The organism is Blautia sp. OM06-15AC, from assembly GCF_003481425.1.
In the GTDB taxonomy this organism is placed as follows: Bacteria; Bacillota; Clostridia; order Lachnospirales; family Lachnospiraceae; genus Fusicatenibacter; species Fusicatenibacter saccharivorans.
Window position 1 is genome coordinate 1 of record NZ_QULD01000008.1, and the last position, 56,746, is coordinate 56,746.

The 56,746-nt window shown below is 47.2% G+C and carries 58 protein-coding genes and 1 tRNA gene (1 of these 59 cut by a window edge); 53 read left to right on the top strand and 6 right to left on the bottom strand.

Going from position 1 to position 56,746, the window contains the following annotated elements; all coding sequences use genetic code 11:
- The first annotated feature begins 65 nt into the window (after positions 1-65).
- The 21 genes from DXB83_RS10980 (at position 66) to DXB83_RS11080 (ending at position 21,881) form a co-directional block, all read left to right on the top strand.
- Positions 66-941, top strand: coding sequence for a DUF5011 domain-containing protein (locus DXB83_RS10980; RefSeq protein WP_118640340.1), 876 nt, complete (start codon positions 66-68; stop codon positions 939-941).
- 11 nt (positions 942-952) lie between these two features.
- Positions 953-2,356: a polysaccharide biosynthesis tyrosine autokinase gene (locus DXB83_RS10985; RefSeq protein ID WP_158581106.1), complete on the top strand. Its 1,404-nt coding sequence runs from the start codon at positions 953-955 to the stop codon at positions 2,354-2,356.
- A 16-nt stretch (positions 2,357-2,372) separates the two neighbouring features.
- Entirely contained in the window at positions 2,373-3,875 is a 1,503-nt protein-coding gene (locus DXB83_RS10990) for a polysaccharide biosynthesis tyrosine autokinase (protein WP_158581107.1), read from the top strand.
- The gene (locus tag DXB83_RS10995) at positions 3,872-4,495 is read left to right on the top strand and encodes a sugar transferase (protein ID WP_118640343.1); all 624 of its coding nucleotides are present in this window, start codon (positions 3,872-3,874) and stop codon (positions 4,493-4,495) included. Before DXB83_RS10990 ends, DXB83_RS10995 begins: the two co-directional genes overlap by 4 nt.
- 162 nt (positions 4,496-4,657) lie before the next feature.
- Positions 4,658-5,776: a glycosyltransferase family 4 protein gene (locus DXB83_RS11000; protein WP_243108915.1), complete on the top strand. Its 1,119-nt coding sequence runs from the start codon at positions 4,658-4,660 to the stop codon at positions 5,774-5,776.
- Positions 5,777-5,894: 118 nt separating this feature from the next.
- Positions 5,895-6,911 carry an EpsG family protein gene (locus DXB83_RS11005; RefSeq protein ID WP_158581108.1) on the top strand — a complete coding sequence of 339 codons (1,017 nt, stop codon included), beginning with the start codon at positions 5,895-5,897 and terminating at the stop codon, positions 6,909-6,911.
- Entirely contained in the window at positions 6,908-7,738 is an 831-nt protein-coding gene (locus DXB83_RS11010; RefSeq protein WP_118697625.1) for a glycosyltransferase family 2 protein, read from the top strand. Before DXB83_RS11005 ends, DXB83_RS11010 begins: the two co-directional genes overlap by 4 nt.
- Before the next feature lie 26 nt (positions 7,739-7,764).
- Positions 7,765-8,463: a glycosyltransferase family 32 protein gene (locus DXB83_RS11015; protein ID WP_173827143.1), complete on the top strand. Its 699-nt coding sequence runs from the start codon at positions 7,765-7,767 to the stop codon at positions 8,461-8,463.
- Positions 8,460-9,659: a glycosyltransferase gene (locus DXB83_RS11020; RefSeq protein WP_118697627.1), complete on the top strand. Its 1,200-nt coding sequence runs from the start codon at positions 8,460-8,462 to the stop codon at positions 9,657-9,659. Before DXB83_RS11015 ends, DXB83_RS11020 begins: the two co-directional genes overlap by 4 nt.
- Positions 9,660-9,661: 2 nt before the next feature.
- Positions 9,662-10,768 carry a polysaccharide pyruvyl transferase family protein gene (locus DXB83_RS11025; protein WP_118697628.1) on the top strand — a complete coding sequence of 369 codons (1,107 nt, stop codon included), beginning with the start codon at positions 9,662-9,664 and terminating at the stop codon, positions 10,766-10,768.
- On the top strand, positions 10,761-11,777 hold the full coding sequence (locus DXB83_RS11030) for a glycosyltransferase family 2 protein (protein WP_118697629.1): 1,017 nt from the start codon (positions 10,761-10,763) through the stop codon (positions 11,775-11,777). The genes DXB83_RS11025 and DXB83_RS11030 overlap by 8 nt, the downstream gene beginning before the upstream one ends.
- Before the next feature lie 13 nt (positions 11,778-11,790).
- Complete coding sequence (locus DXB83_RS11035) at positions 11,791-12,861, top strand: glycosyltransferase family 2 protein (protein WP_118697630.1); 1,071 nt, start codon at positions 11,791-11,793, stop codon at positions 12,859-12,861.
- Complete coding sequence (locus DXB83_RS11040) at positions 12,858-13,637, top strand: glycosyltransferase family 32 protein (protein ID WP_117804743.1); 780 nt, start codon at positions 12,858-12,860, stop codon at positions 13,635-13,637. The genes DXB83_RS11035 and DXB83_RS11040 overlap by 4 nt, the downstream gene beginning before the upstream one ends.
- Positions 13,638-13,640: 3 nt before the next feature.
- Entirely contained in the window at positions 13,641-14,633 is a 993-nt protein-coding gene (locus tag DXB83_RS11045) for a glycosyltransferase family 2 protein (protein WP_118697631.1), read from the top strand.
- Positions 14,620-15,771 (top strand): glycosyltransferase WbsX family protein, encoded by a 1,152-nt coding sequence (locus DXB83_RS11050; protein ID WP_117804741.1) that lies wholly within the window; start codon positions 14,620-14,622, stop codon positions 15,769-15,771. The genes DXB83_RS11045 and DXB83_RS11050 overlap by 14 nt, the downstream gene beginning before the upstream one ends.
- A gap of 12 nt (positions 15,772-15,783) precedes the next feature.
- Positions 15,784-16,995, top strand: a complete 1,212-nt coding sequence (locus DXB83_RS11055) for a Coenzyme F420 hydrogenase/dehydrogenase, beta subunit C-terminal domain (protein WP_118697632.1) — start codon at positions 15,784-15,786, stop codon at positions 16,993-16,995.
- Positions 16,996-17,011: 16 nt separating this feature from the next.
- Positions 17,012-17,881, top strand: coding sequence for an ABC transporter permease (locus DXB83_RS11060; RefSeq protein WP_118697633.1), 870 nt, complete (start codon positions 17,012-17,014; stop codon positions 17,879-17,881).
- Between the two features lie 10 nt (positions 17,882-17,891).
- Positions 17,892-19,187, top strand: coding sequence for an ABC transporter ATP-binding protein (locus DXB83_RS11065; protein ID WP_118697634.1), 1,296 nt, complete (start codon positions 17,892-17,894; stop codon positions 19,185-19,187).
- Positions 19,177-19,965 (top strand): glycosyltransferase family 32 protein, encoded by a 789-nt coding sequence (locus DXB83_RS11070; RefSeq protein ID WP_118697635.1) that lies wholly within the window; start codon positions 19,177-19,179, stop codon positions 19,963-19,965. Before DXB83_RS11065 ends, DXB83_RS11070 begins: the two co-directional genes overlap by 11 nt.
- Complete coding sequence (locus DXB83_RS11075; protein ID WP_118697636.1) at positions 19,952-20,962, top strand: glycosyltransferase family 2 protein; 1,011 nt, start codon at positions 19,952-19,954, stop codon at positions 20,960-20,962. The genes DXB83_RS11070 and DXB83_RS11075 overlap by 14 nt, the downstream gene beginning before the upstream one ends.
- Positions 20,963-21,038: 76 nt before the next feature.
- Complete coding sequence (locus DXB83_RS11080) at positions 21,039-21,881, top strand: metallophosphoesterase (protein ID WP_243108919.1); 843 nt, start codon at positions 21,039-21,041, stop codon at positions 21,879-21,881.
- Positions 21,882-21,945: 64 nt separating this feature from the next.
- On the opposite strand, the gene DXB83_RS11085 is transcribed toward DXB83_RS11080, so the two are convergent.
- The gene (locus tag DXB83_RS11085) at positions 21,946-22,137 is read right to left on the bottom strand and encodes a hypothetical protein (protein WP_022461561.1); all 192 of its coding nucleotides are present in this window, start codon (positions 22,135-22,137) and stop codon (positions 21,946-21,948) included.
- The gene (locus DXB83_RS11090; RefSeq protein WP_118697638.1) at positions 22,137-23,267 is read right to left on the bottom strand and encodes a glycoside hydrolase family 27 protein; all 1,131 of its coding nucleotides are present in this window, start codon (positions 23,265-23,267) and stop codon (positions 22,137-22,139) included. Before DXB83_RS11090 ends, DXB83_RS11085 begins: the two co-directional genes overlap by 1 nt.
- A gap of 130 nt (positions 23,268-23,397) precedes the next feature.
- On the opposite strand from DXB83_RS11090, the gene DXB83_RS11095 reads away from it, so the two are divergent.
- Positions 23,398-24,183, top strand: a complete 786-nt coding sequence (locus DXB83_RS11095; RefSeq protein WP_118697639.1) for an AraC family transcriptional regulator — start codon at positions 23,398-23,400, stop codon at positions 24,181-24,183.
- Positions 24,184-24,211: 28 nt separating this feature from the next.
- On the opposite strand, the gene sigG is transcribed toward DXB83_RS11095, so the two are convergent.
- Positions 24,212-24,997: an RNA polymerase sporulation sigma factor SigG gene (gene sigG, locus DXB83_RS11100; RefSeq protein WP_118697640.1), complete on the bottom strand. Its 786-nt coding sequence runs from the start codon at positions 24,995-24,997 to the stop codon at positions 24,212-24,214.
- Between the two features lie 220 nt (positions 24,998-25,217).
- Here sigG and DXB83_RS11105 point away from each other — a divergent pair, with 220 nt between their 5' ends.
- The 4 genes from DXB83_RS11105 (at position 25,218) to DXB83_RS11120 (ending at position 27,979) form a co-directional block, all read left to right on the top strand.
- Entirely contained in the window at positions 25,218-25,733 is a 516-nt protein-coding gene (locus tag DXB83_RS11105) for a transcription repressor NadR (RefSeq protein WP_055220692.1), read from the top strand.
- A gap of 153 nt (positions 25,734-25,886) precedes the next feature.
- Positions 25,887-25,960: transfer RNA gene (locus DXB83_RS11110), tRNA-Arg, on the top strand.
- A 200-nt stretch (positions 25,961-26,160) separates the two neighbouring features.
- Positions 26,161-27,663, top strand: coding sequence for an alpha-N-arabinofuranosidase (locus tag DXB83_RS11115; RefSeq protein WP_118666604.1), 1,503 nt, complete (start codon positions 26,161-26,163; stop codon positions 27,661-27,663).
- A gap of 61 nt (positions 27,664-27,724) precedes the next feature.
- Entirely contained in the window at positions 27,725-27,979 is a 255-nt protein-coding gene (locus tag DXB83_RS11120; RefSeq protein WP_118600883.1) for a DUF6171 family protein, read from the top strand.
- An 83-nt stretch (positions 27,980-28,062) separates the two neighbouring features.
- Here the strand turns inward: DXB83_RS11120 and DXB83_RS11125 are convergent, their stop codons facing one another.
- The gene (locus tag DXB83_RS11125; protein ID WP_117804733.1) at positions 28,063-29,415 is read right to left on the bottom strand and encodes an MATE family efflux transporter; all 1,353 of its coding nucleotides are present in this window, start codon (positions 29,413-29,415) and stop codon (positions 28,063-28,065) included.
- A 184-nt stretch (positions 29,416-29,599) separates the two neighbouring features.
- On the opposite strand from DXB83_RS11125, the gene DXB83_RS11130 reads away from it, so the two are divergent.
- The 23 genes from DXB83_RS11130 to DXB83_RS11240 all read left to right on the top strand — a co-directional run bounded on the left by DXB83_RS11130 (position 29,600) and on the right by DXB83_RS11240 (position 48,971).
- Positions 29,600-30,439 (top strand): MerR family transcriptional regulator, encoded by an 840-nt coding sequence (locus DXB83_RS11130; RefSeq protein ID WP_055227940.1) that lies wholly within the window; start codon positions 29,600-29,602, stop codon positions 30,437-30,439.
- Between the two features lie 148 nt (positions 30,440-30,587).
- Positions 30,588-31,610: a dTDP-glucose 4,6-dehydratase gene (gene rfbB, locus DXB83_RS11135; RefSeq protein WP_022461570.1), complete on the top strand. Its 1,023-nt coding sequence runs from the start codon at positions 30,588-30,590 to the stop codon at positions 31,608-31,610.
- Between the two features lie 59 nt (positions 31,611-31,669).
- Positions 31,670-32,851: a MerR family transcriptional regulator gene (locus tag DXB83_RS11140; RefSeq protein ID WP_117802055.1), complete on the top strand. Its 1,182-nt coding sequence runs from the start codon at positions 31,670-31,672 to the stop codon at positions 32,849-32,851.
- A 189-nt stretch (positions 32,852-33,040) separates the two neighbouring features.
- On the top strand, positions 33,041-33,769 hold the full coding sequence (locus DXB83_RS11145; RefSeq protein WP_055227942.1) for a CpsB/CapC family capsule biosynthesis tyrosine phosphatase: 729 nt from the start codon (positions 33,041-33,043) through the stop codon (positions 33,767-33,769).
- A gap of 19 nt (positions 33,770-33,788) precedes the next feature.
- Positions 33,789-34,532, top strand: coding sequence for a YveK family protein (locus tag DXB83_RS11150; protein ID WP_055228010.1), 744 nt, complete (start codon positions 33,789-33,791; stop codon positions 34,530-34,532).
- A gap of 15 nt (positions 34,533-34,547) precedes the next feature.
- Entirely contained in the window at positions 34,548-35,249 is a 702-nt protein-coding gene (locus DXB83_RS11155) for a polysaccharide biosynthesis tyrosine autokinase (RefSeq protein ID WP_055227943.1), read from the top strand.
- Between the two features lie 5 nt (positions 35,250-35,254).
- Entirely contained in the window at positions 35,255-35,989 is a 735-nt protein-coding gene (locus DXB83_RS11160; RefSeq protein ID WP_118697641.1) for an immunoglobulin-like domain-containing protein, read from the top strand.
- A gap of 138 nt (positions 35,990-36,127) precedes the next feature.
- Positions 36,128-36,964: a selenium cofactor biosynthesis protein YqeC gene (gene yqeC, locus DXB83_RS11165; RefSeq protein ID WP_118697642.1), complete on the top strand. Its 837-nt coding sequence runs from the start codon at positions 36,128-36,130 to the stop codon at positions 36,962-36,964.
- Positions 36,965-36,989: 25 nt separating this feature from the next.
- Entirely contained in the window at positions 36,990-37,478 is a 489-nt protein-coding gene (gene moaC, locus DXB83_RS11170; RefSeq protein ID WP_022462471.1) for a cyclic pyranopterin monophosphate synthase MoaC, read from the top strand.
- 3 nt (positions 37,479-37,481) lie between these two features.
- The gene (locus DXB83_RS11175) at positions 37,482-37,997 is read left to right on the top strand and encodes a MogA/MoaB family molybdenum cofactor biosynthesis protein (RefSeq protein ID WP_022462470.1); all 516 of its coding nucleotides are present in this window, start codon (positions 37,482-37,484) and stop codon (positions 37,995-37,997) included.
- A gap of 21 nt (positions 37,998-38,018) precedes the next feature.
- A complete protein-coding gene (gene selD, locus DXB83_RS11180; RefSeq protein ID WP_117509366.1) occupies positions 38,019-39,062 on the top strand; it encodes a selenide, water dikinase SelD in 1,044 nt (347 codons plus the stop codon).
- 26 nt (positions 39,063-39,088) lie between these two features.
- Positions 39,089-39,703 (top strand): sulfurtransferase-like selenium metabolism protein YedF, encoded by a 615-nt coding sequence (gene yedF / locus DXB83_RS11185; protein ID WP_334294816.1) that lies wholly within the window; start codon positions 39,089-39,091, stop codon positions 39,701-39,703.
- Complete coding sequence (locus DXB83_RS11190) at positions 39,700-40,848, top strand: aminotransferase class V-fold PLP-dependent enzyme (protein WP_117802060.1); 1,149 nt, start codon at positions 39,700-39,702, stop codon at positions 40,846-40,848. The genes yedF and DXB83_RS11190 overlap by 4 nt, the downstream gene beginning before the upstream one ends.
- A gap of 57 nt (positions 40,849-40,905) precedes the next feature.
- On the top strand, positions 40,906-41,142 hold the full coding sequence (locus tag DXB83_RS11195) for a DUF3343 domain-containing protein (RefSeq protein WP_022462466.1): 237 nt from the start codon (positions 40,906-40,908) through the stop codon (positions 41,140-41,142).
- A 15-nt stretch (positions 41,143-41,157) separates the two neighbouring features.
- On the top strand, positions 41,158-41,529 hold the full coding sequence (locus DXB83_RS11200; protein ID WP_055227948.1) for a winged helix-turn-helix domain-containing protein: 372 nt from the start codon (positions 41,158-41,160) through the stop codon (positions 41,527-41,529).
- A gap of 151 nt (positions 41,530-41,680) precedes the next feature.
- Positions 41,681-42,526, top strand: coding sequence for a selenium-dependent molybdenum cofactor biosynthesis protein YqeB (yqeB, locus tag DXB83_RS11205; RefSeq protein WP_117802061.1), 846 nt, complete (start codon positions 41,681-41,683; stop codon positions 42,524-42,526).
- Between the two features lie 29 nt (positions 42,527-42,555).
- Positions 42,556-43,581 carry a molybdopterin-binding protein gene (locus DXB83_RS11210; RefSeq protein ID WP_117802062.1) on the top strand — a complete coding sequence of 342 codons (1,026 nt, stop codon included), beginning with the start codon at positions 42,556-42,558 and terminating at the stop codon, positions 43,579-43,581.
- 3 nt (positions 43,582-43,584) lie between these two features.
- Entirely contained in the window at positions 43,585-44,556 is a 972-nt protein-coding gene (moaA, locus tag DXB83_RS11215; protein ID WP_117802063.1) for a GTP 3',8-cyclase MoaA, read from the top strand.
- A 37-nt stretch (positions 44,557-44,593) separates the two neighbouring features.
- On the top strand, positions 44,594-45,031 hold the full coding sequence (locus DXB83_RS11220; RefSeq protein ID WP_118666626.1) for an MOSC domain-containing protein: 438 nt from the start codon (positions 44,594-44,596) through the stop codon (positions 45,029-45,031).
- 29 nt (positions 45,032-45,060) lie between these two features.
- Entirely contained in the window at positions 45,061-46,083 is a 1,023-nt protein-coding gene (locus DXB83_RS11225) for an XdhC family protein (RefSeq protein ID WP_117802064.1), read from the top strand.
- A 26-nt stretch (positions 46,084-46,109) separates the two neighbouring features.
- Positions 46,110-47,057, top strand: coding sequence for a molybdate ABC transporter substrate-binding protein (modA, locus tag DXB83_RS11230; protein ID WP_055227952.1), 948 nt, complete (start codon positions 46,110-46,112; stop codon positions 47,055-47,057).
- Between the two features lie 153 nt (positions 47,058-47,210).
- On the top strand, positions 47,211-47,915 hold the full coding sequence (gene modB / locus DXB83_RS11235) for a molybdate ABC transporter permease subunit (RefSeq protein WP_055227953.1): 705 nt from the start codon (positions 47,211-47,213) through the stop codon (positions 47,913-47,915).
- 12 nt (positions 47,916-47,927) lie between these two features.
- A complete protein-coding gene (locus tag DXB83_RS11240) occupies positions 47,928-48,971 on the top strand; it encodes a sulfate/molybdate ABC transporter ATP-binding protein (protein WP_022462457.1) in 1,044 nt (347 codons plus the stop codon).
- A 91-nt stretch (positions 48,972-49,062) separates the two neighbouring features.
- Here DXB83_RS11240 and DXB83_RS11245 read toward each other — a convergent pair whose 3' ends face one another.
- Positions 49,063-50,436, bottom strand: a complete 1,374-nt coding sequence (locus tag DXB83_RS11245) for a sodium-dependent transporter (protein ID WP_118697643.1) — start codon at positions 50,434-50,436, stop codon at positions 49,063-49,065.
- Positions 50,437-50,560: 124 nt separating this feature from the next.
- Positions 50,561-51,637: an NAD(P)H-dependent flavin oxidoreductase gene (locus tag DXB83_RS11250; protein ID WP_118697644.1), complete on the bottom strand. Its 1,077-nt coding sequence runs from the start codon at positions 51,635-51,637 to the stop codon at positions 50,561-50,563.
- Positions 51,638-52,084: 447 nt separating this feature from the next.
- On the opposite strand from DXB83_RS11250, the gene DXB83_RS11255 reads away from it, so the two are divergent.
- The 4 genes from DXB83_RS11255 to DXB83_RS11270 form a co-directional block, all read left to right on the top strand.
- Entirely contained in the window at positions 52,085-52,663 is a 579-nt protein-coding gene (locus tag DXB83_RS11255) for a nitroreductase family protein (RefSeq protein ID WP_118697645.1), read from the top strand.
- A gap of 411 nt (positions 52,664-53,074) precedes the next feature.
- Positions 53,075-55,672, top strand: coding sequence for an alpha-L-rhamnosidase (locus DXB83_RS11260; protein ID WP_118697666.1), 2,598 nt, complete (start codon positions 53,075-53,077; stop codon positions 55,670-55,672).
- A gap of 267 nt (positions 55,673-55,939) precedes the next feature.
- Positions 55,940-56,224 carry an AtpZ/AtpI family protein gene (locus DXB83_RS11265; protein WP_055227958.1) on the top strand — a complete coding sequence of 95 codons (285 nt, stop codon included), beginning with the start codon at positions 55,940-55,942 and terminating at the stop codon, positions 56,222-56,224.
- A gap of 104 nt (positions 56,225-56,328) precedes the next feature.
- Positions 56,329-56,746, top strand: partial view of a hypothetical protein gene (locus DXB83_RS11270; protein ID WP_117509356.1) — the 5' portion only. Its footprint extends 5 nt past the window's final position; the window shows 418 of its 423 coding nt (coding positions 1-418); its start codon is at positions 56,329-56,331; its stop codon lies beyond the right edge, outside the window.

Consider the following 56,746-nt stretch of genomic DNA (forward strand, 5'->3'; position numbering starts at 1 on the left):
ATAAAGACCTTGGAGAGGGTCTCTAAAAACTACTACTATATAATACGAGGAGACATCAAAAGGATATGCACAAAATGAGAGCGGCTGTTCTGATTTTATTTCTTGCCTCATCGCTCGCGTTTGGCGGGTGCCTGATGCGGCAGCGAACCGGAAAAGACGGGAAAGGGCCAGAGATTTCGATGGATAACAGTGAAATTTCGGTCAGTATCCACGCGGATGAGGCGGAGCTTCTGTCCGGCGTGACGGCGTACGATGCGAAGGACGGCGATGTGACGGATTCGCTTGCGGTAGAACATATTTCCAACTTTATCGAAAAAGGGCGGCGGAAAATCAGCATCGTTGCCTTTGATTCGGACAACAATGTCACCCACGCGGAACGGGAAATGGTCTATAACGACTATACATCGCCGGTCTTTTCCCTGGATGGGCCGCTCCGGTTCAGTGTGAATGCAGATGACCTGACGGAAGGACTTTCCGCAGAGGACTGTCTGGACGGAACGATTACGGACCGCATCCGGCTCTCGTATCAGGATGAGATCAGCAGCACGCCCGGGCTGTATCAGGTAACGTATTCTGCTGCCAACCGTGCCGGGGATGTGACGAGTCTTCCGGTGACGGTGGAACTCTACGATCCGGCCGAGGAGAGCGGAAAGCCGCAGATTACTTTAAGCGAGTATCTGATCCATCTGGAACTGCAGCAGGCGTTTGATCCGAAGGATTATCTGGAGCAGGTGAATGTGGATCAGATGATGTATGAAAAAGGAGAGGACGATGAACTTCACGCGGTTTCCGCGGAAGACAAGATCCTTGGGGAAGAAAAACTTTCCATAGAGAATCCGGTTGACACCGGAAAGGAAGGTGTCTATGAAGTAACGTATACTGTGACATCGGAGGAGGGACAGACAAGCTCCATCCGCCTGATTGTCTGCGTCAATGAATGAGGAGGTTCCAGATGGGAGAATACGACAGAACAGGAAACGGACAGAACGGCGAAGCAGACTGGGATCTTCGGAGCATTCTGTGTGATATGGCAAAAAACTGGTGGATCATCCTTCTGATTGCCTGTTCGGCGGCGATGATAACCTACACGGTGCTGACGGCAGTCCATCGGGATCAGTACACGGTGAAAACCACGTTTGCCGTGATGGGGCGCGGCGAGAATGCAAATGCAGCATCGAGCCTTTCTTCGACGTATGAGATGACGCAGAAATTTCAGGCGATTCTGGAAAACAATATTTTAAAGAAAAAAGTGATGGAGGAGCTGGGATGCTCATCCTTTCCGGCGGACATGAGCGCTTCAATTGTGCCGGAATCCAATTTAATGGAGCTTTCCGTGACAGCCGATTCGCCGGAAACAGCCTTTCGGGTACTGCGGTCGGTGCTGAAGAATTACACAACCATTTCAGATTATATTATTCCCAATGTAGTATTGGAGACACTGCAGCAGCCGCAGGTTTCCGGCAGTCCGTCGAACCGGATTCCGACGGAAAAGTACGCTGCAATGGCATTTCTGGCGGCAGCGCTTGGTACGGCGGCGCTGGTGGGCTTCTTTTCCTTTCTGCGGGATACCGTCAAAAATGAAACGGAATTTGGCCGCAAGATTGATGCGGATCTGCTGGGAACCGTGTACCATGAAAAAAAGAGGAAAAACAGCTCCATGCTGATCACGAATCCGGCGCGGAGCTTTCCCTATGTGGAATCCCTGAAGCGCATTGCTTCCCGTGTGCGCGGAAGACTCGACCGGAGAGGGGGAAAAGTGCTGCTGGTGACCAGTGTGGCGGAAAATGAAGGAAAGTCGACGCTTGCCGCCAATCTGGCGCTTGCCCTTTCAGAGGAACAGAACCGTGTCCTTCTGCTGGACTGTGATTTTCGTCAGCCGGCGCTGTATAAGATTTTTGAACTTCCGCAAAAGGCCGGAAAAGATTTCGGACAGGTAGCAGTCGGAAAGGAGTCGGCGTCCAGCGTTTTTGAAAAATACAAGGACACGAATGTTTACATGGGCATCTGCCGGGAACGGCTGGAGGAACCGTCGGAAGCAGTCGGTGGTGAAATTTTCCGGCGGATTCTGGATACGTGCCGGACAAACATGGATTATATTATTCTGGATACGCCGCCGATGGGCGCGGCCGCGGATGCGGAGGAGCTTGTGGAGCTGGCTGATGGTGCGGTTCTTGCCGTTCGGCAGGACGGCGTGCTGACACGGGACATCAACGATGCCATCGACGCGCTGAACCAGAAAGAAGAAAAGGTCATCGGCTGTGTGTTCGGCAATGTTTATCCGGGATTCGGCGAGCGGATCGGAGGCAGCTATGGTTACGGTTACGGATACGGCGCCTATAGCAGGGCAGAACGATGAGAGGGAGCAAAAGAGCATGAACAGAGAAACGTATGAAACCTATTCCGCAGCGGAACCAGAGAAAATAGATCTGATCGCCTTTCTGGCGGAGTATTTCCAGGCGTTCCAGAAATTTTTCTTTGGTGTGCTGGCACTTGTAATCCTTGCAGGAGGCGGCTCCTTTCTGACGGCAAAGCTGCGGTATCAGCCGGTCTATGAGGCATATACATCGTTCGTGGTCGGATCGAACCGTGCGGTCGGTTATTCTTATTACGATAATGTAACGGCAGAGCAGCTTGGAAAGACCTTTCCGTATCTTGTGACAAGCGGCGTACTGAAGGATGTTGTAGCGCGGGATCTTGGAATCGGGGCGGTGACATCAGAAATTCAGGCGAGCGTGATGGAAAATACCAATCTTTTTACTATCCGTGTGCAGGACGCGTCACCGGAGACGGCGTATCGGGTGATGAAATCCGTTATCACGAATTATCCGGAGGTGGCAGAGTATATCATTGGTGCGACGACACTGACGGTGGTGGATGAAAGCGGTGTTCCGGCAGTGCCGGTTAACAGCCAGGATGCGTTGCGGGCCGGCACGTATGGTGCAGCAGCAGGACTTGCAGCGGCCTTCCTGCTGCTGTTCCTCTATGTGAGAACAAGAAAAACCATCCATTGGGCGGATGATATTAAGAAGCTGACGAATGCGGCATTCCTTGGAAATCTGCCGCAGGCGAAGATCAAAAAAAGAAGCAGCGTAAAGGAACAGACCATTACCATCTGCAATCCAAAAGTGCCGGATGCCTTCAAAGAGGCGGTGCAGCTGATCCGGACAAGGATGGAGGACAGAATAATCGGAAAAAGTGACTGTCCGGTCCTTCTTGTGACGAGTGCCGTGCCGGGGGAGGGAAAGACGACGGTTGCCGTGAACCTGGCGGAGGCGTTCGCGAAGAAGAAATACCGTGTAGTACTGCTGGACGGAGATCTGCGGAATCCTTCGGTGATGAAGTGTATGGGACTGATCGGACGGAAAGAGCGTGGAATTGCTGCCGTGCTGAAGGGACAGATGGATTGGGAGGAGGCACTTACCGACTGCCGGGATCTGACGCTGAAAATCCTGCCGGGAGCGGGAAGCACGCAGAATCCTGCAGGGCTGCTGCGCTCGGTACGGATGAAGACCATGATCGAAAGCCTGAAAGAAGAGGCCGATCTTCTGATCATCGACACGCCGCCGTGCGGAGTGCTTTCGGATGCGGCACTGTTCGGCGGAATTGCCGACGGAGCAGTTCTCGTGGTACATCAGGGAACAACGAAAGACCGGGAAGTCCGGCGCGCGCTGGAATTTTTCGAGGATTCGCAGATTCCGGTCTGCGGCTATGTGCTGAACGGCGTGCAGGAGGGCACGACGGGCTACGGATACAGCAGCTATGGCAGCTACGGGTATGGAAAATATGGTTACGGTTACGGAAAGTACGGCTATGGGAAAGAGAAGGAACGCCGGAACAGTGACCGGACAGCAAGGGAGCAGGGAGGAAAAGCATGAGGGAGAAGAAAAAAGGAGTTTATCAAAAGTATCTAAAAAATCTGTTGGACCGTCTGCTGGCGCTTGTGGGAACGGCAGCATTATCGTGGCTGCTGCTGGGAGTCGGCATTGCAGTCCGCCTGGATTCTCCGGGACCGGTGCTGTTCCGGCAGAAGCGGGTGGGCCGGAACGGGCAGTATTTTTACATATACAAGTTCCGCACGATGCGTATCGACACGCCGCATGATATGCCGACACATCTGCTGAACCATCCCGATTTCTTTATCACAAGAGTCGGACGCTTTCTCAGGAAAACATCCCTCGATGAGCTGCCGCAGCTCTTCAATATTTTAAAAGGCGACATGGCGCTCGTCGGTCCGCGTCCGGCGCTCTGGAATCAGGAGAATCTGATCTCTGAGCGGGAGCGGTACGGCGCAAACAGCGTCCGTCCGGGCCTCACCGGCTGGGCACAGATCCATGGGCGGGATGAACTTCCGATCCGGGAGAAAGCGGAACTGGACGGATATTATGTGCATCACATTGCATTAGGAATGGATCTCGAATGCCTCTGTAAGACAGCCGGCGCGGTACTGCGGCAGGATGGAATTCATGAGGGAATGATGGAAAACAGATGGCAGTAAATGGGGAAGAGAGAAGAAAAAAGTAAAAGCAGAGTGGATGCTGTCGAAAACGAAAGAAAATTACTGGAAAATAATGAGAAAAGTAATTGCATATTAATGGGAAGATGATATAATTTATAAAATAAATAATGAAATAAGTAATTAAATGATGCGAGATATTACATGAAACGGGAAAGAGCAATGAAAAAACGACTTCTGATTGTAACAAACCATTCGTATATGTTCTGGCAGTTTCGAAGAGAACTGGCGGAAGCATTGCAGAAAGAGTATGAAGTGATTCTGGCGATGCCATTTGTCGGGCATGAAGAAGATTTCCAGAACATTGGAATCCAGTGCATTCCAATATCCATGAACCGCCGTGGGGTGAATCCATTTACGGAAGCAAAGCTGCTATGGGATTATGAGCGTCTGCTGAAAAAAGTGAAACCAGATCTTATACTCACCTATTCCATAAAACCGAATATCTACATAGGCCTGCTCAGCGGCCAAAAGCAAATTCCGTATTATGCCAATGTACAGGGGTTGGGAACAGCATTTCAAAAACCAGTCTTAACTGGGCTTGTTACAATTTTATATCGAAAAGCGTTCCAAAAAGTGAAATACGTCTTTTTTGAAAACAAAGAAAATGCCAGTGAATTTTGTAAAAGAAAAATCATATCCGCCGATCGCCAGATCGTCCTGGCCGGGGCAGGAATTAATCTGGAAAGATACAAAATGCAGCCTTATCCGAAGCACACACGAATCCATTTCCTGTATCTTGGACGAATTATGAAAGAAAAAGGAATCGACGAACTGTTTTATGCTGTCCGGCATCTGAAAAAAGAAAACGAAAACTTTGTCCTTGATCTGGTTGGTTTTTTTGAAGATGAATACAAAGAGCAGGTAAAAGAACTGGAAAAACACAGAATCGCCCATTTCTACGGCTTTCAGTCGGATCCACGTCCGTTTTACATAGAAGCAGACTGCGTAGTGCTCCCCAGTTACCATGAGGGAATGAGTAATGTCCTTTTAGAAGCCGCCGCCACAGGCCGCCCAGTCATCACAAGCAATATTCCGGGGTGCAGGGAGAGCGTAGAAAATGGGAAAAGCGGTCTGCTGGTTGAGGTAAAAAATAAAGAGATGCTGTATGACGCAATGAAAGAGATGCTGCATTGCAGCAGAGAAGAACGAGAGCAGATGGGACAGGCGGGGAGAGAGAAGATGGAGAGAGAGTTTCGGAAAGAAGTTGTGGTGGAGAAAACAGTGCAGAGTCTGCGAGAGGATGAAAAAAGAGACTTTTAGTAAAACAAAAGGAGAGATGTGAAAGATGTCCATAACGAACTATTGGTTTCAATTAATTTGGATTTTGACAGCAGGGATAATTCTGACAAGATTTCTGTCGAAAAAGCAGGAGATCGTTATGGGAAGGATCGAAGAAAGATGGCAGATGGCACCGGCGGTGCTGCTGGTGATTCCGTACATAATAGCAGCAGCATTACGATCTGATAATTTTGGAGACACCTATGCATACCGGAGAGCTTTCAGCGAAGCACCGAATAGGCTAGCTGAGCTCCCATTCTATCTTCAGGGAATAAAAAAAGATAAAGGTTTTTCCGTTTTCATGGTGGTTTTCAAAAGCTTTATTGGAAATTCATCTGTTTGTTTTTTTCTGATCATAGCTGCAATACAAATGTTATGCATGGCATTTATCTACCGGAAATATAGTGAAAACTATTGGATGAGTATATTTATTTTTGTTGCAGGAACGGATTACATGTCCTGGTGTCAGAATGGTATTCGCCAGTTTTTGGCAATTGCAATTATTATGGCGGGATTTCCATTGCTTCTGAAAAGAAAATATGTACCACTGACAGTAATTATCCTGTTAGGGGCAACGTTCCATGCGTCAGCGCTTCTTATGGTACCGATTATCTTTATTGTGCAGGGGAAAGCATGGAATAAAAAGAGTGTGCTGTGTATTTTAGGATGCATTTTAATACTGATATTTGTAAACAGGTTTACAGATGGGATGAACGATGCGCTGTCAAATACACAGTATTCTAATATGGTAACGGACTGGAAAGAGTGGGAGGATAATGGAACCAATCCAATCAGAGTATTCGTCTATTCTATTCCTATGATTTTTTCTGTGGTTGGACGCAGGCAGATCAAAGAAGCGGATAACCCGGTAGTTAACATTATGACAAACTTCTCAATCCTAACAAGTGGAATTGCAGTTGTATCGATGAAAACTTCCGGTATATTCATAGGACGGCTGATTTCTTATGGATCTGTGTATTCTGCGTCCATTTTGCTTCCCTGGGAAATGGAAAATATTTTTACAGAGAATTCGGCGAAAATTATAAAAAGTGCTGCTGTTTTGGGATATATTGGATTCTTTTATTATCAGATGCATTTTATATGGGGGCTTATATGAAAAATCCAGAGATCAGTGTAATTATGGGAATGTATAACTGTGCGGATACGCTGTCAGAAGCAATTGAGTCGATTTTAAACCAGACAATGAAAGAATGGGAGTTGATTATGTGCGATGATGGATCATCCGATGCAACGTACGAAGTGGCAGAGCTTTATAGGAAAAGATATCCGGAAAAAATGATCTTACTGAGAAACAGAGAAAACAGGGGACTTAATTATACCTTGAACCGATGTCTGAAAGCGGCCAAAGGAAAGTACATTGCAAGAATGGATGGGGATGATATCTGTCTGCCGGAACGATTTGCGGCTGAATATGAAACATTGGAAACAGAGAAAACAATTTCAATCGTAAGCACAGATATGGGATATTTTGATCAAACAGGAATATGGGGAAAGATAAGTCATCCGGAATATCCAAAGAAAAAGGATTTTCTGTATGGATCTCCGTTTTGCCATGCACCATGTATGGTAAGAAAAGAAGCATACGATGCAGTGGCTGGATACACAGAGAAAAAAAGTATTTTACGGGTAGAAGATTATCATTTATGGATAAAAATGTATGAGGCGGGATACAGAGGTAAAAATATTCCAAAACAGCTTTATCTCATGCGGGATGACAGAGCAGCATATAAGAGAAGAAAGCTTCGATACAGAATAAATGAGGCCTACGTAAAAGGAATAGCGGTCCGAAAACTGGGGCTGCCGATAAGCGGATACCTATATACGATGCGGCCAATTCTTGTGGGAATTTTGCCAGAGAAAGTCTATGACTATTTTCATAAAAGAAAATTAGAAAGCAATGCAGGAATGATAACCAGTGAATAAAAGATGTGATAGAAAGGGATGGATACATGATACCGAAGAAAATACATTATTGTTGGTTTGGGAAAGGGAAGAAATCCCGATTAGCTTTAAAGTGCATAGAAAGCTGGCATCAGTATTGCCCGGACTATGAAATGATCGAATGGAATGAAGAAAATTTTGACATAGACATGAATGGATATACACGAATGTGCTATGCGGAAAAAAAGTATGCATATTTAAGCGATTATGTCAGACTTTGGGCGGTGGAAAAGTATGGAGGGATTTATTTGGATACAGACGTGGAAGTGATTCGGCCACTGGAAAAGCTATTGCAGGAAGATGCATATTTCGGATTTGAAAATAAGCGGTATGTAAATACGGGACTGGGATTTGGATCCGCTGCGCATGGAGCAGTGGTTCAGGCGATGCTGAAGGAATATGATGTGCTGTTGGATGGAAAGAATGGAGTAAGAATGTGTCCGGAACTGAATACAAAAGCATTGACAGCATTAGGCTTAAAACAGAATGGGCAGAAACAAAAAATATGGGAAGCGGCAGTGTATCCGGTGAATGTTTTGAATCCATATGACAGTGCAACGGGAAAGCTGGAAAAAACAGCAGATACGGTTTCTATTCACTGGTATGCGGCATCCTGGATGAACAAGACACAAAAATTACGAGGGAAGATAACAAGACCGATTCATAGGATTTGGGGAGTAGATGTATTTAAGAGGTTTCGAATATGAAGAGAACAATGTTAATTGTATCACATGCATTGGAATTGGGTGGTGCGGAAAGAAGTCTGATAGGATTTTTAGAAGCACTGGATGAAAGCAAATGGGAAATAGATCTTTTTTTGCTTCGTCAGGAAGGAGAATTAATGGATGCGATTCCGGATAAAGTTCATCTGCTTCCGCAAAAAGCTGCGTATACAGTTTTGGCGCACCCAATGAAGGCAACTTTAAAAGAGGGACATGTTTTATTAACAATGGCAAGGCTATATGGAAAAACAGCGGCGGTGATTTATGATCATAAGCATAATTACCGAGATAGTGATGTGAACTTAGAATATAGCCATAAATATACCAGCCCTTTTATGCCGCGAATACAACCCCAAAAGGAGTATGATCTGGCGGTAAGTTTTCTGACACCACATTATATTGTAACGAAGAAAGTAAATGCCAAGAAAAAGATCGCATGGATCCATACGGACTATTCCCAGGTGCAGATTGATATTTTATCCGAAACAAAAATGTGGAAGGCATATGATTATATCGCATCTATCTCAGAGGCAGTTACAAAAGAATTTTTGAAGAAATTTCCTACATTAAAAAATAGAATGATATTGATAAAAAATATTTTACCGGAACAGCTCATCAAAAGACAGGCAGAAAGTTTTTCGGTGGAAAAAGAAATGAATGCATCGGGGATAAAAATATTGTCAATTGGCAGGTTCTGCTATGCTAAAAATTTTGATAATGTGCCGGATATCTGTCGGCAAATCAGGCAGAATGGATTGGAAGTAACCTGGTATTTAATTGGTTTTGGAAAAAATGAAAAGCAAATCCGTAAAAGAATATGTGAGACAGGAATGAAACAATATGTAAAAATTCTGGGGAAAAAAGAGAATCCATATCCATATATCAGGGCGTGTGATGTTTATGTGCAGCCATCAAGATATGAGGGGAATTGTGTAGCTGTAAGGGAAGCTCAAATGCTTGGAAAACCGGTGATTATTACGGGATATCCAACAGCAGAAAGTCAGCTGAGAAACGGAATAGATGGAATCATAGTGCCGCTGGAAAACAGAGCGTGTGGAGAAAAAATCAGTGAAATATTACGGGAACCGAAGCGGCTTGAAAAGCTGGTGCAGGAGTGCAGGAAAAAGGATTATTCTAACAGGCAGGAAATCAACAAAATAGAGTGTATTTGCAGAGGATAGAAATGAGAATACGAATTATTACTTGCCATGATGTATATAATGCAGGCGCAAGCTTACAGGCATATGCATTAATGCAATATTTGAAAGACTGCGGTCATGAGGTGAAAATTATTGACTATAAGCCGGACTACCTAAGCAGGCATTATAGTCTGAAAGCGGTAAATAATCCAGAATATGACAGGGCAGGAATTCGAGAGATTTATTTGCTGGTGAAGATGCCAGGAAGAATAAAAAAATTATTCAGTAAAAGAAAATATAGATTTGATGCTTTCCGGAAAAATGCGTTAGAACTGACAGATACAACATATAGAACGTGTGAAGAACTAAAAAATATAGAAGAAGCAGACCTGTATCTGGCAGGGAGCGATCAGATATGGAATCCAATCTTTCCAAATGGAAAAGATCCTGCATTCTTTCTGCAATTTACGGAAAAGGGAAGAAGGGCATCGTATGCGGCGAGTTTTGCAGTTGATGCGTTAAAAGAAGAAGACCGACAGCGTATGAAGGAATGGCTTAAATCCTTTGATGCTGTTTCGGTCAGAGAGCAGACAGGAGCTGCATTGGTGAAGCAAATGGGACTTCAGTCTCAAAGAAATTGTGATCCCGTTTTTTTGCTGAAACAGTGTCAGTGGAAAAAAATATTGCCGGAAACAGAGACGAATAAAAAGTATGTGCTGCTTTATGATTTTGATAAAAACTGCGTGGCAGAGGAAATTGCGGAAAAAATTTCTAAAAAAACAAAAACAGAGATCTGGTCGGTTTTTAAAACAGAAATCTGTGACAAAGTATGTGCAGATATTGGGCCGTTGGAATTTGTAAATTTAATTTTAAATGCGGAAGCTGTAGTTTCTAATTCATTTCATGCAACAGTGTTTGCAATAATTTTCCATAAAGAATTTTTTGTGATCGAAAGAAAAGAACGTATCAATACGCGGGTGAATGATTTATTGAAAGTATTTGGAGTGGAGGACAGGAAGATGGATCATGTGAAAAAACTGCAGACAGCAAAAAAGATAAACTGGCAAAGGATCGAGTTCATCCTGCAGAAAGAGAGGAAAGAAGCAGAAGAATATTTAGCGAAAATAACAGGAGAAAAGAAAAATGAATAGGCCGATAATATCTGTTGTTATCCCCGTTTATAACGTCGAAGCCTACATAGAACGTTGTGTAAACAGCGTGCGGAATCAAACGGTAGAAAATATAGAAATCATATTGATTGATGATGGATCACCGGATCAGAGTCCGGTTTTATGCGATCAATATGCGGAAAAAGATAGAAGAGTGCGAGTGATTCATAAAAAAAATGGAGGACTTGCGTCTGCAAGAAACAGGGGAATAACAGTGGCAACTGGAAAATATATTTTCTTTTTGGACAGTGATGACTGGCTGGAAAAAGACGGTCTGCAGCAGCTCTATGAGCTGGCGCAGAAATATCAGGTAGATTTCGTCAGATATAGAGCATTTCGGACAGAATGGCCAGGGATGGAAAGAAATGTTCCATGTCGAGTGGAAACAGTAAGAGAAATGCAGGGAGGAATTTATGATAGAAAGAGAATTTTACAAGAAATATATCCAAGACTGCTGGCTACGAGGCAATTAACTTTGGGACCTGTTGTTGGGGCATGTGGAGCATTGTATAGAACGGATTTTTTGAAGAAAAATCAGATATTTTTTTTCGAAGAGATTAAGTTTAGTGAAGACATCCTTTTCAGTGCAAAAGTGATTTTATGTACACAAAAATTTTACTATAAAGAAGAAGCCGGAATTTATCATTACTGGTATAATCCAGATTCTATTTCGAAATCATTTCGAGAGGGAAGATGGGAATCGTGTAAGAAAATAATAGAACATGCAGAGATAGAATTCAGAAATAGAAAAGAGTATTGTTTTGAGCAGCAATTGAACTGGCTGACATGGTTTGTTATATTAGTTGGACTGAAGGAAAGAGGTAAAATGACAGACAGGAGTGAGAGAAAAGTGTATTGTAGGAAACTACTGAACGATCCTGTAGTGAGAAGATGTCCATTAAAAATACAGGAACTTGATGTGCCCGAAAAACAAAAAATATTGTTGTATATGATAAAGAAAAACTGGTGGTGGATATTCAGCCTGATTTAAAGGGAGGTTGAAAATGATTTTTAAAAGAATAGCGGCATGGATTGCTTATGAGATACGGGAAGAAAAGATTACACTTTCTTCACAGGATGCGAAGAGAATACTGATGGATGTTGCACCGCCCGTGTCGCCGGATGTATTTTCTGAAAACAGGAGCAGCGAGATTCGATATGATCTCACGATTATAGTGCCTGTATATAACTCGGAAAACTGGCTGAAGGAATGTATGGAGTCGATCGTCCTGCAAAAAACAAAATATTCCTTTCAGATAATTGCAATTGACGATGGATCGACGGATCGAAGCGGGCAAATTTTAAATCAATACATAAAAAATCCATGTGTAGAAGTTATTCGGCAGGAGAATAAAGGGTATTCGGGTGCAAGAAATGCAGGACTTGAAAGAGTAAAAAGCAAATACATTATGTTTGTTGATTCGGATGATGTTTTATTACCGAATGCAATAGAGTGTTTGCTGTCAAAAGCGTATCTGGAAGATGCGGATATTGTAGAGGGAAATGGCTATCGCTTTGATAAAAATGGTTTTCTTGGAATGATAAAAAAAGAACATTTGCCAAAAGAAAGAAATCAATATTGGGGAGGCCCCTGTTTAAAGGTGATGAAAGCAAAACTGTGGGAAGAATTGAAATTTCCGGAGGGCTATTGGTATGAGGATGCAATTATCGGAGCTGTGATTTTTCCAATGGCGAATAAAGTGGATTGTTTGTCTGATGTAGTGTATGCATATCGAATTCATGGAGAGAGTATTACACAGAGGCATGATGAAAATCCAAAAAGAGTAGATTCTTATTGGATTATGCTGTTAATGGCTGAGATTCAAAAGAAAATGGAGATTCCTTTTGACTACGAGAATTATCAAAGGGTAATGAGACAGATTGTATTTACCTGCCGGAGGATTGTTATGCTGCCGGAAAAAATAAAAAAGGCTGTATTTGCAGGGGAATGTGAATTTGTCTGTACTAATTTTAAAGAGTATTTGAAAAAAAAGGACAGATATTATTTTCTTGCAAAAGCAATTCTAAATAAAGATTATGCAAAATATTCTATTTATTGCCAGGAGTTTATATGATACCGAAAAAAATTCATTATTGTTGGTTTGGGGAAAACGAAAAACCATTGCTGGTAATTGAATGTATTAAGAGCTGGCAGAAATATTGTCCGGATTATGAAATTATGGAATGGAACAGCAAGAATTATGATGTTCATAAAAATAAATATATGGAGCAGGCGTATCAGGCAAAACGCTGGGGGTTTGTATCTGATTATGCCAGACTGGATATTATTTACCAGTATGGAGGAATCTATCTTGATACGGATGTCGAACTAATTCGATCACTGGATGATTTGTTAGAAACAGATGGCTATATCGGATTTGAGAAGAAAGTGGATGAAGAATGTGATGAGGTTTATGTGAATACGGGACAGGGGTTTGGCGCATCTGCTTTTCATCCGGTCGTGAAGGCGATGATGGATATTTATAAAGAGATTGATTTTGCTGAGCAGGAAAAAGAAAATTTAAAAACGTGTCCTTATTATAACACAGCGGCACTGGTAAAACTGGGAATGAAGAAAGAAAATGTGGAACAGGAAATTTGTAAGTTTCATATTTATCCAGCAGAGTATTTCTGCCCGATCAATTGGAAAAGTCATAAGTGTGAATTGACAGATAATACATATTCGATTCATCATTTTGAAGCATCATGGCTTACAGAAAAAGAAAAGAAAAAAAGAAAATATCTAAGAAATATGGACTGTATGATTCATCTGCCGAACAGAATATGCAGAAGTATTTTAGGAAAAGAGAGGTATGAGAGCATAAAGGAAAAAATAAAATGGAAAGGATAGCGTATGGATGTTTCAATTATTATTGTTAATTACAATTCCATAGACTTAACAATCGATTGTGTCAATTCAATATTTCAACAAACTGCGGATGTAAAATTTGAGATTATTATCGTGGATAATGCATCAAAGAACAAAGAAGCAGAAAGATTACAGGCGGAATTTGAAAACAGCGTTAAGATGATAGAGGCAGAAACAAATCTTGGATTTGGAAAAGCGAACAATCTGGGAACAAAATACGCAGCGGGGGATTATGTATTTTTTCTTAATCCCGATACGGTTTTGATGAACAATGCAGTAAAAATTTTATGGGAAGAGATGAAAAACAATCCAGATATGGGATGTACAGGCGGAAATTTATATACACCGGAGAGAATGCCGTGTCCGTCTTTTTGTTTAAGGTTTGATGATTTGGGAACGGAAAAGAGATATGCATCCTGGCGGTATTTGATGCTGTCAAAAGCAGAACAAAAATTATACAGAAAACATCCTGCATTGCAGATACGAAGAAAAGATTTTAACGATACGAATCAAAAGATAGAAGTTGCCTATATATTTGGGGCAGACATGATGGTGAAGAAAAAACTCTTTGAGCAGTTGGGAGGATTTGATGAGGATTTTTTTATGTATGCAGAGGAGGAAGAGCTGTCCTGGAGAATTAAAAAAAGAGGTGAAAAAATTTATAATATACCACAGGCAAAGATTATTCATCTGGAGGGAGCGACTTTAGAGAAACAGCATGATTTTAATGAAAAACAATTTAAACTTCGAATAAATGGAACGATGACGTATTTCTGGAAACGATATGGGAGAGAAGGAATATATCAATTTTATAAATTTCGTGCATTAAGATATCAGAGACTCAAAAAAATTGCTGAGATTCAGAAGAAAAGCGGTGTGAGCTTTCAGTTTGAAACTCGTTTGAGATGTCTTTTGGAATGTTTTGAAAAAATCATGGAAAAAACAGAAGGTGAGGGGAAGAAAAATGGCAGAAGTTAAAGATGGGAAAGGAGTTAAGCTGATTGCATTTTACCTGCCTCAGTTTCATGCAATACCATTGAACGACCAATGCTGGGGCAAGGGGTTTACCGAATGGACAAATGTACGAAAAGCACAAGCATTATTTTCCGGGCATGATCAGCCCAAAATCCCACTGGATCTTAACTACTATGATTTAATGGATGATCAGGTAAAGATCTGGCAGAGTAATCTGGCAAAAAAATATGGGATTTTCGGATTTTGCTATTATCATTATTGGTTTAAACATGGTGAGAAGTTGTTGGAAAAACCGGCGGAACAAATGCTGAAAAACAAAAAAATAGAGATCCCATTTTGCTTTTGCTGGGCCAATGAAAACTGGAGTAAGAACTGGGATGGTGGAGATCAGGAAATCATCATGGAGCAGGATTATGGCGGAAAAGAAGAGTGGGAACGGCACTTTCAGTATCTGCTGAATTTTTTTCAAGATGAACGATATATAACAGTAGATGGGCGCCCATTGCTCGTTGTTTATAAGCCGGAACAAATGATCGATATTTATAAGATGGCATCGTATTTTAGAAGAAGAGCAAAAGAAGAAGGCTTTCCGGATTTATGTCTGGCATTTCAATTTCCGGCGTATTATTCAGATATGTATTACAGAAACGATATTTTTGATTATCAAATTGAATTTGAGCCTGTATATTCACGAAATATCGAAAGCCAGGAGCTACCTGGAACAAGCAGAAAAATTTCTTTGATCAGAAAATTTTGTGGAGAGGAAATGGTGTCGTTTTATCGAAAATGTCGAAAGAAGAAAGGAAGAATGTATTGGAAGAAAGAGCAGAGTCTGGGAATGTATTTTTACGATGAGATATGGGATTTGATTTTAAATGCGAAATGGAAGAAAAATTTTTGGCCGGGGTGTTTTGTGGATTGGGATAATACGCCAAGAAATAAACATGGAGTTATGGTCAGTGGATTTTCCGTAGAAAAGTTTGCTGAATATATGAAAATACTGGTACAAAGAGCACGGAAAGAGGAAAAGCCGGTAATATTTATTAATGCATGGAATGAATGGGGAGAAGGTGCTTTTCTGGAACCGGACACAAGATATCAGTATCGAAAGCTTGAAGCAATAAAAGAAGCATTAGAATAGGGAAAAGGGTAAATGAGAAATATAATTTCCGAAAAGAATGAGACAAATTGCTGTGGATGTGGAGCCTGCAGTAAATGCTGCCCCAGACATGCGATTTACATGGAAGAGGATGAAAATGGTTTTGATTATCCTAAAATAGATGAATCGAAGTGTACGGAGTGCGGAAAATGTTTAAAAGTCTGCAGTTTTGAGAAAAAAGAGCAATCACGAAAAGAAACGTATGCGGCACAGGCAAAGGACGCTGATCTGGAAGAAAATGCTTCGGGGGGAATCTTTACCGTGCTGGCGCAGGAAGTGTTAAAAAGAAAAGGAATTGTCTATGGATGTGCTATGCTTTATGAAAACCAAAACTTAGTAATAAAACATACCGGGATAGATAAGATAGAGGAACTTTGTAAATTAAAGGGTTCAAAATATGTACAAAGCAATTTGGAAAATGTATATGTTGAAATTAAGCGACATCTGGAACATAACGAGACTGTGTTGTTTAGTGGAACGCCTTGTCAGATAGCAGGACTGAGAGGATACCTTCGGAGAACGTATGCAAATTTATATACAATAGAAATTATATGTCATGGTGTACCGAGCGCAAAATTATTCCAGAATTATTTAGGATACATAGAATCGAAAGAAGGAAAAAAAATAGCAGGATTTTATTTTCGAGATAAAAGCAGCGGGTGGAAGTTATACGGAAAAATGATATTGGAGAACAGGGATGGAAGTCATAAAGAAAGATATTTTGAACCGGAAGAAAGCTCCTATTATCAAATGTTTTTAAATGGATACACATACCGGAAAAGCTGCTATTTTTGTCCGTTTGCATCAGAATATCGTCAGGGTGATATTACCATAGGAGATTATTGGGGGATAGAGCTGGTGCACCCGGAATATTTGAAAAAATATGGAGGTGAAATAGAGAAAGAAAAAGGAGTCTCCTGTCTGATTGTGAATAATGATCAGGGAAGGACTATGCTTGCGAAATATGGAAGTAACATTATAAAATATCCGTCATCTTATCAGCGGGCAGCAAAATATAATGCACAGCTGGTACAGCCGTCTGCACTGAAACGGCAGCGGGAGAAAGTAATGAAACTGCAAAAACAGAACTATGCATGTGTGGAACGGTGGTATCAGAAACGAAGAAACAGAATTCTGTTTGTGAGAAAACTTCGTTCCATGATACCGAAAAGAATCAAAATATTTATAAGAAAAATCAAAGTTTAAGGTTAGAGAGAAAAAGATGGAACAACAATTTAAAACAGTTATTACGGCAAATTCAAAATGGATCAATCTTCATTTAAAGGAAACATATGAGTATAGAGACCTGATTTTTTTATTTGTGAGAAGAGATTTTGTTTCAAAATATAAACAGACAATTTTAGGGCCTTTGTGGGCGGTGATACAGCCCCTGTTAACAACCATAGTGTTCACTGTGATTTTTGGTTCACTGGCAAACCTGACTACGCTGGATGTGAAAGCGACAGAAGAAACCGTAATTCCGGCATTTCTGTTCTATATGGCAGGTACGATCTGCTGGAGCTATTTTTCATCGACGGTCAGCAGTACGGCAAACACATTTATAACAAACAGTTCTATTATGGGAAAGGTATATTTTCCAAGGCTGGTATCTCCGGCAGCGTCAACCATATCTAATTTGATTTCCTTCGGTATTCAATTTGCCATGTTTTTGATTTTTTTGCTGTATTTTATATGGAAAGGGAAAATGGAAATTCGATTGTCCGGTTATCTCTTTCTATTTCCAATATTGATCATTCAGATGATGATGCTGGCGATGGGAGTTGGAATTATTGTTTCAGCGCTTACAACAAAATATCGTGATTTGGCGATGCTGATAGGCTTTGGATTACAATTATGGCAGTATGGAACGCCAGTTGCATATGGATTGCGGCTTGTACCTGAAAAATATATGAAGATTTATATGCTGAATCCAATGACGCCGATCATCACTTCATTCCGCTATATTTTTTTCGGAACAGGATATTTTCATGCAGGATACTATGGAGTGGGGTGGGGAAGCACAATGATCTTATTTGTACTTGGAATTGTGTTATTCAATAAAGTGGAAAGAACATTTATGGATACCATTTAAGGAGAACAGGATGGCAGAAAAACAGATTATGGTCAAAATAGATCATGTATCAAAAGAATATAGACTGGGTGCAATCGGGGGAACAACATTACGGGAAGATCTGGAACGATTCCATGCAAAAATAAGAAAAAAAGAAGATCCGACACTGAAAATAGGCCAGAAAACACCAGAGTATGGAAAACGTTTTATGGCGCTGAAGGATATTTCATTTGAGGTAGAAAAAGGAGAAGCAGTAGGGATTATCGGACACAACGGAGCAGGAAAATCGACATTGCTGAAACTGCTGTCAAGAGTAACGGCACCAACAAAAGGAAGCATTGGAATGAATGGCCGTGTGGCATCTATGCTTGAAGTAGGAACGGGATTTCATCCGGAATTAACGGGACGTGAAAACATTTATATGAATGGGGCAATATTGGGGATGAGCCGTGCAGAAATCGGAGAAAAACTGGATCAGATTATTGCATTTTCCGAATGTGGAGAGTTTATCGATACGCCTGTAAAACGATATTCCAGTGGGATGTATGTTAAACTTGCATTTTCTGTGGCAGCTCATCTGGATAGTGAAATTATGATTATGGATGAGGTTCTGGCTGTCGGAGATATGAAATTCCAGCAGAAGTGTCTTGGACGGATGGGAAAGGCGGCAAATTCAGAAGAAAAAACGATTCTTTATGTGAGTCATAATATGAATACCATTCGTCAGCTTTGCAACCGCTGCCTTGTACTGGATCACGGCGGACTGATATTTGACGGCGGGGTAGAAAGAGCAATTGATTTGTATATGGATACAGCTGTTAAAAACGGAAGTGTAGATATTGATCTGAAAAATAAGAGAATGGCACATCTGCCGCCAGTTATTAAGGCGAAAATGACACATGTGCATCTTGTGGACAAACAGGTACCGGTATATGAATTTGAGGAAAAGCTGAAATTTGATTTGTCGGTTGAGGCCAAAACAAATATTTCAAATCTATCCGTGAGGGCAGAAATAAGATCAGCAGATGGAGGATCTGTTGCAGCGGGAATTTTGCAGGAATTTACATCCTTTTTTGCAGGAAGAAGCAAAATATTGGAAATGGAATTGCTGCTGCGTGGACTTGTACCGGGAAAATATTTCGTATTGCTGGTGATTTATAATGTAAACGAAATGGGAACTTACGATGACTTGGATGCAGTGTTTCCGGCATTTACATTTGAAATTCAGGATAGTAAACATGCTTTAAAGATTAACTGGAACGTAAATGCCTGGGGAAAAATTCGATTAGACGATTTGAAATGCGTGGGTGAGAGAGATGATTCCTAAAAAAATACATTATTGCTGGTTTGGGGGAAAGCCAATTCCAGATTCGGTCAGGCGATGCATGCAAAGCTGGCAAAAATTCTGTCCAGACTATCTTATTGTAGAATGGAATGAAAAAAATTTTAATATAAAAGAATGCCCGCAGTATGTAATTGACGCATATCATAGGAAAAAGTGGGCATTTGTTACAGATTATGTAAGACTCCGGGTTGTGTATGAATATGGAGGGATATATTTTGATACAGATGTAGAATTAGTGAAAAAGATTGATTTTCTGATAAAATACAGTGCTTTTTTTGGATTTGAAAATAAAAAATATATTTCTACGGGGCTTGGATTTGGCGCTGAACGGGGATGCGGTTTGTTGTATGAAATGATGGAGATGTATCAAACGATTCCGTTTATTTTAGAGGACGGATCAGAAAATAAGAAGACATGCCCGGTTATTAATACAGAAATCTTTTTGAAACACGGACTGGAACAAAAGGATAAGCAGCAGATTTTAGAGGGAAATATTATGATTTTACCATCCATTTGTATGTGCCCCATTGATTTTGAAACAGGATATAGAAGAAAATCAAAAAAAACAATTTCGGTTCATTGGTTTCATGCAAGCTGGATGGAAAGAGCAGAAAAAGAGTATCATAAAAAACATCGTCAGGCATTGTTAGAGGAAAAGAAAAATGCTTGGAAATATCTTCCGAATCGTATGATTAAAAAGCTTTTGGGAGAAAAAATCTACTTGAAAATAAAAGGATGGATCAGATATGATAACGGTTAGTATTATAATTCCGGTTTATCAAGGGAAAAGCTATTTAAAACGGTGTATCGACAGTGTGCTGGCACAGAGTTGTCAGGAATATGAAATTATTTTAGTGGATGATGGTTCAACAGACGGTTCGGCCGAGATATGTGATGAATATGCTGAAAAACAGAAGACAATAACGGTGATTCATAAAGAAAACGGGGGACTTTCTTCTGCTAGAAATGCGGGCTTAGAAATTGCATCAGGGGAATACGTAATGTTTATTGATGCGGATGATGTGGTGCATAGTAAAATGCTTGAAACAGAGCTGAAAGTTTTGAAAGAGGAAAATGCGGATATCTTTATCTGCGGATTAAAACATTTTGCTGAGATAGAAGAAGTAGATACATGCGCTGAGTTACAAATCAAGAATTGTGTGGAAATCCAGTCTGGATTGGAAATTGAAAGCAAACTTTTTTGTGGTCAAAACGTGGAAAAATATATATCCTGTTGTGGAAAATTATTTAAGAAAACAGTATTTAATGGAATCCGTTTTCCGCAAGGGAGGTTATTTGAAGATGAATATATTACGTATCAATTGTATTATAGAAGTGAGAGAATAGCAGTAACAGATATTGTATTTTATTTCTATTTTACAAATCCGTGTGGAATAACAAAAAATTTGACGCTCAATAAACGATTTGATGAATATGATGCACAGGAAGAAAGAATAAAATTTTTTAAGAAAAAAAGGTGTAAAGAACTTTATCAGGCGGCATTGTTAAAACTGCTGAATTCAGCGCAGTGGGATTTGATAAAGTGCCAAAAATGGAAAGAAGGTTTTGATCAAGAACGAGGAGAAAAATTTCAACAGCAGTATAGAGAAGCACTGGAGCAGGCAGAAAAAGAGGGGATTGTACGCTTTAAAAATAATTATGATTTTTATGTATTAGCATATCCTGAGAAAGTCAACTTTTTTAGAGTGAGAAGACAATGGCAGAATCTGCTGAGAATGATTCGATCTAAAATATAAGATGGTTAGAAATAGAATGAGAAAACGATGTAAAAACGGGTACAAGCTGCGTAGGGTAGTGGGCATATTGGTTGTTATGCTTCTGTGCATAACAGGAAAAAGTGTTATAAAATCGAAATATAATCTAAACAGCATAACATATATACTGCAATCGAAGAAAATTTCGGAAGAAATTTGTCTGATACAAATAACAGATCTCCATAACAGCATTTTTGGTTCGGATAATAAACATCTGATTTCTAAAGCAGCAATGAAGTCACCAGATTTGATTATGATCACCGGTGATCTTCTAAATGCAAATGAGCCAGATAATAATATTGCGGTAACGCTGCTGGCAGAATTATCTGCAATCGCCCCAACATACGTCTCCCTCGGCAACCATGAACTGGAATACGAGCAGAACTACGGTACAGACATTACCGCTCTCTACGAATCTGCCGGCGCCACCGTCCTGAACTATGAATATAAAGACATCATCATCAACAGCCAGCCCCTCCGTATCGGCGGCATTTACGGTTACTGTCTCCCGGACAAATATCTGGAAACTGGCGAAGCGGATCCAGGAGAGTGTAAGTTCTTGTGGGATTTTGAGAACACTGACCGTTACAAAATCCTGCTCAGCCATCTTCCGATTGCCTGGCTGAAAAATGACGGGCTGGAGGAGTGGGACATTGACTGCGTATTTTCCGGCCATCTTCACGGCGGCCAGGTCATTCTGCCTGGCATTGGCGGTGTTTATGCGCCGGACATGGGATGGTTTCCGGGACAGCTGAAGGGGATTTTTGACTCGGAGGATGGAAAACGGCATCTGGTGCTGTCGTCCGGACTTGGAAATACGGAATTGGTTCCGCGGTTCAATAACATTCCCGAGATTGCCTGCGTGGAACTGATGCCGGACGGAAACCTTCATAAAACATAAAAATAACACAGAGCCGGATTCCTGATGCATGGAAATCTGACTCTGTGCGTTACATGCAGCGGCCTTATACAAACAGGGTACATCCCTGTCGCTTGAACTGTTCGATCTTTTCGTCAATGAGCTCCGGCGTTACACCGAGATGCTCGGCAAGACACTGCTTGCAGAAAAACTGTTCTGCGCCGCGGTTGATAAATTTACGGTGGGCGCCGATCTCGTTATGTGTGAGTTCTTTGCCGCACTGCATACAGCGTGCCATCAGAGTTTTACGACCTTTGCACGGTATACTTTTGATGCAAACGGCTCGAGTTCTGTGACAAGGGATGCATTGTTTGCACACAGGTTCTCGCCGGTCCAGACCTCAGTAAGTTCCAGAGTACGGCCAGTGGAGAACGGAAGGCCGATCTCATCCAGATTCATGGCTGCACGCGATTTTTCATCACTGAGATTGAACATGCCGATAGCAAGATTTCCGTTTGCGAGCGCTTTTACATAAATCAGAACGTTGTCATTCCATGCATGGTTTTTCACTTTATACGGCTGACGGCAGAGCGGATCCTGGTTGATGCGGATCATTTCGTCATTCATGAGAATGCGGCGGGTTTCGTCGCTCATCTCGCGGATGTCGCAGCCGATCATCAGCGGGGAGCCAAGGAATGCCCACAGTGCATAGTGTGTCTGATACTGGACATCGCTGCAGCCGGCCAGTCCAACATTTCCTTTTCCATGCATGCCGACGATCAGCATGTCCATATCGTTGAAGCAGCCGACGCCGTTGTACGGATGCAGTTTTTCCTGCTGTGCCACGAGATCTTTGACAGAATCCCAGGTATCAAAGATGTCGCCGGTGGAACGCCACATGGAAGCGCCGGTTTCTTTGATCCACTCATGCGTTTCATCGGCACCCCAGGAGCAGGCAGAGAAGAGAATGTCGCGGCCGCAGTTCTCGAGTGCCAGTCCCATGCGGCGGTACAGATATTTTCCATGCAGGATCGGGCTGTGGTAGCAGTAGTCGTATTTTAAGAAATCAACATCCCAGGATGCGAAGGTTTCCGCATCGACAAATTCGTGCTCATAGCTGCCAGGGTAGCCGGCACACGTCATGTTTCCGGCGCAGGAATACATACCGAATTTCAGCCCTTTGGAATGAACGTAATCGGCAACGGCTTTCATACCGTGCGGAAATTTTTCCGGATCCGGCACAAGACGGCCGTTTTCATCGCGTTCACGTAAGGACCAGCAGTCGTCGATGACAAGATATTCGTATCCTTTATCGCGCAGGCCGCTCTCGGCCATGACATCAGCAGTTTCAAAAATCATTTTTTCATTGATATTTTCTCCGAAGGTGTTCCAGGAATTCCAGCCCATCGGCGGTGTAAGTTTGATCATAGTATTGACCTCCCGTAAGTTTTGATGTACTTTGAGTATAGATGGATTTCCAGAGCAAAACCATGGAATTTTAAGACAAAAGCATGGATTTTTGTTTTATAAAGAATAAAATACGGGAAAAGGAAAGAATATGCTTGTATCAGAAATGAACGGGATCCGGCCTGTCGATGCCGGGCGGCAGGACTGCCATGATCTGCATTCCTGGGGACCGGGTGTACGGCAGTGCTATATTATACATTATATTATAAGCGGAAAGGGAACGTTTACCTGCGGGAAAAAGACGTACACACTTACCGCAGGACAGAGCTTTTTAATCTGTCCGGCGCAGGTGGTGCAGTACGCGCCGGATGAGAACGAGCCGTGGGAATATGTGTGGGTTGATTTTGTCGGGGAACAATGCCGGCAGATTCTGGCACGGTCGGTACTGAACCCACAGCAGCCGGCGGCGTCGCCTCTCCGTCAGGAAAGGCTTCTGCCGTATTTTGAGCGTCTCTGCCAGATGGAACTCTATCGCCGGAACAGCCAGGAGACCGTCGGTGTGCTGCTTGCGCTTCTGGGCGTGTACCAGGATCTGGCGGAGCCGCAGCGGGAGGAGAGAAAGAAGGAAGATCCGCGGATCATGGAAGCGATGGCTCTGATTGCCGCAGGGTATCACAGGAGTGAGTTCTGCGCGGAGACAATTGCGCGGAAAATGGCGGTCAGCCGCACAACGCTGAACCGTCTGTTTCAGAAGAAAATCGGCCGGTCACCAGGACAGTATCTGCTGGAATATCGGCTGCAGCAGTCAGAAAAGCTGTTGCAGATGGGGATGACGGTCAAACAGACGGCGCTGTCGTGCGGATTTGAAGATCCCTTTTACTATTCCCGTGTGTTCCGGAAACACTATGGAATGCCGCCGTCGGATTACCAGCTGTAGTTTGCAGAAATTCAGTGAACGGCGGGCGTTACCGCTCGTCGGAGAGATAATTCCGCATGGAGTGCAGGGCGGACTTTTCCAGCCGGCTGACCTGCGCCTGCGAGATGCCGATTTCCCGGGCAACCTCCATCTGGGTCTGCCCCTCATAGAAACGCATGCGGATGATCTGGCGTTCGCGCTCATTGAGACGGGCGACCGCGTCCTGCAGGGCGAGGTTCTGCACCCAGTTTTCTTCTTTATTTTTCTTATCACTTAACTGATCCATGACATACAGGGTATCGCCGCCTTCCGTGTAGACGGGCTCATACAGACTCATTGGGCTTTGGATTGCATCGAGGGCATAGACGATATCCTCTTTTCCAATGCCGATTTCAGCGGCGATTTCCTCGATCGAAGGCTCTTTCTGGTTCTGCTTGAGATAAAGTTCGCGGGCGCAGATGGCGCGGTAGGCAGTATCCCTGAGGGAACGGCTGACGCGGATCGCATTGTTGTCACGCAGATACCGCCGGATTTCACCGATGATCATCGGCACGGCATAGGTGGAGAAACGGACGTTTAAGGTCGTGTCGAAGTTATCAATCGCCTTAATCAGGCCGATACAGCCGATCTGAAAGAGATCGTCGGCGTTTTCACTGCTGTTGGAGAAGCGCTTGATCACGCTTAAGACAAGGCGCAGATTGCCCTGAATGTAGCGTTCGCGGGCAGCAGCATCTCCTTCGCGGGCCTTTTTCAGCAGAGTCTCTTTTTCTTCGGCATTCAGTACGGGAAGGCGTGATGTATTGACTCCGCACAGTTCAACTTTATTGATCGCCATGGTATGCATCCTCCTGAAACATGGAACGTATGGTTACCGTTCGTTACTGTTATACGTTCATGATTGGCAGTTGGCGGGACGAATATACGAGAGCCCGGAAAATTTCATAAAGTTTTAGTCCTTGACAAAGCTTTTGGAAAATGATTTCCTGCTATTGTAGAAACGGCGGAAAGTGTGATAAGATAAGGGAAGTGTACGAAATGCGAGGTCTTGTTTTATGATGAGTGGAAAGGAACGAAGAGAAGAGATTCTTCAAAGAATAACAAACAGTAAGACGCCGGTCTCCGGTGCAGCGCTGGCGAAGAGCTGTGAAGTCAGCCGTCAGGTGATTGTCCAGGACATTGCCCTGATCCGCGCTGCCGGATACGATGTGATTGCGACAAACCGCGGCTACATCTGCAGCAGCCCGGTGAGAGAGACGCGGGTCTTTGAGGTGAATCACACGGATGAGCAGATGCAGGACGAGCTGAATACAATTGTGGATTTCGGCGGCGTTGTGCTGGATGTGATTGTGCGTCACGAGGTTTACGGAGAACTGCGGGCGGAACTTAATATCAGTTCACGAAATAAGGTGGCACTGTTTATGGAAGAAATCCGGCAGGGAAAATCACGGCCGCTGAAGAATATCACATCAGGGGAACATTTTCATACCGTATCGGCAGACTCTGCGCAGACCCTGGATCTGATTGAAGAGGAACTGCGAAAGAAAGACTACCTGGTGCGGACTGTGAAATAGGGGAAAAAGCCCTTATTTTCACAAAAAACTGTTATTCGAAAAAATTTTAAATTTTTTTCAAAAAGGTGTTGACTTTTCTCTTAGGATAGTGTAATATACATGATGTCAGCGGGAACGAGTGATAAACAAAGAGTTCTAAAGCGACAAAGAAATGTGCGTTTAGCTCAGCTGGATAGAGCGTTTGGCTACGGACCAAAAGGTCGGGGGTTCGAATCCTCTAACGCACGGACGGTAACCGTCCTGGTGAAAACCAGGGCGGTTTTTTCGTATGCAGAATGAAAAATAAAACAAGCGGCCTTTTGGTCAGCAGCCAGACGGCCGCACTTTTTGAAAAAATCATGGGGAAACAACTTGTACGCTCATTGACACAAGTGAGATACATCTCCTATAATAAAGCCAAATTTAAGATCTCGAAAGGGGACAAGTTATGGCTAAGTTAGTAATTGATGCGAACAGAAAGCTTTCAAAAATCAATAAGGAAATCCAGGGACAGTTTTCGGAGCATCTGGGAAGATGTATTTATGAAGGACTCTATGTAGGAGAAAATTCCGATATTCCGAACGTGAACGGAATGCGTACCGATGTTGTTGAAGCACTGAAAAATATCAAAGTTCCGGTACTGCGCTGGCCGGGCGGATGTTTTGCAGATGAATATCACTGGAAAGACGGTATCGGACCGAAAGAAAGCCGCAAAAAAATGATCAACACCAACTGGGGCGGTGTTGTCGAGGACAACAGCTTCGGTACCCACGAGTTTTTTGAACTCTGCCGTCAGATCGGATGTGAAACCTATATCAACGGAAATATGGGAAGCGGTACTGTACAGGAGATGTCGGAGTGGGTTGAATATATGACATTTGACGGGGTATCTCCGATGGCAGACCTTCGTGCGGAAAATGGCCACGAAAAGCCGTGGACCGTCGATTTCTTCGGCATCGGCAATGAGAACTGGGGCTGTGGCGGAAATATGAATCCGGAATTCTACGGAAATATGTACCGCAGATATCAGACCTTTGTGCGTGATTACGATGGAAACAAAAAGATCCGGAAGATTGCCTGCGGCGCCAATTCGGATGATTATGAGTGGACGCAGGAAGTGATGAAAGCATGCTTCCGCAGAATCTCCCCACAGCAGCATGGCATGATGGATGGCCTGTCGCTTCATTACTATACGGTGCCGGAAACCTGGGATCACAAGGGAAGTGCAACGGAGTTTGCGGAAAAAGACTGGTATAAGACCATGAAAAAGACGATGTACATGGAAGAGCTGATCCGCCGCCACAGCGCCATTATGGATCAGTATGACCCGGACAAAAAGGTCGGTATGATCGTGGATGAGTGGGGTACCTGGTATGATGTAGAGCCTGGAACAAATCCGGGATTTCTGTATCAGCAGAATACCATGCGTGACGCACTGGTCGCAGGGATCAACCTGAATCTTTTCAACAAACACAGCGACCGCGTCAAGATGGCAAATATCGCACAGATGGTCAATGTTCTGCAGTCGATGATCCTGACCGAGGGGGAAAAGATGGTCAAAACTCCGACGTATCATGTTTTCGATCTGTATCAGGTACATCAGGAAAATGATCTTCTGGCAAGCTCTCTGGAAACGGAGCAGGTTGGTCTGGAAGATGAATACATGGTTCCGAATCTGACGGAATCTGTTTCGGTAGATGCCAACGGTGTACTTCATATTACGATGACGAATGTGGATCTGGAGAAAGCATATCCGGTAGAGGCGGTACTTCTTGGAAAAGAAGCCGGCGAGATCAAAGCCGAGATCGTAACCGGCCATATGCAGGATAAAAACACCTTTGAAGCGCCGGAGACGGTTGGCGTTCAGGGCTTTGACGGTGTGCAGGCAACAAAAGAGGGAATTTCCTTTACCATTCCGGCGTGCAGTGTGCTTCATATCGCCGTAAAATAGGGAAACCATAAAAACCAGAAGATATCTGGGATGAAAAAAGATTCGGTTCCGGAGGAGTTTGATGGACGGAAATACCAGGATCTGTAAAAAATGCCTGCTTCGTGAGATGGACGAGGCAGGCTTTTTTCAGAATATGTATGATTATATTGCAAGAATTCCGGCGGACGATAAAACGCCGGAGGAGGAATACGAGCGGCGGCTTTCCCTCTGTAAGGAGTGTGAAAAGCTGCTGTCCGGCATGTGCCGCATGTGCGGCTGCTACGTGGAGATGCGGGCAGCGATTGCACTGCGGGACTGCCCGGGGAAAAAGTGGTAGCAAAAGAGAAACCCCGCACAGCGGATCCTGTGAAAACAACGGATCCCTGTGCGGGGTTTTGAGAATCAGCGAAGTCGGTAAGATCAGTTGGGACTTGTTTGCGTCTCCGTTGCGACTTTCGGATCCTTGAAATAGCGGGACAGCTTCGGCACGGAGATGAACAGCGTCAGAAATTCGGCGACCGGAATCGACAGCCACACACCGTTGGTGCCAAGCACGAGCGGCAGAAGCAGCGCGGAGAGAACGATAAAGACGAAGGTTCGCAAAAAAGAAATCAAAGCAGAGGTCTTTCCGTCTGACAGTGCCGTAAAAATGCCGGAGGCGACGATATTCGTACCGCAGAACAGGTAAGCGATGGAGAACAGATATCCGCCGTGGCGTGTCAGTTCAAAGCCGTACGTGCCTTTCTGCATGAAAACGGCGGAAATAACAGGAGAACCGAAGGCAGCCACAAGTGCGATGATCACAGAGCTTACCACAACGAAGCGGATACTGATGCGGTAAAGCCGGATCAGCCGCTGTTTGTTCCGGCTGCCGTAGTTGAAGCTGAACACAGGTGCAACGCCGATACTGTAGCCGAGGTACAGCGCAACAAAGAGAAACTGTCCGTACAGAATCGCCGTGATGGCGGCAACACCGATTTCGCCCTCAAATTTCAGCATCAGCATGTTGAAAAGGTAAGTGACAACGGCTGCAGAAAGATTGCTGACCATCTCGGAGGAACCGTTGAAGCAGCTTGTGGAGAGCAGGCCTTTGGAAAATTCCGGCCTGGTGAAACGAAGGCCTTTTCGGGCAAAGGTAAAGTATAAAATACCGGCAACGGCCGGGATACACTGGCCAAGGCCGGTGGCAAGGGCCGCTCCCGCAACACCAAGATGGAGCGGAACGACAAACAGATAGTCCAGAAGCATGTTGGTAATGCCGGCGGACACCGTAAGGGAAAGTCCGAGTCCCGGGCGCCCTGCCGTTACAAAGAAGGACTGGAACAGCGCCTGGAGAAGACAGACCGGGGCAAAGAAAAGGATCGTCCGCAGATAGGCGGTACCGTAATCCATCAGCACCGGCGTTGCACCGAGCAGACTGCAGATCTGACGGCAAAACAGGTTGCCGAGCACTGCGCCCAGAATACCGATGATCAGTGTGGTAAGGGTAAGGGCCGAAAAGTTACGGTTGGCTTCCTCCTGTTTTCCCTGTCCGATCTTTGCGGCGACAACGGCGCTGCCTCCGGTACCGAACATGATGCCGACGGCAAGAAGAATGCTGACGGCAGGATAGACGATATTGGCGGCGGAAAGCGCCATGCTGTCCACGTACTGTGCGATGAAAAAGCCATCCACAATACTGTAGAGAGACATAAAGATCATCATGATGATCGATGGAAACGCAAACTTCAGCAGAGAGCGGAAGTTGAAATCCTTGGCGAGTGACTGGCTCATAATCAAAAACCTCCTTTTTATGTGTGAAAAGCCTTTTTCAGACACGCTTTAGATGGGAAAGATTTCTTGTGAAAATTTGAATCGTTTGCTATTATAAAGGATAGGGTAACCCTATAGTCAAGTGCAAAAAAGGTGAAAAACAGGAAAAATTCCGAGAGCACATATTCAGGAAAAGGAGTCAGAAATGGGAAAACAGGAGTATTTAAGCGCGGGGCGATTTGCAGCGCTGGTAGGCACGACAAAGGAAACGCTCTTCCATTATGATGAGATTGGGCTGTTCGTACCAAAAAGAAGAGGGACAAACGGCTACCGGTATTATGCGATGGATCAGATGGAAACGTTTGATGTGATCGGAATGCTGCGGGAGCTGGGCATGCCGCTGGCAGAGATTCGAAATTATCTGGAACAGCGAAGTCCTGAAAAATTCGGAGTACTGCTGGAACAGGAGGAGAAGGTGGTGCGCGAAAAAATGCAGCGGCTCCGCGAGATGCAGCGCTGGATTGGGGAAAAGAAGCGGTTTCTGGCACAGGCATCGGCGGAATGCCGTGAGGCGTTTGAAAAAGATCCCTTCTGTCCTGTGGGGATCCATACCCTTCCATTGCAGTATCTTGTCACAAACCACAGCGAGTCAGCGGATAATCTGGCAGTCAATCAGAAAATCGGAGAGCTCTATGCTTACTGCGGGCAATACGGAAATCGAAGTTCGTATAATGTGGGGTTTGTTCAGAAACGGGAAACACTGGAAACGGGGAATTTTCTGGATTACCGTGATTTCTATCTGATTTTTGATCGTGTGCCGGCGAAAGTGCGATACACGGTTCGGCCGGAGGGAGAGTATCTTTGCTATTATTATAAAGGACCATGGCAGGGAATTGAAGCGGCGTACCGGAAGCTGTTCCGATATGCCACGGAACAGAAATTTTTGCTGGATGACCGCTTTTATGAGGAATATATGGTGGACGCGCTGACCAGTCAGGAAATGGAACAGTATATTACGAGAATCGCCGTAAAAATCCTAAGATAGACAGGTAGGAGGGGAAAAAACAAGATTTTCACAAACTTTTTTCATTCTCCTCTTGACCATGACGCAACGTCACCCATTATAATGAGGGTACAACAAGTTGAATTGACATAAAACTGAGACGATAAACACACCAAAAAGGAGAAAAAGCATGAAAGTATTAGTAACAGGCGGAGCCGGATTTATCGGCGGAAACTTCGTACATCACATGGTAAACAAATACCCGGATTATCAGATCGTAAACCTGGACCTGCTGACCTATGCGGGAAACCTGGAGACTCTGAAACCGGTTGAGGACAAACCGAACTACAAATTTGTAAAAGGTGATATCGCAGACGAAGCTTTCATCATGGATCTGTTTGAAAAAGAGAAATTTGACGTTGTTGTCAACTTCGCAGCAGAGAGCCATGTAGACCGTTCCATTGAGGATCCTGGCATCTTTGTTCAGACCAACGTAATGGGAACCCGTGTACTGCTGGATGCTTCCAGAAAATTCGGCGTAAAGAGATATCATCAGGTATCTACCGATGAAGTTTACGGAGACCTTCCGCTGGATCGCCCGGACCTGTTCTTTACAGAGAATACCCCGATCCACACCTCCAGCCCGTACTCTGCATCCAAAGCAAGCGCAGACCTGTTTGTACTGGCTTACCACAGAACCTTCGGTACCCCGGTTACCGTTTCCAGATGCTCCAACAACTACGGCCCGTATCACTTCCCGGAAAAGCTGATTCCGCTTATGATCAGCCGCGCACTGGCAGACGAAGAGCTTCCGGTATACGGAAACGGTGAGAATGTCAGAGACTGGCTGCACGTATCCGACCATTGTGAAGCAATCGACCTGATTATCCATAAAGGTAAAGTAGGCGAGGTTTACAACATTGGCGGACACAACGAGAGAACAAACCTTCAGGTAGTACAGACCATCCTGAAAGCTCTGGACAAACCGGAATCTCTGATCAAATACGTAAAAGACCGCCCGGGCCATGACAGAAGATATGCAATCGACCCGACCAAGATCGAGACTGAACTTGGATGGAAACCAAAATACAATTTCGATACCGGAATTGCACAGACAATCCAGTGGTATCTGGACAATGAAGACTGGTGGAAACACATCATCAGCGGTGAGTATCAGAACTACTTTGCTGAGATGTACAAAGACCGTCTGTAAGAGAGAAAAGTGAAATGCAAAGGCCGCAAAAAAGCGGCTTTTGCGAAGGAGTGGTGGATATGGATCAATATTATACCACTGGTGAATTTGCCCGGATGGCCCATGTGACCATTCGGACAATTCGCTATTACGACAAAAAAGGGCTGCTGAAGCCAAGCTTTATCAACGAGTCTGGTTATCGGATGTATTCGGATGAGGATTTTCTGAAGCTGCAGAAAATTTTATCGCTGAAATATCTCGGATTTTCCCTGAATGAGATCGGAAATATGACGATTCACGATACGAGTGCGGATATTCTGAAATCATTGAAAATGCAGATCGGACTTGTGCACAAGAAGATGGAAAATCTGGAGCAGATGGAAAAGGCGCTGCAGAATACGACACAGATTCTGGAGGAGACGAACCAGATCGACTGGACCGGCATTCTGAACCTGATTCATCTGACCGATATGGAAAAGATGCTGGTGGAGCAGTACAAAAACGGGGAAAACCTGAATATCCGTATTTCGCTGCACGAGCAGTATTCCCAAAATAAAAAGGGATGGTTCCCGTGGCTTCTGGAACAGATGGATTTTGACGGTGCGCGCCGGATTCTGGAGATTGGCTGCGGAAACGGACAGCTCTGGAAAAAAGCGGAGCCATCCGTGCTGAAAGGAAAGTATATCTGTCTGTCTGACCTGTCGGACGGCATGATCCGGGATGCGGCGGAAAATCTGGGAGAAGAAAAGGCATCCTGTTTTGATTTCCGGACACTGGACTGCCAGAAGCTTCCGTTTCCGGATGCGGAATACGACCGGATTATTGCAAATCATGTTTTGTTCTATGTCCAGAATCTGTCCCGCGGTCTGCAGGAAATCAGCCGTGTGCTTTCAGATGACGGCGTGTTCTACTGCAGTACGTATGGAAAAGGCCATATGAAAGAGATTACCGATCTGGTACAGGAGTTTGATCCGCAGATCAATCTTTCGGAGGTGGCGCTGTATACTATTTTTGGTCTGGATCACGGAGAAAAGCAGTTAAAGCCTTATTTTGGCAGCGTAGAGAAAAGAATCTACGAGGACAGTCTCTGGGTCGACCGGCCGGAGCCGCTTCTGGACTATATCCTTTCCTGCCATGGAAATCAGAATGAGTATCTGTATCCGAGACAGCGGGAATTCAAAGAATTTCTGGAAAAGAAAATTCAGAAACACGGCGGAATTGCGATCACAAAAGAGGCAGGGGTTTTCATCTGCAGAAAATAACGGGAGAGGCCGACATGAAAATGGAGGTCTCTTTTTTATCCCTCATTTTAGGCAAGTTTGACAAAAATGTTAAAAAATAAATACAGAGTATGTTTTTTGTATTGCCAGAGATCACAAAAGGATGTATACTAAAGTAGAATGTCTAAGTATGCGTGACTTGAAGAAAGAACACAAAAAGAGGGATAAGGTATGAAGGAATTATTTGATGTACACTGCCATATGGTCCCGGGGGTAGACGACGGTGCAGCTGACCTGGAAGAGTCGCTGGCGATGCTGAAAATGCAGCACGAGGACGGGGTCAGGAAGATTATCATCACACCGCATTATCGGCGGCGGATGTTTGAAACACCGGCAAAAAAGGTACATGAGCAGTTTCTGAAACTGCAGGAAGCGGCAAAAAAGGAATATCCGGATATGTCGCTTTATCTCGGGTGTGAACTTCACTCGAACATGGATCTTCAGGATATCCTGGAAAAACGGAAATATGTGACCATGGCCGGTTCATCCTATGTTCTGTTGGAATTTTCCGAGGGAGATTCCGCACAGCATATCCGTGAGAGAGTCTACAATGTACTGTCCTGCGGTTACGAACCGATTATCGCGCATGTGGAGCGCTATCAGGCAACGGTAAAGAGCGTCGGATTTTCCAGCGATCTGGTGGATATGGGCGCAAGACTGCAGGTGAATGTGGAAAGTATACTTGGAAAGTATACGTGGGGGGCAAAACGCTACTGCAGAAAACTGATGAAGGAAGATCTGCTCGGTTTTGTCGGCAGCGATTCCCACAACACAAAAACACGTATTCCCAACATAGGAGCAGGCGCTGCCTATGTTTCAAAAAAAATGGGAGAGGCATATGCCGAAAGGATTTTCCACGATAATCCGATGGAAATCTTAAGGGATGCCGGAGAAATCTAAAAAAAGTCAGGAGAAGAAGATGGAAACGAATCAACAGAATCAGGATGAAATTGAAATCGATTTACTGGAACTGCTTCGTGTGCTCTGGAGCAAAATTGGCTATGTGATTTTAGCTGCATTGGCACTTGGCCTTCTGATGGTACTGGTCAGCAAAGTATTTATGAAGCCGCAGTATGAATCGACGACAAAAATGTATGTACTGTCAAAACAGGACAGCAGCAGTACTGTAACAAGTGGAGATCTGCAGGCAAGTTCTCTTTTAACCAAAGACTATGCGGAGCTGATTCAGAGCCGTCAGGTTGTTGAAACCGTTATTGCACAGTTAAATCTGGATCTTACCTATGAGGAGTTTTTGAACAAAATTACTGTTACTACACAGAACGATACGCGTATCCTTTCGATTACAGTAAAAGACGAAGATCCGTATGTAGCAAGCCAGATGGCGGATGCAATCCGTGTAGCAGCATCAGATCATATTCAGAACGTTATGAACACAGAAGCTGTAAATGTGGTAGATGAGGCGAATATTCCAGATGAGCCGGTAAGCCCAAGTATTAAGAAAAACGGGCTGATCGGTGCAATAGCAGGGGCATTTATCGCGATTGTCATCATCATTATTGTTTATCTGACAAATGACACCATCCAGACCTCCGAAGATGTAGAACGTTATCTGGGTGTCAGTACACTCGGCATAATTCCTCTTGCAGAAGGACAGAAAAAGAGCAAGAAGAAAAACAAAAACGGCCGTGGAAGAAAGAAATAAGGGAGGATACGGAACGTGAATCAGGTAGTAGTAAAACAGGAAAAATCAGGCTATCAGATTGTGGAAGCCTACAAATCTCTTCGGACCAACCTTCAGTTCTGCGGAGAAGATAAGAAAGTAATCGCGGTTACAAGCTGTACACCAAATGAGGGAAAGAGCAGTGTTTCTATGCAGCTCGGCATTTCTCTTGCAGAGAGCGGAAAAAGAGTGATTTTGATCGATGCCGATCTTCGGAAATCGGTTCTTCTTGGAAGAACGAAAACACAGAAATCTGTTCGCGGACTGGCACACTTCCTGTCCGGTCAGGCAACTCTGGAGGATGTCATCTGTTCTACCAATGTAAAGAACTTTTACATGATTTATTCCGGCCCGTTTCCGCCGAATCCGGCAGAGCTTCTGGGGGGAAAGAACTTCCGAAGTCTTTTAAATGCACTTCGTAAAGTTTACGATTATGTGATTGTGGATACTCCTCCGCTTGGAAGCGTTATCGACAGTGCAATCGTTGCAGAAATCTGTGATGGTTCAATCATGGTCATTGAGTCCGGTGTGATCAGCTATCGTTTTGCACAGGAAGTAAAGAGCCAGCTCGAGAGAAGTAACTGCCCGCTGCTTGGCGTTGTCCTGAACAAGGTGGATATGCAGAAACAGGCGTATGGTAAATACGGAAAATACGGTCAGTACAAATATGGAGATTACGGCCAGGAGGAGGACGATTAACTGCCATGAAAAAAGGGATTGTTGCAGGTTTGATTGTCCTGTGCGTGGCGCTAGGAGCCGGTACAGCAGCTGTCGTAGTGACGGACGACCGAAAAGGCCCGGAAATCGAGCTTCCAGCTGATGGGGATGTAACGTATGCGGAAGGCAGTGATACAGCGCCTTTGCTGGAAGGCGTTACTGCAACGGATGAGAAAGACGGAGATGTGACAGATTCGCTGGTGATTGAAAACATTTTCCCGAACGATGACCATACCAGTGCATCGGTTGTCTATGCGGCAAAGGACAGTCACAATAATGTATCAAAAGCAACACGCCGCGTGAATTATAAAGCTGCAGCGGAAGATACCCCGGCGGAAAATGAGGCTACGCAGGAAACGGATAACAGTGGGGCGGCAGATGAGTCTGCACCGGCAACAGAGGAGCCGCAGCAGAATGACACAGAGGGCACAAAAAATGAGACAGATGCGCAGATGGAAATCGAAGCACTGCCGGCGGAAAGCCCAAAACTGTACCTGAATACGTATGAAGTAACAGTGGAAGCCGGAAACGATCTGGACAAAACCAGCTATATCAAAGAGATGACCGATGATGCAGACAGCCAGGAGTCACTCTTTAACCAGATTGAGATCGACGGCGATGTGGATACTGCAGTGCCGGGAGATTACACGCTGACGTATCATGTGACGGACAGCGATGGAAACAGATCAAATGCAGCGGTGCTTACCGTACACGTTCAGTAAGAATAGAAGAACTGCTCTGATGGGGATGCCCGATCGGGGCAGTTCTTTTTTCAAGTTTTTACGGCGCGAGTAAAATTTGACAGCCCAAAATGAGTATGGTAGAGTGAGAAAGAAAGACGGCAGAAGGGGGCAGAGGAGATGCTTCGAATCTGGCAGAAAACAGAAAAACAGAAGCTGGAGCCGGTAGGAATGGGAACGGCGTTCCCATTTTTAAAGGAAAAGAACCATGTAGTTTCTATCATCGGCGGCGGCGGAAAAACGACGCTACTGTACGAGATGGCAGGCTTTTGCGTAAAAAACGATCAGAAGGTACTGGTGACAACTTCGACGCACATTTACCGTCCGCCGAAAGAATGGCATGACCAGAGTCTGGAAGCGGTCGAAAGAAAACTTCGCACAGGCCGCGCAGCGATTATCGGGAGTGCCTGCCGGGATCCGGAAAAGCTTTCCATGCCGGAAACGGAACTATTTGAAGAGGCACGCAAAAAGGCCGATCTGACGCTGATCGAGGCGGACGGCGCGAGGCACCTGCCGTGCAAGGCACCGGCGGAACATGAACCGGCGCTGCTTTCCTCTTCAGATCTTGTGATTGGTGTGACAGGTCTTTCGGCACTGGGACAGCCGCTTGGCAAGGGCTGCTTTCGGGCAGAACGGGCGGCGGAACTGCTTGGCTGTACGATGGAACACCATATCACGGAAGAAGATCTGGCACGGCTGATCGCATCGGAACAGGGACAGCAGAAGGATTTGAAAGGCAGAACGTTTTATGCGGTACTGCACCAGTATGAGGAAAAAGAACACCGGGCGGCCGCAGAGAAACTTGTGGAGCTGCTGCGCAGGCAGGGGATCGAGCATGTTCTGGTTACGTGCGCGACAGGAAACAGAAGACAAAGCGGTGAGAACACGAATCCCTGGTATGGGAGAGCAGAGCTTCCCGTGCGTGAAGCGGAAGAAGAGTGGGAACCCGGAGAATAAAACGGAAATAGAACGGAGGAGACAGATGGCGGAATTTACCCATTTTAAGAAAGACGGCAGCGCCGTCATGGTCGATGTCCATGAGAAGCCTGACACGTACCGGGCAGCATCGGCGACGGGAACCATACAGGTAAGCCCGGAGGTATTTGCAGCCGTGCGGGACCATACGGCGAAAAAAGGCGATGTGCTCGGCGTTGCACGGCTGGCAGGCATCATGGGGGCGAAGAAGAATGCGGAGTTGATTCCGCTGTGCCACATTGTGCCGCTGACGAACTGCGAAGTGACATTTACCACGGACGAGAATACAAATTCTATTACGGCCGTGTGCACCACATCATGTGTCGGAAAGACCGGCGTGGAGATGGAGGCGCTGACTGGCGTTTCCACAGCGCTGCTCACGATCTACGATATGTGCAAGGCGATGGACCGCGGCATGGTGATTCGTGATATCCACATTCTGGAAAAGGACGGCGGAAAGAGCGGTCATTATATCTATCAGAAAGAGGAAAAATAAAGCATGGCAGAAAAGAAAGATTTCCCGGTTTTCCGGGTGGGAATTGTAACGTTAAGTGACAAAGGATATCAGGGCGAGCGCGAGGATAAGAGCGGCCCAAAGATCAAAGAGCTGCTTCCGGCGGAGCAGTATGAGGTCGTTTCGATGCGTCTTCTGCCGGATGAGCGGGCGATGATCGAGGAGGAACTGATCCGGCTTGCCGATCTGGAGCAGTGCGATCTTGTCCTCACGACAGGCGGCACGGGATTTTCCATGCGGGATGTGACACCGGAGGCAACTCTGGCGGTATCCGGCCGTGTGGCACCTGGCATCGCGGAGGCGATCCGCGCGGGCAGCATGGCGATCACAAAACGGGCGATGCTGAGCCGGGCAGTGAGTGCAATCCGTCATCGGACGCTGATTATCAATCTGCCGGGAAGCCCGAAGGCGGTGGAAGAGAGTCTTGGATTTGTACTTGATACCCTGCCGCATGCGTTGGGACTTCTGCGCGGAACGGACGGAGAGTGCGGAAGAAGCTGAAAAAAGAGGGAACAGGTAACGATGGAAGAAGAAAAAATTATTTTCTGTAAGAGCGGCGGCTGTACGGCAAAGCTCGGGGCAGGCGTGCTCGAACATATTCTGGAGAAGCTGCCGAAAGGGGAAAAGGATCCGAATCTGCTGGTGGGCTATGACAGCAAAGACGATGCATCCGTCTACCGGCTGACGGACGACCTTGCGATGGTCCAGACGCTGGATTTCTTTCCGCCGGTGGTGGAGGATCCGTACACGTTTGGAAAAATTGCGGCGGCGAATGCCTTAAGCGACATCTATGCGATGGGCGGAGAGGTGCGGACAGCCCTGAATATCGTCTGCTTTCCGGAACAGATGGATCTGAATGTCCTCGGAGAAATCATGCGCGGCGGCGCGGAAAAGGTGCAGGAGGCGGGCGGATCGCTCTCCGGCGGTCATTCGATTGCGGATGACAGTGTAAAATACGGCCTTTCTGTCACGGGAACTGTGCATCCGGACCGGATCTGGCAGAACAATACGGGCCGCGTGGGTGATCTGCTCATTCTGACGAAACCGCTCGGAACCGGCATTCTCTGTGCGGCGCACCGCGTCGGGGAGGAAAACCCGGGTGGATTTCAAAAGGCAGTGGAATCGATGATGACGCTGAATAAGTACGCCTCGGAGACGGCACGGAAGTATAACATTCATGCCTGTACCGATGTAACGGGCTTTAGTTTCCTAGGACATCTGCATGAGATGATGGAGTCGGGCGTGTCCTGCCATATCTGGGCGGATCAGATTCCGGTGTTCCAGGGGGCTGTGGAAGCGGCGGAGGAGTTTCTGATCACTGCGGCAGGCCAGCGGAACCGGAATCATCTGGAGCAGCATGTGACCTTTAAGGATATACCGTTCGGCATGCAGGAGGTGCTGTTTGACCCGCAGACATCGGGAGGGCTTCTGATGGCCGTGGATGCCGTGGATGCAGAAAAAATGCAGAGAAAACTGCTGGAGCAGGGGATTCCGGCAGCAATCGTTGGAAAAATCACAGAGCCGGCAGGAACCGAAATTTATGTGACACAGAGCAGGAAATGGTAAGGCAGGGAGGATGAAAAATGGCAGAGATGGAGAAAAAGACAGTAAACGCAATGGGTGATGTGTGCCCGGTACCGCTGGTAAAGGCAAAAAATGCGATTGCAGAACTTGCGGGAAGCGGAAAAGTGGAGGTTCTGGTGGATAATGAAATCGCCGTGCAGAACCTGGAAAAAATGGCGCAGCAGAAAGGATATGGCTTTCTGGTAAAAGAGAAGAAAGAAAAAGAGTATCATGTGGAGTTCACCGTATCGGAAACAGAGCCGGCTGAAACAGAAGAGAAAACCGTATGCCTCGTACCGGCGGCAAAGAAAACAAAACTCGTCGTTCTTTCTGCAGACCATATGGGCGAAGGAGCCGAGGAGCTGGGTAAAATTCTGATGAAGAGCTTCCTTTATGCACTGACCCAGCAGGATGAGCTGCCGGATACGATTCTGTTCTACAACGGCGGTGCAAAGTTGACCTGCGAGGGTTCCGAGTCCCTGGAGGATCTGAAAGATCTGGCAGCGCGCGGCGTTGAAATTCTGACCTGTGGAACATGCCTGAACTTCTACGGCATCACCGAAAAGCTGCAGGTCGGCAGTGTGACCAACATGTATGACATCGTGGAGCGCATGAGCAGCGCAGATCGCGTGATTAAGCCATGATTTACCTCGATTCGGCGGCAACGTCGCTGTGGCATCCAAAAGAAGCAGAGGAGCGTATGATCCAGGCACTGCACGGCTGTGGAAATGCAGGTCGCGGTGCACACGATGCGACACTGGATGCGGGCCGCATCGTCTTTGAGACGAGAATGCGGCTGGCAGAGTTGTTTCACGCGGAGAGTCCGGAGCGGATTGCATTTACGTGCAACGATACGGAGGCACTGAACACGGCAATTTTCGGACTCTTCGGGCCGGGGGATCATGTGATCACGACAGTCTGCGAGCATAATTCCGTTCTGCGCCCGCTGTATGCACTGGAAAAACAGGGACTGGAGCTTTCCGTGATTCCGGCGGATGTATCTGGAAGGATCGATTACGATCAGATGGAAGCGGCAGTGCGGAAAAACACGAAAGCGTTTGTCGTTACGCATGCCTCCAACCTGACCGGAAATATCACGGATCTTGCGCGGGTGTGCGAAATTGCGGAACGCCATTCCCTGCGTCTGATCGTCGATGCGGCGCAGACAGCGGGGATTCTGCCGATCGATGTACAGAAAAGCGGGATCGACGTGCTCTGTTTTTCCGGCCACAAGGGACTATTAGGGCCGCAGGGAACCGGCGGAATCTACGTCCGTCCCGAACTTTCGATCCGGCCGCTCAAAATGGGCGGAAGCGGAATCCGAAGCTATGAAAAAGAACAGCCTGCGGCGATGCCGGAGCACCTGGAAGCGGGAACTTTAAATGTCCACGGAATTGCGGGACTTCTGGGAGCGCTGGAATATCTGGAGAAGACGGGGATTGAAATGATTTACAAAAGAGAGAGGGAGCTGATGCACCTCTTTCTGGAGAAAATTCAGGGAATCCCGGGACTTACTTTATATGGAACAGACGATCTGCAGCAGCGGGTACCAACGGCGGCATTAAACATCGGCTCCTGTGATTCGGGATATGTCAGCGACTGGCTGTATGAGAACTATGGTATTGCAGTCCGAAGCGGGGCACACTGCGCGCCGTTGATGCACGAAGCACTCGGAACACGGGAGCAGGGAGCCGTGCGGTTCAGCTTTTCCCATGTACTGACGGAAGAAGAAGTCCGGATTGCCGCGCAGGCTCTGCGGGAGTTTGCCGAAGAAGAAATGCAGCAGTGAGAGAGGCGGCAGCCGGCATCCGGGATACAAAAGAAGCTGGAAAAAGGAAGAAACGATATGAGACAGCGAAAAGAAACCTGGATTCTGACGTTTGCGGGGACAACGCAGGCGATGCAGATGGAGCAGTATGCGAGAGCGCACGGCCTGCCGGGAAGGATGATCCCCGTTCCGCGGGAAATTACGGCGGGCTGCGGCCTTTCCTGGAAAGCAGCGCCGGAAGAGGGAAAAGAAATCCTTGCGGCACTTCAGACGGCGGGACTTGCCTATGAGGCGGAGTACCGTGTGCTGCTGTAGAGGTGTGAGGTGGAGATGGAAGAAAAAGAAGAAACATTACGACAGAAGCTGCGGTACGACATGCGGCTGCGCGTCAGCCGGACGGATCATGCCTTCGGTCCCGGTGTGGCGGAGCTGATGGAGCATGTGGAAGCAACCGGCTCCCTTTTGAAGGGCTGCAAATGCATGCAGATGGCGTACTCGAAGGGATGGAAAATCTTAAAGCGCGCCGAGGAGGATCTCGGCATCCCGCTGGTACAGGGCAACCGGGGCGGCAGCAACGGCGGCCAGACGGTACTGACCCCGGAGGGAAAAGAATTCCTGAAGCGGTACCGGAAGTTTGAACAAGAAGTCCGCGCAGGCGCCGATGCGTCGTTTCAGAAGTGGTTTGGAACAGAAGAAAAATAACATTTTTTACGGGGACACGTTGACAAAACGGGTCCTTTCCTGTATTTTTATTAATGGAAAAAGCGTTATTCTCGCACGAGAATAACGAGGCAGACCGCGGAAGACGGAAGAAAACGGCGGCTGCTGAAACGAAAGAAGGAAGACAGCGAAGATGAAAAAGAAAGATCTGATCGTGGTACGGGGAGCAGGAGATCTTGCAACCGGTACGATCCATCGTCTGAAAAAAGCGGGCTTTCGTCTGCTGGTTCTGGAAGCAGAGCACCCGGCGGCGATCCGGCGGCAGGTGGCTTTGAGCGAAGCGGTATATGCCGGCAGCGCCAGGGTAGAGGACGTGGAAGCCGTGCGCATGGACGTGGATCTCGCAGAGAAAAAGAACCGGAAAGAACTTCTGGAACAGGAAATGGAACGGATCTGGAAGAAAGATGGTGTTCCGGTGCTCGTGGATCCGGCGGGACTAAGCATTGCAGCACTTCGCCCGGCCGTCGTGGTCGATGCGATTCTGGCGAAGAAAAATCTCGGGACGACAAAAGAGATGGCGCCGCTTGTGATTGCCCTCGGACCGGGCTTTACGGCAGGAGAAGATGTGGATGTTGTAATTGAGACGAAGCGCGGTCATAATCTTGGACGCGTGATCCGAAGCGGAAGCGCGGTTCCGAACACTGGCATTCCGGGCATCATCGGCGGGTACGGAAAAGAGCGTGTGATGCATGCACAGGCGGAAGGTATTCTGCGGAATGTGGCTTCGATCGGAGACATTGTGGAAGCCAGGGCTGTGATTGCAGAGATTGAGACAGAAAACGGGACGGTACCTGTGGAAGCATCTCTCTCCGGTCTGCTGCGCGGGCTGATCCGCGACGGCTATCCGGTGACGAAGGGATTTAAGATTGCGGACATCGATCCGCGGAAAGAAGAACTGCAGAACTGCTTCACGATTTCCGATAAGGCGCGGTGCATCGCCGGAAGCGTGCTGGAAGTGATCTGCGGGGAACTGGAATAGATTCAAATAGAAAAAGTGAGGCGTTTCAGATGAAACTGATGAAAACAGAAGACGCGGTAGGCCAGGTGCTCTGCCACGATATTACACAGATTATCAAAGGTGTGACAAAAGATGCGGTATTCCGCAAAGGCCACATCATTACAGAAGAAGATATTCCGGTGCTGTTAAGTGTCGGAAAGGACAACATTTACATCTGGGAAAAGGACGATACAATGCTGCATGAAAATGAGGCGGCACAGATTCTTTACGATATGTGTAAAAACGATCACATGCATCCGTCCGATGTCAAAGAAGGAAAAATTGAACTGATCGCGGACTGCGACGGTCTTTTGAAAGTGGACCGCGAGAAGCTGAAAAAAGTAAACAGCCTCGGCGAGATGATGATTGCGACGCGCCACGGTGATACATACGTGAAAAAAGGCGACAAACTGGCGGGGACGAGAATTATTCCGCTCGTCATCAAAAAAGAGAAGATGGAGACGGCACAGGCAGTCTGTTCCGACGGGCCGATCCTGACCTTAAAGCCGTTCCACAAGAAAAAATTTGCGGTTCTGACAACGGGAAATGAAGTGTATTACCATCGGATCGAGGACACCTTCACACCGGTTATCCAGGAAAAGCTGGCAGAATTCGGCGCGGAGATGATCTTTCATGAGGTTTACGATGATGATGCATCGAAGATCACAGACGGATGCCGACGCGCGATGGAAGCGGGTGCCGATCTTGTCTTCTGCACCGGAGGAATGAGTGTGGATCCGGACGACAAGACGCCGCTGGCGATCAAAAATACCGGAGCACGCATCGTTTCTTACGGCGCGCCGGTGCTGCCGGGAGCCATGTTCCTTCTGGCGTATGCCGAAAACGGAACACCGATCGTCGGCCTGCCGGGATGCGTCATGTATTCGAAACGGACGATTTTCGATCTTGTCCTGCCGCGCCTCATTGCAGATGATGAGGTGACAGCGGAGGAACTGGCCGGTCTTGGCGAGGGCGGTCTCTGCCTGAACTGCAAGGTCTGCACCTTCCCGAACTGCGGTTTTGGAAAAGGCAGATAAACGATGAAGGATCAGTATGGCAGAACGATAGATTACCTGCGGATTTCCATCACGGACGCGTGCAATTTGAGATGCCGGTACTGTATGCCGGAGAGTGCGGCGGGCTGTGCACTGGAGCAGGCGGAACAGAATCCGCCGCTTACCGTCGAAGAGATGCTGAAGATTGTGCACGCCGCGGCTGGGCTTGGCATCACGCATTACCGGATTACCGGAGGGGAACCGCTGGTAAGAAAAGAGTGCGTGGAGCTGGTGCAGAAAATAAAAGCAGTGCCGGGCACCGCATCCGTTGGGATCACGACGAATGGCGTACGCCTGGCATCGTGTGCGAGGGATCTGAAGGCGGCCGGCTGTGACAGTGTGAATGTGAGCCTGGATACAGTGGATGCGGCAGAGTTTGCGGCGCTTACCGGACGCGATGCGCTGGAGCAGGTAAAGCAGGGCATCTGCGCGGCCAAAGAGGCGGGTCTTTTAGTGAAGCTGAATGCGGTGCATCGAAAAGAACTGCATGCGCAGGAACTGCTTGAATTTGCAGAGCAGGAAAAAGTCCCGGTGCGGTTCATCGAGGTGATGCCGGTGGGCGCCGGAAAATCGTACGTGGGTCCGTCGAATGAGGCGCTGAAAACAGAGCTGGAACAGTGGTATGGGGCATGTACGCCGGACCAGGAAAAAGAAGGAAACGGTCCTGCGGCTTATGTGCGGTACGAAAAGCTGTCGATGCCCGTCGGCTTTATCAGCGCGATCCACGGAAAGTTCTGCGGAAGCTGCAACCGCGTACGGCTGACAAGCCGCGGCTTTTTAAAGCTCTGCCTCTGCTATGAGAACGGCGTGGATCTGCGGGAGGTTCTGCAGAACGGAACGGCGGCGGATCTGCGGGATGTGATGGCACAGGCAATCTTAAAAAAGCCGATGGAACACTGCTTTGAGCGGCCGAAGGATATGACAGAGCACCACCTGATGTCCGGCATCGGCGGATGAAATGACGGCGGTTCGAAAAGAAGAGGAAACAAAAGAAATGGGAAAAATCATAGGAATCTGTATCAGTAAAAAACGGGGAACGGCAAAGCACGAGGTGGAAACGGCGAAGCTGGTGGAAGACTGGGGCATCGAGGGCGATGCACACGCCGGGCACTGGCACCGCCAGGTGAGCCTTTTGTCGTATGAAAAAATAGAAGCCTTCCGTGCAAAGGGGGCGGATATTCCGCTCGGCGCCTTCGGGGAAAACCTGATCGTGGAAGGATATGATTTCCGGAATCTGCCGGTCGGCACGCGGTTTTCCTGCGGGGATGCGCTGCTTGAGATGACGCAGATCGGAAAGGAGTGCCACAGCCACTGCGAGATTTTCAAACGCATGGGTGAATGCATCATGCCGCGGGAGGGCGTTTTCGCGGTGGTGCTGCGCGGCGGCACGATTCAAAAGGGTGACACCATCGAACTGGTGACGGAAAAGTAGACCAGAGATCAGACACAAGGAGAGGAAACATGGACGAACTTTACCGGAAACTGCTTGCACAGCTGGAAGAGGGACAGGACACGGTTCTTGCCTTTATCACCGAAGGGGACGGCTCCATTCCGCGCACGACGGGCGCCTATATGCTGGTCGGCCGGGAAGGACGGGTTTTCGGAACTATTGGCGGCGGAAACCTGGAATATCAGGCGGTTCTGCATGCGCAGGAGCTGGTGCAGGAGAAGAAAAGTGAATACAGAGAATACGATCTCGGAACCGGAGAGGGGAAGGGGCTTGGCATGGTCTGCGGCGGCAGAGTGAAGGTGTGCTTCTATTTTATGAATGGAGCGCACGGCGAAGCAGAAAGTCTGGCGCAGGCGCTTGCGGCGCAGGAGCGGTACCGCAGTTACTGGATTTTTTTTGCGCTGGACGGAACCGGTATCCGCGTGCTGGAAAAAGAAGCGTGGGAAATGCTTCCGGCGGCACAGGAAAAAGCGGGCCACTGCCGGATTCTGGAACTGGACGGGAAAACGTATTACGCCGAGGAATTCTGCTACGACGGAAAGGTTTATCTGTTCGGCGGCGGCCATCTGGCCCAGGAACTCGTTCCGGTGCTGCATCATCTGGATTTCTGCTGTATCGTACTCGATGACCGGGAGGAATATGTGGACAAAGCATTGTTCCCGGATGCCGGGCAGACCATGCTGGTGGATTTTACGAAACTGGACGAGATTCTTTCGATCCGGAAAAATGATTATCTCGTGATTGTGACACGCGGCCACCGGTGCGATGCGGATGCCGAGGCGTTTGCGCTTCGCACCGGCGCGTCGTACATCGGTGTGGTGGGAAGCCGCAGAAAGACAAAGTATGTGCGCGAAAAACTGGAAGCGCAGGGTTTTACCGGAGAACAGCTCGACAGTGTCTATGCCCCGATCGGAATCGAGATCGGAAGCGAGACGCCGGCGGAGATTGCAATCAGCATTGCCGCACAGCTCATTCAGATCCGGTCAGCAAAAACCGGAAAACGAAAAGGTGCACATCCGGCGCTTCATACGTAAATATACAAAATGAGGAGTCAATTATCATGAAAACGAAAACCGTATCCATTCTTCTGATGGCAGCTATGGCACTTTCTCTTGCCGCATGCGGATTTTCCAATTCCACAGATTCTTCCAGTAAGAGCAGCTCCAAGGCAGAGAGCACATCTGCATCCAGCGCTTCTTCGGAAGCAGAGAGCGCATCCAGCGCCAAGAGCACAGCAGACGGCGAAGTATTTGACGATACCACTGTCACCGTATTTGCCGCAAAGAGCCTGAACTCCGTAATGGAGACGCTGATCAGCGAGTACAATAAGACCCAGCCGAATGTCAAACTGGTTGGAAACTATGACAGCTCAGGAACCCTGATGACACAAATCGAAGAGGGTGCATCCTGCGACGTATTCTTCTCCGCAGCAGCAAAACAGATGGATCAGCTTGAGGAAGAGAATCTTCTGGTTGAGGGAACCCGCCACAATATCGTAAACAATCAGGTCTGCGTTGTAACCTATGAGGGAAACAATACAGAAGTTACGGGCCTGGAGGATCTGAACAAGGCATCCAGCATCGCACTGGCAGACGGTTCCGTTCCGGTTGGAAAATACACAAGAGAAGCACTGGTCAATGCAGGCATTCTGGAGAAAGCAGACGACGTATCGGCTATCACAACCCAGCAGGTTTCCGAAGCGCTCGGCGGCGTGGAAATCAATGAGTGTGCAAACGTAGGAGCCGTTACTTCCGCAGTTGCAGAGGGATCCAACGAGGTTGGTACGGTTTATTATTCCGATACCTACGGTCTGGAGGACCGTCTGAAGGTTCTGCAGGTCGTTCCGTACGATCTGACCGGAAATGTCATCTACCCGGCAGCACAGGTTGTCAACAAAGAGGCAGATGAGACCGAGCAGGCAGCAGCGAAAGACTTTGTAGAGTTTCTGACTTCTGATGAGGCAGCCGCCATCTTCCGGAATTATTACTTTGATACAGAGGCAGAATAAAAAGAAGATCCCACAAAAAACAGCAGGGATTTGGAATCACCGTCCGAAAAAGAAAGATTTCGTTTCTACGGACGGTGGTTTTGCATCAGAGAAAATCCGGGCAGGATGCGTGATGCAGGTATGCAGGGCTGCCATGGATAGAAAGGAAATGTTATGCAGGAAATACTGGATTTTTTACAGTCACTGGACTGGAGCCCGCTTGTCATTTCGATCAAGACCGGTATTGTGGCGACGATTCTGTCCTTTTTCTTTGGTATTTTTGCCGCGCGTGCGGTGATGAAGCTGCGTCCCGGCGCGCGTGCCGTAATTGACGGCTTTCTGACACTTCCGATGATTCTGCCGCCGACCGTTGCAGGCTTTTTCCTGCTTCTGATTTTCAGCCTCCGCCGTCCGTTTGGTGCTGCACTGTATGAGAATTTCGGTATCAAGGCAGTACAGACATGGCTTGGCTGTATTCTGGCGGCAACGATTATCGCGTTTCCGCTGATGTACCGCAATACGAGAGCGGCATTTGAGCAGGTGGATACGAACCTGATCTATGCGGCGCGGACGCTTGGTATGTCGGAGTGGAAGATTTTCTGGAAAGTGGTCATCCCATCGGCAGGTCCCGGCGTGCTCTCCGGTACGGTACTGGCATTTGCAAGGGCGCTCGGTGAGTACGGTGCGACGTCGATGCTGGCCGGAAATATTCCGGGAAAGACGGGTACCGTTTCCCAGAAAATCGCAATGGTGATTCAGGACGGGGATTATAAAACGGCGGGTTTTTGGTCTGTTGTCGTACTGCTCGTCGGATTCCTTACGATGACAGCGATGAACCTTCTGGGTAACCGGAGAAAGAAAAATCAGAAACAGTGGTAGAGAGGATAAATCATGGCGCTTGAAGTAGATATTACGAAAAAACTGGACGGCTTTTTTATGCATATGCAGTTCCGGGCGGAGCAGGAGATTTTTGCGATTCTCGGCGCGTCGGGCTGTGGAAAAAGCATGACCTTAAAGTGTATCGCCGGAATCGAAAAGCCGGATGAAGGGCGGATTGTCCTTGACGGCAAGGTGCTGTTTGATTCGGAGAAAAAAATCAATCTGCCGCCGCAGAAGCGGAAAGTCGGTTATATGTTCCAGGATTACGCCCTGTTTCCGCATATGAATGTTGTGCAGAATATTGAGGCAGGCATGGGAAAACGGCCGGACCGGAGCCGGACGGAATCGTTGATCCGCCAGTTTCAGCTGGAAGGGCTGGAGAAAAAGATCCCGGGACAGCTTTCCGGCGGACAGAAACAGCGCGTCGCGATGGCACGGATGCTCGCAGCAGAGCCGGAGCTGATTCTGCTCGACGAGCCGTTTTCAGCGCTCGATACCTATCTGAAATGGCAGTTGGAGCAGGAGATGTACAAACATCTGAAGGAGGCCGGAAAACCGGTCATCTTCGTATCACACAACCGCGATGAGGTGTACCGCCTCTGCGATACGGTCAGCTGTATGAACCGGGGAAAGATGGAAGTCATGGAACCGCTGAAGGAATTTTTCCAGAATCCGAAGACGCGCACAGCGGCAATTTTGTCGGGCTGCAAGAACATTTCGGCGGCCGAGCGGGTGGATGCGCACACGCTGCGGGCCGTGGACTGGGGCGTAACGCTGCACGTAAAGGAGCGGGAAATTGCAGACGATATCCGCGCAGTCGGCATCCGGGCACATTTTCTGGCCACAGTAGAAAGGCCGGGTGAGGAAAATGTATTTCCGGTCAACGAATCCGAAATCTGGGAAGATCCGTTTGAATGGAACATTTCGTTCCGGAAGAATGCCGAATGCAGCTGGCTGCAGTGGAAGATCGCAAAAACAGACTGGAGCCCGGAAATGGGGATTCCAAAGGAGCTGTATCTGAAGGAGGAAGATATTCTGCTGCTGACGGATTCCTGATGCTGGTGTGACAGATTTGGATAAAAAAAGATTGTTTTCGAAATCGTAATCGTGTTTCGAAAACAATCTTTTTTCATCGTTTACAGATTCATTACATGGTGATCCAGCCGAATGCATTTGCCACGGAACTGAACAGAATGATCAGTGCAAACACCGGGCAGAGATACTGGATCATGACAAGAAAGATTTTCTTTCTGCGGAAGCGGCTCTCGCCATGGATGATTTCTTCCTCGATTTTCGCCACACCAATGACTCTCGAAACGAGAAGACAGATGGCAATGGCAGCAATTGGCATCATCACGGAGTTCGTCAGGAAGTCGAAGAAATCCAGGAACTGCATTCCAAGAATGGTGACAGAGGAAAGCGGTCCGTAGCCAAGGCAGGAGAGCGTTCCGAGCGCAATCATGATAACGCCGATCAGAACGGTCGATTTTTTACGACCCCAGCCGAGCTCATCCTCAAAGGTGGAAACGGCGCTTTCTGTCAGTGCGATGGAGCTGGTCAGTGCGGCAAACAGCACCAGAAGGAAAAACAGAATACCGATCACAGTGCCAAAGCCCATATTGGCGAATACCTTCGGGATGGTGATAAACATCAGGGAAGGTCCTGCCTGCAGGGTATCCGGATTTCCGCCGGAGAAGGCAAAGACGGCAGGAATGATCATCAGGCCTGCCATGATCGCAATGGCAGTGTCAAAGATTTCGACGTTGCGTGTGGAATCCTCAATCGAGGTGTCTTTTTTCATGTAGGAGCCAAAGGTGATCAGAATACCCATCGCAATCGAGAGGGAGTAGAACATCTGTCCCATGGCGGCAACAACGGACATCCATGAAAAGTTTTTGAGGTTCGGAACAAGGAAATACTTCACGCCTGCCAGTGCGCCCGGTCTTGTTACGGAATAAACGGCAATGATAACGGAAAGGACGATCAGAATCGGCATCATCACCTTGGAAACGCGTTCAATGCCGTTTCGCACACCGGCGTAGATGATGGCGACCGTAATAAGGCAGAAAACGGCAAAACAGAGCTCTGTGGAAACTCCGTTTGAGATGAAGCCGGAAAAATAGCCGTCCTCTGCGAGCAGGGTACTGTTGCCCTTCACGTATTCGATCAGATATTTGATGACCCATCCTCCGATGACAGAGTAGTATGGAACGATCAGAATCGGGATAATGGCGTTGATCCAGCCCCCGGCGGAAAGCCATTTCGATTTGCCGAACGACTGGAAAGCGCCGACCGGGCTTTTTCGTGTCATGCGTCCGATGGCGGACTCGGCAACGATCATGGAGTAGCCGAAGGTGAGCGCCAGCAGGATATAAATGAGGAGGAAAATTCCTCCGCCGTATTTTGCTGCGAGGTAGGGAAAACGCCAGATATTTCCAAGTCCGACGGAAGCGCCTGCTGCAGCCAGCACGTAACCGATTTTGCCGGAAAACGAGCTGCGGGATTTGTTGTGTTTGTTCATAGAGTTCCTTCCTTTTGTGTGTTACAAAAATTTTGGGTTTATGGTCAGTTCTTGAAGATTTTTTATGCTGACACCATAAAGAAGATTGTAACATTATTGGGAAGGAAAGTCACTACTAAATTTTTTATTTTTTGCTGTCCGGCAGGTATTCCCCGGCCAGTTCCGCCATCAGCTCCGGCACGGTGGTCATGTGATCGAGACGCCATGCATTTTCTCCGCAGAAAAGGAGAGCGTTGTCGGTATCGCCATCGGCAGCGCGGGTCAGGGCAGTGGTAATACAGTAGGGAATGGAGGCTTTGTCGCATTTTTTGAGGCACTGGTAGCAGTGTGAGATTTTTTCCCGTTCCTGTTCGCGTTCCGTCAGAAACGGATTGCGGATTGCGCGGCCCGGCATGCCGACCGGACTGTGCATGATCGTGATATCTTCTTTTTTTGCATTCAGGTATGCCTGTTTGTAGCGGGGATCGGCATCGCATTCTTCCGTGACAACGAAACGGGTAGCCATCTGGACGCCTGCGCAGCCAAGCGACAGATAGTGAAGGATATCCTCATGGGTGTAGACGCCTCCGGCAAAGACGACGGGGATGGTACAGGCATATTTTTCTTCGTAGCCATGTACAATCTGCAGAATTTCCCGGATTTCGTCATCGTAGCCGCGCCGTGCTGTTTCTTCCACGGTTTCGGCGGAGTAGCCGAGATGGCCTCCGGCTGCAGGACCTTCGATGACAACGAGATCAGGAACGCGGTGATAGTGATTGTCCCAAAGCTTCAGAAGAACCTTGGCAGTCCGGGGAGGGGAAACGATAGGGGCGAGCTTGATGGAGCTTCCCTTTATGTATTTTGGCAGATCGGTCGGGAGACCGGCCCCGGAGATGATGAGATCGGCTCCGTTTTCGATGCAGCAGCGGACGTATTCCTCGTAGTGGGTCAGGGCGCACATGATATTGACGCCGATGATGCCGCCGTTTGAAATTTCTTTGGCGCGGCGGATGTGGAAGGCGAGGGCGCGAAGATTGGCGCTTAAGGGATCACGCGCGAATTCCGGATCGCGCCAGCCGGGCTGGGCAGCGGAGATGACGCCGATTCCGCCGGCTTTGGCAACGGCACCGGCGAGGGATGAGAGGCTGATGCCGACGCCCATTCCGCCTTGGATGATGGGGTATTTGGCGGTGAGATTTCCTATTTTTAAATTTGGTAACATATGAATTCTCCTTTTTGATAAATGGACGATCCCGTGCCCGCCGCCGCGCCGGGGATGTTCCTCCAGGATGGCGCGGTTTCGGAGGCCAGGAAACTCTAAGGCTTTGGGATTTTGCTAAGGGCGCTTGAAAAAACGGCGAACTCGCTGCACTCAGACAGTGCCGTTTTTTCAAGCAACGCAAAATTCCATAGCCTAAGAGTTTGCAGGCCTCCTGCAAATGCGCCATCCTGGAGGAACATCCCCGACACGGCGGCGGGCACGGGATCTGGTATTGGTAAAAATGTAATGTAAAAAACCTTACTATGTGGTTTTGAAAACTAGATATATAATACTTTGAATATCAAAGTATGTCAAGAGGGAAAATGAGAAAAAGGTGATTGATAGGGGGTGGGGAGGTGTGGTAGAGTGGGTGGTAGAAAGTAAATTTGAGACAGGAGGATATGGGACATGTTAAGGGATCTGGTGTTGAAGAACAGGAGTTATCGTGGATTTGATGAGTCGGTGCGGATTTCGCGGGAGACGTTGGAAGTGTTTGTGGATTGCGCGCGGCTTTGTCCTTCGAGTGTGAATAAGCAGCCGTTGAAGTATTTTCTGGCGTGGGAGCCGGACGAAGTGGAGAAGGTGCAGGGTCTGACGAAGTGGGCGCGGGCGCTGCCGGATATGGTACTGCCGCATCCGGGAAAACGGCCGACGGGTTTTGTTGTGATCTGCCAGGATAAGAGGATTGATGAGAATCTGAACCGGTATCAGAAGGATGTCGGGATTGTGGCGCAGACGATGCTGCTTGCGGCTGTGGAGCAGGGTCTTGGCGGCTGCATGATCGGGAATTTTCAGGCGGGCGAGGTGATGGAAGTGCTTGGACTGCCAGAGGAGATCCGGCCGCTTTTGATTGTGGCGTTTGGAAAACCGGCGGAGGAGATTCATCTGGTAGATGTGCCGGAGGATGGGAATACGAATTATTACCGGGATGAGAACGATGTGCACTATGTGCCGAAGAGAACGCTGGCGGATGAATTGCTGAACTGAAGATAGAAACTGAAGATAGAGCCGGAAAATTCCGGAAAAATGTCGGATGAACCGTCCTAAAAAGTTAGATCTAAAAAATCTGATTTCTTGGGGCGGTTCAAAGAATCCGGCATTTTTTTACTTTACAGGAAACTTCGTTGAATTTTCCTGTAAAGTAAAAAGCCCTCCGGGCAGGATCGCACTGCGGCGGAGGGGAAAGGAAAGCACAGGCTCTTATTAGTTTCGGTGTAGCCCGAAAAAGGGAAAATGTCCCATACTTTCTGGCAATCCGGGAGATGTCTGGTGGGCAGGAAATGGTGCAAATAAAGATGTTTTTTCCTGCAAAACAGAACCTTTTTTCTCGAAAGGGATCATGATAAAATGAGAAAAAATGGGGGAATTTTCAAAAATAAGGTGGAGGAGGATATTGAAATGAAAATTTATCACGCACAGGTGAATCATCTGGAAAATCCAATGGGGTTCCGAATGGAGAGAACGGTCTTTTCCTGGAAAGTGAAAGACGCGGAAGGAAAAAAACAGAGCTATGCGAGAATCCGTGTAGCATCGGATGCAGCGATGGAGCATCTGCTGTTTGATTCCGGAGAGGATGATAAGGCGAGCAGTCTTTTCTATCCGGTGAAGCTGGATCTGGAGCCGAGAACGCGGTATTACTGGAACGTGGAAGCGGGCAGTGATGCCGGGGAGACGGCGGTGAGTGAAGTACAGTTTTTTGAGACCGGAAAACGGAATGAAGCATGGACAGGAAAATGGATTTCCTGTGACAGTAAGGAGAACCGTCATCCATATTTTGAAAAAGAAATTGTTCCGGCAAAAGAGGTAGCGAAGGCCAGGCTGTATGTCTGCGGACTTGGACTGTATGAGGTGTATGTGGATGAGAAGCGTGTCGGGGATGAGTACCTGACGCCGTACAGCAATGATTACAATGAATGGGTACAGTATCAGACGTATGATGTGACAGAGGAGGTTTCAAAACAGGGAATGCTCCGTGTGCTGCTTGGAAACGGCTGGTACAAGGCGCGGTTTGGATTCAGTGCGTTTGAGGACAAGGGATTTTACGGCAATGAGTGGAAGCTGATTGCGGAGCTGCATCTGACGTATGCGGACGGTTCGGAAGAGGTGATTGGCACGGATGAATCGTGGCAGGTGCGGCGCAGTAAAATTGCATTCTCGAATCTTTACGACGGTGAGCACCGGGACGACACGCTGTCGGAACTGCCATTGGAGAAGGCGGTTTTTTGTGAGGCACCAAAAGGAGAACTGACGGAACGCATGAGCCTTCCGGTGACGATTCATGAGACGTTTGAACCTAAAGAACTGCTTCATACTCCGGCCGGCGAGCTGGTCTTCGATATGGGGCAGGAGTTTACGGGAATTTTCAAGCTGCATGTCAACGTGCCGGCAGGAACCAAAATTCATGTTCAGACAGGTGAGATTTTGCAGCGCGGCAATTTCTACAATGACAATCTGCGGAGTGCAAAATCCGAATACATCTATATTTCCGATGGAACCGAAATGGATCTTGTGCCGCATTTTACGTTCTACGGCTACCGTTACGTGAAGATCGAAGGCATTCCGGATCTGAAAAAAGAGGATTTCACGGGTCTTTCTTATTACAGCAACATCACAGCGACAGGCTGGATGAAAACAGGAAGTGATTTGGTCAATCAGCTCATCAGCAATGTGCGCTGGGGCTTAAAGTGCAATTTTGTAGATGTTCCAACCGACTGCCCGCAGCGTGACGAGCGTATGGGATGGACGGGAGATGCGCAGGTATTCTCGCCGACGGCGATGTATCTCGAAGATACGTATGCATTCTATGCAAAATACCTGTACGACATGGCAAAAGAGCAGAGCGTGCTCGGTGGAAAGGTGCCGCACGTGGTGCCGTCGTGCGGCGTCGAGGATGCAGCGTGTGTCTGGGGCGATGCGGCGTGCATCATTCCGTGGAATCTGTATCTGTTTTACGGGGACAAGAGCATTCTGGAAGATCAGTTTGTGAGCATGAAATCGTGGGTGGACTACATCACGAAAGTGGATGGGGACAACCATGGCTGGAGATATGTATTCCACTTTGGCGACTGGCTGGCACTGGACAATCCGGTACAGGGCGCGGAGCAGGTCATGGGTGCAACGGACGAGGAGTTTATTGCAAACCTGTATTATGCGATCAGCGCAGGAATCGTGGGAAAAGCGGCCGGTGTGCTGGGATACCGCGAGGAGCAGGAGAAGTATCAGAAGCTGTCCGAGGAGCAGTTTGCTGTGGTACAGGAAGAATATTACAGCGCAACAGGCCGCTGCTGCATCAAAACACAGACGGCGCTGCTGCTGACGCTGAAATACCATCTGTCAAAGAACGAAGAGCTGACAAAACGGCAGCTTCTGAAGCTGTTTGAGCAGAGTAACCACAAACTGAAGACGGGATTTGTCGGAACACCATTGCTGAACAATGTGCTCACCGACAACGGCATGAATGATCTTGCCTACGAACTGCTGCTGAACGAGGAATTTCCGGGTTGGCTTTATGAGGTTAAGCTTGGTGCAACTACCGTCTGGGAACGCTGGAATTCCCTTCTTGCGGACGGTACGATTTCCGGCATCAGTATGAACAGTATGAACCATTATGCTTACGGCTCCATCCAGGAATGGATGTTCCGTCACGTTGCCGGCATCAACACGATGGAATCCCATCCGGGTGTCAGGACCGTACAGTTTGCACCGACGCTGAACTGGGATTTGAGGTATGCAGAGGCAAAATATGATTCTGCATCGGGAATGTACAGCATTCGCTGGGAGCTTTCCGACAAAGAGCACGTGACCATCACCATGGATGTTCCGTTCGACTGTACCGCAGAGGCCGTACTTCCAATGGTTGCCAAAAGTGAAAAAGAAGCGGTTGCAGAAGTGCTCGGATCAGAAGAAAACGGTAGATACCTGCTGGAGCCGGGACACTATGAGGTAAGCTATCAGCTTTCCGGTTGGAAAGAAAAAACGGCAGTATGTGTGGAATAAAACCGCAGTTTTTTTCAAAAAATAAGAAGCGAGGTGAACGCTGCGATTCTGCAATGGGACAAAATGAGAAAACTGTTCCGATTGTTATGAAAAGAATGTAAATAAAAACAAATAATTAGAAAGAGGCACAAAATCGTTTGTTTTATAAAGGAAGTTATGGTACAATCTGACTAAGCGGTTACAAAAATGGAAGTGTGTTTTGAAAAAAATGAAACAAGACACAGATCCGAGGGTCTGACAAAAAGAGACGGCAGAAAGGGACAGGATATGAAGAAGTGGACGGGGATGATTACCAATCTCACAATGTTGACACAATTCGGACTGTCCCTTGTGACGCCTCTTTTTCTTTGTCTGGCACTCTGCTGGTGGCTTTGCGACCGCTTTTCGGTTGGAACATGGATTTATCTTCTCGGCTTTTTCTTTGGGATCGGAGGCGGTGCCGTGACAGCCTGGAAATTCGGGCAGAGCGTTCTGCGGCATCAGAAACGCATCGAGACGGAGCCGGACGGAAAAAAGAAGAAAAAGCGGGTGTCTTTCAACCGACATATTTAGAACGTGTCTGAAAAAGTTTTCACAGTTGACGAAGATCAAGTGGCAGAGAAAAGATTTCAGACTGATTTTAAGGGGAAAATCCCTTAGAAAGGAAACAAGGCGATATGAGCAATTTCGGAGACAAGGTCCAGCCGGCCGTAAAAAAGGAGACGAAAAATGTTGCCATCTATACTGTTGTCGGCGTGGTTGTGATGTGGGTCGGGTTTCTGATCCTGCACCTGATCTGGCCGGAAAAAATCCCATTTGACTATCGGGTGATCCTCGGGGGAATCGGAGGCGGTGCCGTTGCGGTGCTGAACTTTTTCCTGATGGGCATGGCAGTACAAAAAGCAGTGTCCGAGACAGACGAGGCGGGAGCAAAACGGCGGATGCAGGCAAGCTATTCGCAGAGAAACCTGATGCAGATGCTCTGGGCAGTTCTGGCGATTGTGCTTCCATGCTTCCAGTTTGCTGCAGGAATCCTGCCGCTTTTAATTCCGGGAACGGCCATCAAGCTGAAGGGCATAAAAAACAGCATAAAGC

What these genes read in the sequence shown, in the direction of transcription:
- DXB83_RS10980 (WP_118640340.1), top strand. Translation starts at nt 66, where the DNA reads ATGCACAAAATGAGAGCGGCTGTTCTGATTTTATTTCTTGCCTCATCG.
- DXB83_RS10985 (WP_158581106.1), top strand. Translation starts at nt 953, where the DNA reads ATGGGAGAATACGACAGAACAGGAAACGGACAGAACGGCGAAGCAGAC.
- DXB83_RS10990 (WP_158581107.1), top strand. Translation starts at nt 2,373, where the DNA reads ATGAACAGAGAAACGTATGAAACCTATTCCGCAGCGGAACCAGAGAAA.
- DXB83_RS10995 (WP_118640343.1), top strand. Translation starts at nt 3,872, where the DNA reads ATGAGGGAGAAGAAAAAAGGAGTTTATCAAAAGTATCTAAAAAATCTG.
- DXB83_RS11000 (WP_243108915.1), top strand. Translation starts at nt 4,658, where the DNA reads ATGAAACGGGAAAGAGCAATGAAAAAACGACTTCTGATTGTAACAAAC.
- DXB83_RS11005 (WP_158581108.1), top strand. Translation starts at nt 5,895, where the DNA reads ATGGGAAGGATCGAAGAAAGATGGCAGATGGCACCGGCGGTGCTGCTG.
- DXB83_RS11010 (WP_118697625.1), top strand. Translation starts at nt 6,908, where the DNA reads ATGAAAAATCCAGAGATCAGTGTAATTATGGGAATGTATAACTGTGCG.
- DXB83_RS11015 (WP_173827143.1), top strand. Translation starts at nt 7,765, where the DNA reads ATGATACCGAAGAAAATACATTATTGTTGGTTTGGGAAAGGGAAGAAA.
- DXB83_RS11020 (WP_118697627.1), top strand. Translation starts at nt 8,460, where the DNA reads ATGAAGAGAACAATGTTAATTGTATCACATGCATTGGAATTGGGTGGT.
- DXB83_RS11025 (WP_118697628.1), top strand. Translation starts at nt 9,662, where the DNA reads ATGAGAATACGAATTATTACTTGCCATGATGTATATAATGCAGGCGCA.
- DXB83_RS11030 (WP_118697629.1), top strand. Translation starts at nt 10,761, where the DNA reads ATGAATAGGCCGATAATATCTGTTGTTATCCCCGTTTATAACGTCGAA.
- DXB83_RS11035 (WP_118697630.1), top strand. Translation starts at nt 11,791, where the DNA reads ATGATTTTTAAAAGAATAGCGGCATGGATTGCTTATGAGATACGGGAA.
- DXB83_RS11040 (WP_117804743.1), top strand. Translation starts at nt 12,858, where the DNA reads ATGATACCGAAAAAAATTCATTATTGTTGGTTTGGGGAAAACGAAAAA.
- DXB83_RS11045 (WP_118697631.1), top strand. Translation starts at nt 13,641, where the DNA reads ATGGATGTTTCAATTATTATTGTTAATTACAATTCCATAGACTTAACA.
- DXB83_RS11050 (WP_117804741.1), top strand. Translation starts at nt 14,620, where the DNA reads ATGGCAGAAGTTAAAGATGGGAAAGGAGTTAAGCTGATTGCATTTTAC.
- DXB83_RS11055 (WP_118697632.1), top strand. Translation starts at nt 15,784, where the DNA reads ATGAGAAATATAATTTCCGAAAAGAATGAGACAAATTGCTGTGGATGT.
- DXB83_RS11060 (WP_118697633.1), top strand. Translation starts at nt 17,012, where the DNA reads ATGGAACAACAATTTAAAACAGTTATTACGGCAAATTCAAAATGGATC.
- DXB83_RS11065 (WP_118697634.1), top strand. Translation starts at nt 17,892, where the DNA reads ATGGCAGAAAAACAGATTATGGTCAAAATAGATCATGTATCAAAAGAA.
- DXB83_RS11070 (WP_118697635.1), top strand. Translation starts at nt 19,177, where the DNA reads ATGATTCCTAAAAAAATACATTATTGCTGGTTTGGGGGAAAGCCAATT.
- DXB83_RS11075 (WP_118697636.1), top strand. Translation starts at nt 19,952, where the DNA reads ATGATAACGGTTAGTATTATAATTCCGGTTTATCAAGGGAAAAGCTAT.
- DXB83_RS11080 (WP_243108919.1), top strand. Translation starts at nt 21,039, where the DNA reads ATGCTTCTGTGCATAACAGGAAAAAGTGTTATAAAATCGAAATATAAT.
- DXB83_RS11085 (WP_022461561.1), bottom strand. Translation starts at nt 22,137, where the DNA reads ATGGCACGCTGTATGCAGTGCGGCAAAGAACTCACACATAACGAGATC.
- DXB83_RS11090 (WP_118697638.1), bottom strand. Translation starts at nt 23,267, where the DNA reads ATGATCAAACTTACACCGCCGATGGGCTGGAATTCCTGGAACACCTTC.
- DXB83_RS11095 (WP_118697639.1), top strand. Translation starts at nt 23,398, where the DNA reads ATGCTTGTATCAGAAATGAACGGGATCCGGCCTGTCGATGCCGGGCGG.
- sigG (WP_118697640.1), bottom strand. Translation starts at nt 24,997, where the DNA reads ATGGCGATCAATAAAGTTGAACTGTGCGGAGTCAATACATCACGCCTT.
- DXB83_RS11105 (WP_055220692.1), top strand. Translation starts at nt 25,218, where the DNA reads ATGAGTGGAAAGGAACGAAGAGAAGAGATTCTTCAAAGAATAACAAAC.
- DXB83_RS11115 (WP_118666604.1), top strand. Translation starts at nt 26,161, where the DNA reads ATGGCTAAGTTAGTAATTGATGCGAACAGAAAGCTTTCAAAAATCAAT.
- DXB83_RS11120 (WP_118600883.1), top strand. Translation starts at nt 27,725, where the DNA reads ATGGACGGAAATACCAGGATCTGTAAAAAATGCCTGCTTCGTGAGATG.
- DXB83_RS11125 (WP_117804733.1), bottom strand. Translation starts at nt 29,415, where the DNA reads ATGAGCCAGTCACTCGCCAAGGATTTCAACTTCCGCTCTCTGCTGAAG.
- DXB83_RS11130 (WP_055227940.1), top strand. Translation starts at nt 29,600, where the DNA reads ATGGGAAAACAGGAGTATTTAAGCGCGGGGCGATTTGCAGCGCTGGTA.
- rfbB (WP_022461570.1), top strand. Translation starts at nt 30,588, where the DNA reads ATGAAAGTATTAGTAACAGGCGGAGCCGGATTTATCGGCGGAAACTTC.
- DXB83_RS11140 (WP_117802055.1), top strand. Translation starts at nt 31,670, where the DNA reads ATGGATCAATATTATACCACTGGTGAATTTGCCCGGATGGCCCATGTG.
- DXB83_RS11145 (WP_055227942.1), top strand. Translation starts at nt 33,041, where the DNA reads ATGAAGGAATTATTTGATGTACACTGCCATATGGTCCCGGGGGTAGAC.
- DXB83_RS11150 (WP_055228010.1), top strand. Translation starts at nt 33,789, where the DNA reads ATGGAAACGAATCAACAGAATCAGGATGAAATTGAAATCGATTTACTG.
- DXB83_RS11160 (WP_118697641.1), top strand. Translation starts at nt 35,255, where the DNA reads ATGAAAAAAGGGATTGTTGCAGGTTTGATTGTCCTGTGCGTGGCGCTA.
- yqeC (WP_118697642.1), top strand. Translation starts at nt 36,128, where the DNA reads ATGCTTCGAATCTGGCAGAAAACAGAAAAACAGAAGCTGGAGCCGGTA.
- moaC (WP_022462471.1), top strand. Translation starts at nt 36,990, where the DNA reads ATGGCGGAATTTACCCATTTTAAGAAAGACGGCAGCGCCGTCATGGTC.
- DXB83_RS11175 (WP_022462470.1), top strand. Translation starts at nt 37,482, where the DNA reads ATGGCAGAAAAGAAAGATTTCCCGGTTTTCCGGGTGGGAATTGTAACG.
- selD (WP_117509366.1), top strand. Translation starts at nt 38,019, where the DNA reads ATGGAAGAAGAAAAAATTATTTTCTGTAAGAGCGGCGGCTGTACGGCA.
- yedF (WP_334294816.1), top strand. Translation starts at nt 39,089, where the DNA reads ATGGAGAAAAAGACAGTAAACGCAATGGGTGATGTGTGCCCGGTACCG.
- DXB83_RS11190 (WP_117802060.1), top strand. Translation starts at nt 39,700, where the DNA reads ATGATTTACCTCGATTCGGCGGCAACGTCGCTGTGGCATCCAAAAGAA.
- DXB83_RS11195 (WP_022462466.1), top strand. Translation starts at nt 40,906, where the DNA reads ATGAGACAGCGAAAAGAAACCTGGATTCTGACGTTTGCGGGGACAACG.
- DXB83_RS11200 (WP_055227948.1), top strand. Translation starts at nt 41,158, where the DNA reads ATGGAAGAAAAAGAAGAAACATTACGACAGAAGCTGCGGTACGACATG.
- yqeB (WP_117802061.1), top strand. Translation starts at nt 41,681, where the DNA reads ATGAAAAAGAAAGATCTGATCGTGGTACGGGGAGCAGGAGATCTTGCA.
- DXB83_RS11210 (WP_117802062.1), top strand. Translation starts at nt 42,556, where the DNA reads ATGAAACTGATGAAAACAGAAGACGCGGTAGGCCAGGTGCTCTGCCAC.
- moaA (WP_117802063.1), top strand. Translation starts at nt 43,585, where the DNA reads ATGAAGGATCAGTATGGCAGAACGATAGATTACCTGCGGATTTCCATC.
- DXB83_RS11220 (WP_118666626.1), top strand. Translation starts at nt 44,594, where the DNA reads ATGGGAAAAATCATAGGAATCTGTATCAGTAAAAAACGGGGAACGGCA.
- DXB83_RS11225 (WP_117802064.1), top strand. Translation starts at nt 45,061, where the DNA reads ATGGACGAACTTTACCGGAAACTGCTTGCACAGCTGGAAGAGGGACAG.
- modA (WP_055227952.1), top strand. Translation starts at nt 46,110, where the DNA reads ATGAAAACGAAAACCGTATCCATTCTTCTGATGGCAGCTATGGCACTT.
- modB (WP_055227953.1), top strand. Translation starts at nt 47,211, where the DNA reads ATGCAGGAAATACTGGATTTTTTACAGTCACTGGACTGGAGCCCGCTT.
- DXB83_RS11240 (WP_022462457.1), top strand. Translation starts at nt 47,928, where the DNA reads ATGGCGCTTGAAGTAGATATTACGAAAAAACTGGACGGCTTTTTTATG.
- DXB83_RS11245 (WP_118697643.1), bottom strand. Translation starts at nt 50,436, where the DNA reads ATGAACAAACACAACAAATCCCGCAGCTCGTTTTCCGGCAAAATCGGT.
- DXB83_RS11250 (WP_118697644.1), bottom strand. Translation starts at nt 51,637, where the DNA reads ATGTTACCAAATTTAAAAATAGGAAATCTCACCGCCAAATACCCCATC.
- DXB83_RS11255 (WP_118697645.1), top strand. Translation starts at nt 52,085, where the DNA reads ATGTTAAGGGATCTGGTGTTGAAGAACAGGAGTTATCGTGGATTTGAT.
- DXB83_RS11260 (WP_118697666.1), top strand. Translation starts at nt 53,075, where the DNA reads ATGAAAATTTATCACGCACAGGTGAATCATCTGGAAAATCCAATGGGG.
- DXB83_RS11265 (WP_055227958.1), top strand. Translation starts at nt 55,940, where the DNA reads ATGAAGAAGTGGACGGGGATGATTACCAATCTCACAATGTTGACACAA.